Here is a 57168-nt window from a genome sequence, read left to right on the forward strand (position 1 = left end):
AGGCATCTTTTGTTGGAATATGCAGCAGTTCACTCACGCGATAAATATTCGGGAAAGAGAGCGAAGGACTAGCACGTTTTACCGGCATAAGATGTTGCGCCAGCTGATTAATGATCACCGCAGCCAGAAGCATCACCAGTCCGATAATCAGGATGCGGCGACGCCCCGTGTCATCCTCTTTAAGCCAGAAAGAGAGCATCAGGCAGCCCATGGCCAGCAGGGAAAAGCCGTCGAAGGCGCGATTATTGGTAATTGCCACCAGCCACAGAAAGGCGTCACTCTTCACCAGCCCCTGGTTGAAGAAATGAAACAGGGATGAATCCAGCGGGAACCAGAAACCGTGATTCACCGGGATATACCAGGAGAAAAAGAGCGCCAGACCGGCGACATTAAGCAGTAGTATCTGGGGAATTCGAGTCGTCATAACGTTCTGCATTGAGTGAAAACTGGGGCAACGTTAGCCGCCCGAACTTAAACGAAGCTTCAACAGGCTGGACTGCAGGGCATTCCAGTCGGCGTTAACCGCACTAATTAACTCTATTCGGCTGTCAGGTGGCGCGACGTTTTGCGTTTCGATAAAGAAATCGTCGCCCTGGCGGTTGATCCGCACCAATCCGTCTGGCGTGCGCATGATCCCTTTCACGCGGTCGACCGGCGCAAGTCTGGCCCACTCCAGGATCCCGATGGTGTCGAAAACGGTGTCGGCATCGAAAATCCATCCGCAGGCCTGATACCCCTGACCGCTGTTAAGGTTACGACGCCAGCGCTGGTGTTCCGGCAGGCTAAGCGCGGCCAGACCCTGCTTTGCAGAATGGTGATGCGCATGCTCTGCGCTGGCCGGGAGTTGCGCCAGGTTCTGGCGGGGAAGATCCAGCAGGGCGCTATCAATATTCCCCTGCGTGGCCTGCACCCGCGTCCGATTGCCGCCGAAATGCTGCCACCACGCGTCCAGCGCGGCCCGGCTTTCCGCCGTAGCGCGATCTTCTTTATTGGCGACAATAACGTCTGCTGCGGCGAGCTGATCGCGAAAGTTCTCATTGGCCACCGTTTTTTCATCCAGAAGCTGACGCGGATCGAGCAGGCACAGCGTGGCGCGAAGATCGATCCACGGCTCGTAAACCGGGGCGGTCAGTAAATCGAGGATCTGCTTCGGGTGGCCCAGACCGGTAGGTTCAATCAGCAGGCGGTCCGGTTTGCCCTGACGCAGCAGCGTATTGAGGCCTACCTGCATCGGTAAGCCGTTTACGCAGCACATGCATCCGCCGGGGATCTCTTTAATCATTGCGCCGCTGGATGACAGCAACGCGCCATCAATGCCCACTTCGCCGAATTCATTGACCAGCACGGCCCATTTCTCGGCGGGGTCTTTATTCGCCAGCAGATGAAGAATAGAGGTGGTTTTACCGCTGCCGAGAAAACCGGTGATGAGGTTGGTTTTGGTCACGTGCGCTCCGCAAGAGAATTGTGATGCTATAACACTATGCTCTTATCCTGGCGAAAAACGGGCGCAATGAGAAGGGGGAGGGCGAACGGAGGCAATGTCCGTTCGCATTAAGCGCAATAATCGCTAAAGATTTAACGTTTCAATAACAGCCTGGCGTGCGCCACGGCGGGTGATGCGCTGGTAGGCCTGGCTAACAGCCTCAGCGAAAACGCTATTTTGCGCGAGATCGTGACCGAAGACCTCGCTCAGCCCCAGCAGCGCATTGACGCGGTCGGCGTCGCTGCTGGCCTCGACAATCGTGCGGATTTTATCGCTGAGGGGATCGCGAACGTCAATCGCGTTGCCGCGTTCGTCGAACCCGCTGACGTAGCGTATCCAGCCAGCGACGCCCAGCGCCAGCAGCGGCCATTCTGTTTTACGCTCAAGGTGGACGCGGATGCCATCCAGCATTCGCTGCGGCAGCTTCTGGCTACCGTCCATCGCGATTTGCCAGGTACGGTGCTGCAGCGCCGGGTTAGCAAAGCGATCAATCAGGCTGTCGGCATAGGCAGTCAGGTCGACATCCTTTATACGCAGCGTAGGCGCCTGTTCATCCAGCATTAGCCGCCGGGCGGCTTCGCGGAAGGTGGCGTCCTCCATGCATTCATTAATATGCGCGTACCCGGCGAGATACCCCAGATACGCCAGGAAAGAGTGGCTGCCGTTAAGCATGCGTAATTTCATCTGCTCCCACGGCAGAACGTCCTGCACCATCTGAACGCCCGCCACTTCCCACTCCGGACGCCCGGCGACAAAATTATCTTCCACTACCCACTGAATAAACGGCTCGCAGCTTATGGCGCACGGATCGTCAACGCCGAGCGCGTCGGCGATCTCCGCAAGCGAGGCCTCCGTCGCGGCGGGAACAATTCTGTCGACCATCGTTCCTGGAAAGCTTACGTGGCCCTCGATCCACTCCGCCAATGCCGGGGAGCGCTTTTGCGCCATGCCAAGCACCGCATTTTTCACTACGTGTCCGTTGTCCGGAATGTTGTCGCAGGAAAGCACGGTAAACGCAGGCAAGCCGCGCTCACGGCGGCGATTAAGGGCTTCGACCAGGATCCCCGGCGCGGAATGCGGCTCAGCGGGATTTTCCAGATCGTGGACGATCCGGGCGTTTTGTAAATCCAGCTTACCGGTCGCGGGATCGATGCAGTAGCCTTTCTCCGTAATGGTGAGCGACACAATCGCCACCTGCGGCTCGCAAAACTTCTCTATTATCGCGGGCAGAGAGTCCAGCTTTGCATTCAGGCATTCATGCACGGCCCCGACAATAATCGGCTGATTTCCTTCAGCACCTTTCTCCAGCACGGTAAACAGGTGATCCTGCGCGCGCAGCTGGCTCATCAGCACGTCGCCGCTGAACAGGCTAATCTCACAAATTCCCCAGTCGCCGCCTTTTTCATTCAGCACCCGGTTTGTTAACAATGCCTGATGCGCGCGGTGAAACGCACCGAAGCCGAAATGGACGATGCGAGAGCGCAGTTGATGACGATCGTAGCGCGGTTGTTGAACCTGGGCTGGAAGGGCGGTTGAGGCAATTGTCTTCATGAAATACACACCTGATTAACCATTAATTAACAATGTCAGTCTAAAGTTATATGACAGCAAATAAAATTGGTAAGCCGTAAATATCCCCGTTCTGTGAGTTTGATCAATCAATGTGTGGCGGCGTGTTGACCCTTTACGGCAAACATGTATGGTAGTCGTCATTGCAGTAACCCATATTGGTATAACAACTTGAGAGGATGAGGCAATGGAACAAACCTGGCGTTGGTACGGGCCGAACGATCCGGTTTCTCTTGATGATGTGCGTCAGGCTGGCGCAACGGGTGTCGTCACGGCGCTGCATCACATTCCTAACGGCCAGGTATGGCCGGTTGAGGAGATTCAACAGCGTCAGGCGCTGCTGGCGGAGAAGGGGTTAACCTGGTCTGTGGTAGAAAGCATTCCGGTTCACGAAGATATCAAAACCCATTCCGGGGAATACCGGACCTGGATTGCAAACTATCAGCAGAGCATTCGCAACCTGGCAGCCTGCGGCATTGATACGGTCTGCTATAACTTCATGCCGATTCTGGACTGGACGCGTACCGACCTGGAATATCAGATGCCGGACGGCTCGAAAGCGCTGCGTTTTGACCAGATTGCCTTTGCGGCGTTTGAGCTGCACATTCTGAAACGCCCGGGCGCCGAAGCAGATTACACCGCTGAAGAGCAGCAGCAGGCCCTTGAATGGTTCAATGCCGCCAGTGAAGCGGACGTTGAGAAGCTGACCCGCAATATCATTGCTGGCCTGCCGGGTGCGGAAGAGGGGTACACGCTGGATCAGTTCCGCGCGCGTCTGGCGGAATACGGCAATATTGATAAGCAGCAGCTGCGTGAAAACATGGCGTATTTCCTGCGCGCTATCGTTCCGGTTGCGGAAGAAGCCGGCGTGCGTCTGGCGGTACACCCGGACGATCCGCCGCGTCCTATCCTCGGCCTGCCGCGTATCGTGTCTACGATTGAAGATATGCAATGGCTGAAAGAGACGGTCGACAGCATCCACAACGGCTTTACCATGTGTACCGGGTCCTACGGCGTGCGCGCTGATAACGACCTGGTACGGATGATAGAAACCTTTGGCGATCGCATTCACTTTACGCATCTGCGTGCGACCTGCCGGGAGGAGAATCCAAAGACCTTCCATGAGGCCGCGCACCTTGGCGGTGATGTGAATATGGTGGCGGTGGTCGACGCTATTCTGGCTGAAGAGGCGCGTCGCAAGCAGGCGGGCGATGTGCGTCCTATTCCGTTCCGTCCGGATCACGGACACCAGATGCTGGACGATCTGCGTAAGAAAACCAACCCGGGCTATTCGGCGATTGGCCGCCTGAAGGGGATGGCGGAAGTGCGAGGGGTCGAGCTGGCGCTGAAGATGACGAAGTATCCGGAGCTTTTGTAACCGGAATTGTCGGGTGGCGAAGCCGCCACCCGACAAATGCCATAATCAGTCAGCACGACCCATATAGCGTTTTTCTTCAATATGGATGCGGATCTTCTCGCCAGCGGAGAGATATTCCGGCACCTGAACAACCAGACCGGTGGTCAGGGTCGCTGGTTTGTTGCGCGCACTTGCTGACGCGCCTTTAATGCCCGGCGCGGTTTCAACGATTTCCAGATCCACGGTCTGCGGTAGTTCAAGCGCCAGCAGCACGCCGTCCCAGGTCAGTACCTGCATGTCTGGCATACCGCCTTCAGGAATGAACAGCAGCTCTTCTTCGATCTGATCTTTGGTGAAGATGTACGGGGTGTAATCTTCTTTATCCATGAACACGTATTCGTTGCCGTCGATGTAGGAGAAATCAACGTAGCGGCGGGTCAGGGTCACGGTATCAACGATATCGTCACCTTTAAAACGTTCTTCCACCTTCAGGCCGGTACGCACATCGGCGAAACGCATTTTGTACAGCGTCGCTGCACCACGGGCGCTTGGTGCCTGAATGTCGATGTCTTTCACAATCAGCAATTTGCCGTTGTAATTCAGTACCATACCTTTCTTAATTTCGTTCGCTCTTGGCATTGCAGTAATCCTGTCTACGGGAGGTAAAAAATATCGCGCCAAATTACTCGCGCGCGGCCTTTCAGGCAAGTGGAATTCGTGGCTTTTGCTATCAATACGCAAAAGGTGTTACTGTGCGCCCGATGCCCGACTGTACGGGTGTTCGCCACCGAGAGAGCATGTATGGATTGTCGTCCAGATTGCGGCGCGTGCTGTACCGCTCCGTCCATTTCAAGCCCCATTCCAGGCATGCCTGAAGGCAAGCCCGCCAATACCCGCTGCGTTCAGCTCTCTGAATCCAACCTGTGTATGATCTTTGAGTCTCCCCTGCGCCCGAAGGTCTGTTCCGGGCTTCAGCCATCAGCTGAAATGTGCGGCAGCACGCGCGCGCAGGCAATTACTTGGCTGCTGGAGCTTGAAGCGCTCACCGCGCCTTAAACGTCTTTGATCCTCGCCAGACAGCCAATCGTCAGCGTACACATCACCAGCGCAATCCAGAATACCGTGTGGTAGTTCCAGATCTCGGCAACGATACCGGCCATCGAGCCCGCGATGATCCAGCCCACGCGGGTGGTATTAGTATAAAGGGTGGTGGCGGCACCTGCCTGCCCCGGCATCAGATCCTGGAAGTAGAGCATGCCAATCCCCGCCAGGATGCCGATATACACGGCGTTCAGCAGTTGTAAAGCAAGAAGCAGGGCGGGCGTATGGACCGTCAGCATGCCAACGTAGAACAGCAGCCCGGCGACGGCGGCGATGCGCATCAAAAAACGTTTCCCGAAACGCTTCGCGTAATAGCCTGCGATCAGCATGGTCGGGATCTCCAGGCCCGCGGCGGTGCCCATCATGATGCCTGCCAGCTTCTCCGGCAGGTGTAGCTCATCAATAATAAACAGCGGCATGTTAATGATATACAGGCTGTTGGTGCCCCACATCAGCGTGCAGATAACAAACAGGAGCAGGGCATCGCGGCGGTTACGACGCGGCGCTTCCAGCACGCCCGTTGCCACTTTGGGCTCTTTGCGCATTGACGGCAGAAAAAACCATACCATTGCGCCGCACGCCACAAACGCGACCGCCGCGCTCAGGTACATCACCGTAAAGCCAAACCCCATCGCCAGCGCGTAGGCCAGCGGCGGGCCAATTACCCATGCCAGCGACACCTGAGCGCGCAATATCGAGCTGAACATCACCGCTTCCCGCCCGGTATGGTCGGCATGTTCGCGGGCAAGGGCAAACAGCTGCGGGTTGGCGGTTGAGCCAAAGCTGCTCAGAAAAACGCCGATGAACAGCAGAATGAAATAGTTACGGTTCCAGGCAAACAGGACGCAGGCCAGCACCCCCAGCAGACAGCAGAAAACGATCAGGCTTTTACGATCGCCTTTGCGGTCGGAACGACCGGCAAGAAACTGGCTGACGAGAATGCCGATGATGGCGCTTCCGGTAAAAAAGAAGCCAACCATCGCCGGACGGGCGTGAACTTCGTTGGTCAGGAACAGGCTCAGCGTCGGGGTTTGCAACGCACCGGCGATGCCCGTGAAGAAGGCAACAATAAGGAACGCCGTTGACGTCAAATCAAAGGGCTTCGGCGCGGTGGCCGCAGGGGTGTTATGCATGTTTTATAATTAGCGAGTAACAGAGAGGGGCGGAGTTTACGCCGTCAGTTAAAAAATAAACAGTGGGTGAAGTCAATTACCCCACGAAAAATCAAAATGGCATTTCAACTTACTCCCCACCTGGCTGAACTTAGCTGAAACTGGTTTGCTGAAGTTCAGCAAAATTTAGCTAAACGCAGAAGAAATGTGCAGTATCTCTAAATTCTGATATCGGAAATACGACATTTCTTGCAAGCCATTGCAGAAAGCGCAAGACTTTTTGAAACGTTTCAGCGCTATCTTGTTTTAACAAACGGAGCAGGCTAGCGCATTTTTTCTCATGTAAGCTGAAACGATTCACTTTCAGCAGGAGAGGAGAACCATGTTCCAGTTATCTGTTCAGGATATTCACCCGGGCGCTCAGGCCGGGGATAAAGAAGAGGCTATTCGTCAGGTTGCCGCTGCCCTTGTGCAGGCGGGTAACGTCGCGGACGGCTACGTAAACGGTATGCTGGCGCGCGAGCAGCAGACCTCCACCTTCCTCGGCAATGGCATTGCCATTCCGCACGGCACAACCGACACCCGCGACCAGGTATTGAAAACCGGCGTTAAGGTCTATCAGTTCCCGCAGGGTGTGCTCTGGGGCGACGGCCAGGTGGCTTATGTTGCTATCGGTATCGCAGCGAGCAGCGACGAACACTTAGGCCTGCTGCGTCAGCTGACGCATGTCCTGAGCGATGACTCCGTGGCGGAACAGCTGAAGTCTGCAACAACCGCTGAAGAGCTGCGGGCGTTGCTGATGGGCGAAAAACAGAGTGAAGCGCTGAAGCTGGATAACGACACGCTGACGCTGGATGTTGTGGCCTCCGACCTGGTCACGCTGCAGGCGCTGAACGCGGGTCGCCTGAAAGAAGCGGGTGCCGCTGATGCCACCTTTGTGACGCGCGTGATTAACGATAAACCGCTGAATCTCGGCCAGGGCATCTGGCTGAACGACAGCGCTGAAGGCAACCTGCGCAGCGCAATTGCAGTGAGCCGCGCCGCCACCGCGTTCGACGTTGAGGGCGAGACAGCAGCCATGCTGGTGACCGTGGCGATGAACGATGAGCAGCCGGTTTCGGTGCTGAAGCGTCTGGGCGATCTGCTGCTGAACAATAAAGCTGAAAAACTGCTGAACGCCGATGCGGCGACCGTGCTGGCGCTGCTGACCAGCGACGACGCGCTAACGGACGACGTGCTGAACGCCGAGTTCGTGGTGCGTAACGAACACGGCCTGCATGCCCGTCCGGGCACCATGCTGGTCAACACCATTAAACAATTTGAAAGCGAGATTACCGTGACCAACCTGGATGGTTCGGGCAAACCGGCCAACGGCCGCAGCCTGATGAAAGTCGTCGCGCTGGGCGTGAAGAAAGGCCATCGCCTGCGCTTCACCGCGCAGGGCGCAGATGCTGAACAGGCGCTGAAAGCAATTGGCGACGCCATCGCGGCAGGTCTGGGGGAGGGCGCATAATGAGCAGACGTGTTGCGACTATTACGCTGAACCCGGCTTATGATCTGGTGGGGTTTTGCCCGGAAATTGAGCGCGGCGAAGTTAATCTCGTGCGTACCACTGGCCTGCATGCTGCGGGCAAAGGGATTAACGTCGCGAAGGTGCTCAAGGATCTCGGTATCGACGTCACCGTAGGCGGATTCCTCGGTAAAGATAACCAGGATGGCTTCCAGCAGCTGTTCAGCGAGCTGGGCATTGCCAACCGTTTCCAGGTTGTGCAGGGCCGTACCCGCATCAACGTTAAGCTGACGGAAAAAGACGGCGAAGTGACCGATCTTAACTTCTCCGGTTTCGAAGTGACGCCAGCTGACTGGGAGCGCTTTGTGACCGACTCCCTGACCTGGCTGGGCCAGTTCGACATGGTGTGCGTCAGCGGCAGCCTGCCGTCCGGCGTCAGCCCGGAAGCGTTTACCGACTGGATGACGCGTCTGCGCAGCCAGTGCCCGTGCATTATCTTCGACAGCAGCCGCGATGCGCTGGTGGCGGGTCTGAAAGCCTCTCCGTGGCTGGTGAAGCCAAACCGCCGCGAGCTGGAGATCTGGGCAGGACGCAAGCTGCCGGAATTAAAAGATGTAATTGAGGCCGCCCATGCGCTGCGCGAGCAGGGTATTGCTCACGTGGTGATCTCGCTGGGTGCAGAAGGGGCGTTGTGGGTTAACGCTTCAGGTGAATGGATTGCCAAACCGCCGTCAATGGAAGTGGTGAGCACCGTTGGCGCAGGGGATTCTATGGTTGGCGGCCTGATTTACGGCCTGCTGATGCGTGAATCCAGTGAACATACGTTACGTCTTGCCACCGCCGTTGCAGCCCTGGCCGTGAGCCAGAGCAATGTCGGTATTACCGATCGTACCCAGTTAGCCGCGATGATGGCGCGCGTTGACTTAAAACCTTTTAACTAACAGCAGGAGAGGAATAATGAAAACGCTGCTGATCATTGACTCCGGTCTCGGACAGGCTCGCGCCTACATGGCGAAGACCCTGCTGGGCGCGGCGGCACAAAAAGCACACCTGGACATCATTGATAACCCAGGCGATGCCGAACTGGCGATTGTCCTGGGCGATAAAATTCCCGCTGACAGCGCGCTGAACGGCAAAAAAGTGTGGCTGGGCGATATTAATCGCGCGGTGGCACACCCGGAACTGTTCCTGAGCGAAGCGAAAGGTCACGCGACCGTCTACAGCGCGCCTGTCGCAGCGGCTCCGGCTGCGGCCTCGGGTCCGAAACGTGTTGTCGCGGTCACGGCCTGCCCGACGGGCGTGGCGCACACCTTTATGGCGGCTGAAGCCATTGAAACCGAAGCGAAAAAACGCGGCTGGTGGGTGAAGGTTGAAACCCGTGGCTCCGTAGGGGCGGGCAATGCCATTACGCCGGAAGAGGTCGCTGAGGCCGATCTGGTGATTGTGGCGGCAGATATCGAAGTGGATCTGGCGAAATTTGCCGGCAAACCGATGTACCGCACTTCTACCGGCCTGGCGCTGAAAAAGACCGCGCAGGAGTTTGATAAGGCCCTGGCAGAAGCCAAACCGTATCAGGCCACCGGCGCAGCAAAAACGCCGACCGAAGGTAAAAAAGAGTCTGCGGGCGCATACCGTCACCTGCTGACCGGCGTGTCCTACATGCTGCCGATGGTGGTTGCGGGCGGCCTGTGTATCGCACTGTCGTTCGCGTTTGGTATTACGGCATTTAAAGAAGAAGGGACGCTTGCGGCTGCGCTGATGCAGATCGGCGGCGGTTCAGCGTTCGCGCTGATGGTGCCGGTGCTGGCGGGCTTTATCGCCTTCTCCATCGCTGACCGTCCGGGTCTGACCCCGGGTCTTATCGGCGGTATGCTGGCAGTGAGCACCGGCTCCGGCTTTATCGGCGGTATCATCGCCGGTTTCCTCGCGGGTTACGTCGCGAAGCTAATTAGCTCGAAGCTGAAGCTGCCGCAGAGTATGGAGGCGCTGAAGCCAATCCTGATCATTCCGCTCATCTCCAGCCTGGTGGTCGGTCTGGCGATGATCTACCTGATTGGTAAGCCGGTTGCGGGTATCCTGGCGGGCCTGACCCACTGGCTGCAAACCATGGGCACGGCGAACGCGGTGCTGCTGGGCGCAATCCTCGGCGGCATGATGTGTACCGACATGGGTGGCCCGGTGAACAAAGCGGCATACGCCTTTGGCGTTGGCCTGCTGAGTACCCAGACTTACGCGCCGATGGCGGCGATCATGGCGGCCGGTATGGTGCCACCGCTGGCGCTTGGCCTGGCGACGATTATTGCCCGTCGTAAGTTCGACAAAGCGCAACAGGAAGGCGGTAAAGCGGCGCTGGTGCTGGGCCTGTGCTTCATCACCGAAGGTGCGATTCCGTTCGCGGCGCGTGACCCAATGCGTGTTCTGCCGTGCTGCATCGTCGGCGGCGCGGTAACGGGCGCCATCTCCATGGCGATTGGCGCGAAGCTGATGGCGCCGCACGGCGGTCTGTTCGTCCTGCTGATCCCTGGCGCCATCACCCCGGTACTGGGTTATCTGCTGGCGATTATTGCCGGTACGCTGGTGGCAGGCCTGTCTTACGCGGTGCTGAAACGTCCGGAAGCGGAAGTTGCGGCAAAAGCAGCGTAAGCAGTAAGCAATAAAAAAGCCGGGTGCTAATGCAACCCGGCTTTTTTTATGCCGCCTGTTCTGCGGTTTGCTGTGCCTTCAGCCAGGCAATCTCCTCCGCCCAGATATCCGGATTGATGGTTTCCAGTACCATCGGAATACCGTCGAAGCGGGCGTCCTGCATAATAAAGCGGAAGGCATCGTGACCGATATTGCCTTCTCCCAGGCTGTGGTGGCGGTCAACGCGGCTGCCGAACGCGCTTTTCGCATCGTTCAGGTGCATGCCGCGCAGATACTTAAAGCCGACAATTCGCTCAAACTCATCAAACGTGTTTTTCGTTGCCTCGGTTGTGCGCAGGTCATACCCGGCGGCAAACGCGTGGCAGGTATCAATGCACACGCCCACGCGAGACTTATCTTCCACGCCGTCAATGATTGCCGCCAGATGTTCAAACCTAAAGCCGAGGTTGCTGCCCTGACCGGCCGTGTTTTCAATCACTGCGGTGACGCCTTTGGTCTTATCCAGCGTCATGTTGATGGATTCGGCAATGCGCGCCAGACAGGCATCTTCATCAATCTGCATCAGATGACTACCCGGATGGAAGTTCAGCAGCGTCAGCCCGAGCTGTTCGCAGCGCTGCACTTCATCAAGGAACGCCTCGCGGGACTTATCCAGCGCTTCCTGCACCGGATGCCCGAGGTTAATCAGATAGCTGTCGTGGGGAAGGATCTGGCCCGGCCCGTAATGGTATTTTTCACAGGCGGCTTTGAAATCGTCAATGACCTCAGCGGTGAGCGGCGCGGCGCGCCACTGGCGCTGGTTTTTGGTGAACAGGGCGAAAGCGGTCGCCTCGATTTCGGCGGCGCGAATGGCGGCATTCGCCAGGCCACCTGCAGCGCTGACGTGCGCTCCAACGTATTTCATAAAAAAACTCCTGTTAACCCGAAACGCTTATGATAGCGGGTTAACAGGAGAAGGACGAGATGGTTTATGCCATCAGGCTGTGCACGGCGAGGTTAATCGCACCGCCGCCGACAATCAGCCAGATGAAGAGCACCAGCGCCATCAGCAGCGGCTTCGCACCGGCTTTTTTCAGCGCGCTGACGTGCGTGGTCACCCCCAGCGCCGCCATCGCCATCGCCAGCAGCACCGTATCCAGCGTCACCAGCATCTCCACTACCGCTTTTGGCAGCAGGTGGAAGGAGTTAAAGATAGCGACCACAATGAACAGGATCGCAAACCACGGAATGGTGATTTTGCTCTTCTCGCTGCCGCCAGCCGGTGCCAGCTGTTTAACACGGGCCGCGAGGAAAATCAGGAACGGGGCCAGCATCATCACGCGCAGCATTTTGGCAATGACCGCCGCGTTTTCCGCTTCCGGGTTAATGGCGTGACCTGCCGCCACCACCTGCGCCACTTCGTGCATGGTTGAGCCAATATAGATGCCGTAGGTTTCCGGGCTAAACCAGTGCGCCACCAGCGGGTACATGGCCGGATACAGGAAGATTGCCAGCGTACCGAAGATAACCACCGTCGCGACCGCCACCGTCACTTTACTGGCTTCGGCTTTAACGACGGGTTCTGTTGCCAGCACTGCCGCCGCGCCGCAGATGCTGCTGCCTGCGCCGATTAACCAGCTGGTTTGCTTATCCAGGCCAAACACTTTCTGACCGATAAAGCACGCCAGTAAAAAGGTGCTGGTCAGCGTCAGGACGTCAATGGCAATCCCGCTGACGCCCACGTCCGCAATCTGCGAAAAGGTGAGACGGAAGCCGTAAAGGATAATCCCGAGACGTAATAAATGCTGCTTGGCGAAAATCACGCCGCCGTCGCAGGATTTCCAGATGTGGGGGTAAACGGTGTTCCCGACCACCATGCCGAGCAAAATGGCCAGCGTTAACGCGCTGAACCCTGCACCAGCCACTGCCGGAATACTGCCGCCCCATAAGGCCACGCCGGTGACGACGGCGCTGAGCGCAAGGCCGGGCACGAAGTGCCACACTGTACGATGATGTTGTAAGGTGATTTCTGACATAACCTTCTCCTTTGTCTGGCTAAAGGTTACGGCGCGCTGGCTTAAAAATAAAATTGATTATATATTTATAATCAATCTTTATAAGTGGTAAGCAACCATGCACATTACATTGCGTCAGCTGGAAGTGTTTGCCGAGGTGCTGAAAAGCGGCTCGACGACCCAGGCGTCACAAATGCTGGCGCTCTCGCAGTCTGCCGTCAGCGCGGCGTTGACCGATCTCGAAGGCCAGCTGGGCGTCCAGCTGTTTGACAGGGTAGGGAAGCGACTGGTGGTCAACGAACATGGCCGCCTGCTTTACCCGCGCGCGCTGGCGCTGCTGGAGCAGGCTATTGAAATCGAGCAACTGTTCCGCGAGGACAACGGCGCGATCCGCGTATTTGCCAGCAGCACCATCGGCAACTACATCCTGCCGGAAGTGATTGCCCGCTACCGCCGGGATTTCCCGACCCTGCCGCTGGAGATGAGCGTGGGTAACAGCCAGGACGTGATCAACGCGGTGATTGATTTCCGCGTGGATATCGGACTTATCGAAGGTCCTTGCCACAACGTCGATATCATTGCCGAGCCCTGGCTGGAGGATGAGCTGGTGGTGTTTGCGTCTCCGGCCTCGTCGTTATTGCAGGGCGAGGTGACGCTGGAGCGGCTGGCGCAGGCGCAGTGGATCCTCCGCGAGCAGGGTTCCGGCACGCGCGAGATTGTCGACTACCTGCTGCTGTCGCATCTGCCGCATTTCCAGCTGGGAATGGAGCTGGGAAACTCAGAGGCGATTAAGCACGCGGTGCGTCATGGCCTGGGCATCAGCTGTCTTTCCCGGCGGGTGATTGCCGAACAGCTGGAGACCGGATCGCTGGTGGAAATCCCCGTTCCGCTGCCAAAACTGGTGCGCACGCTGTGGTGCATCCACCATCGTCAGAAACACCTGTCGAGTTCGCTGCAGCGTTTTCTGCGCTACTGCGAGATGTAAAAGCGCCCCTCACCCCAAAGGGGAGAGGGAAAAATAATGCGTTACTTATAATCCTGGACGCGTCATGAAGCTCTCTTATAACAGGGTATTTCTGCCGGAAGGAACGCAGATCGTCTGCTACAATCGCGCCTCATTTATTAAATGGACAGCATTTTCACATGGTTTCAGAAACTAAAACCACAGAAGCGCCCACGCTACGTCGTGAACTCAAGGCGCGTCACCTGACGATGATCGCCATTGGCGGCTCAATCGGTACAGGTCTTTTCGTTGCCTCTGGCGCAACGATTTCGGCAGCCGGCCCGGGTGGGGCATTATTCTCTTATATCCTGATTGGCCTGATGGTTTATTTCCTGATGACCAGCCTGGGCGAACTGGCGGCATACATGCCGGTGTCAGGTTCGTTTTCGACCTACGGACAAAAATACGTTGAGGAAGGCTTCGGCTTCGCGCTGGGCTGGAACTACTGGTACAACTGGGCCGTCACCATCGCCGTGGACCTCGTCGCCGCGCAGCTGGTGATGACCTGGTGGTTCCCGGACACGCCGGGCTGGATCTGGAGCGCCCTGTTCCTCGCCGTCATCTTCCTGCTGAACTACATCTCCGTGCGCGGCTTTGGCGAAGCGGAATACTGGTTCTCTTTGATCAAAGTGGCAACCGTCATCATCTTTATCGTCGTCGGCGTGGCGATGATCGTGGGTATTTTCAAAGGGGCTGAACCTGCGGGCTGGAGTAACTGGACCATCGGCGATGCGCCGTTTGCCGGGGGCTTCTCGGCGATGATTGGCGTGGCGATGATTGTCGGCTTCTCCTTCCAGGGAACGGAGCTGATTGGTATCGCGGCCGGTGAATCCGAAAACCCGGAGAAGAACATTCCGCGCGCGGTGCGTCAGGTGTTCTGGCGTATCCTGCTGTTCTACGTATTCGCTATTTTGATTATCAGCCTGATCATTCCGTATACCGATCCAAGCCTGCTGCGTAACGACGTGAAAGACATCAGCGTCAGCCCGTTCACCCTGGTCTTCCAGCACGCGGGCCTGCTCTCAGCGGCGGCGGTAATGAATGCGGTGATCCTGACGGCGGTGCTGTCGGCGGGTAACTCCGGCATGTACGCCTCCACCCGTATGCTTTATACCCTGGCCTGCGACGGTAAAGCGCCGCGCATTTTCTCGAAACTGTCCCGCGGCGGCGTACCGCGCAACGCGCTGTATGCCACCACGGTGATTGCCGGCCTGTGCTTCCTGACCTCCATGTTCGGCAACCAGACGGTGTACCTGTGGCTGCTTAACACCTCCGGGATGACGGGCTTTATCGCCTGGCTGGGCATTGCCATCAGCCACTACCGTTTCCGTCGCGGCTACGTCATGCAGGGTCATGACCTGAATAACCTGCCGTACCGTTCAGGGTTCTTCCCGCTGGGGCCGATTTTCGCCTTCGTTCTGTGCCTGATCATTACTCTGGGTCAGAACTATGAGGCCTTCCTTGCGGACACCATTGACTGGGGTGCCGTCACGGCGACCTACATTGGTATTCCGCTGTTCCTGATCATCTGGTTTGGCTACAAACTGACGAAAGGAACCCGCTTCGTTCGCTACAGTGAAATGGATTTCCCGGAACGATTTAAACAATAACCGCGCTTCCTCTCTTTCAGCCCGCTCAACCGAGCGGGCTTTTTTATGGGCAGATCAGAAGCTGTAGGTCATGCCAACCGTATAGCGACGCCCGTCCAGCACGGTGTCATACGTGTCGTAGTCAATCTGCTTATCCAGCACGTTATACACACCGGCGGTAACCAGCAGGTTTTTGTTCGCGTTGTAGCGCAGACCGACATCAACCTGAGTGTAGGACGGTGTGCCCTGGGACATTGACGTGCGGCTCAGGTACTCAGACGTTTTACCGCGAAGGTTCAGACGGCTCCAGAAACCTACGTCGGGCGTCGCCTGCCAGTCCAGGGTGGTGTTGAACATGTGCTTCGGCATCTTGTTCAGCGGCTTGCCTGAGAACTGACCGCTCTTCTGCTCAGATTCGGTATAGGTATAGTTTGCGGTCCAGTTTACATCGCGCGAGATTTTCCAGCCGAAGGAGGACTCCACGCCGCGCATGTTGGCTTTGTCCACGTTAACGCGGTCGCTCACGAAATCATAGCTGTGATCGCCAATCGTACAGGCGGGATCGGCGCTGCTGTTACAGCGGCGAACTTCCGTAATCTTGTCCTTGAAGTCGGTATTAAACAGCGTCACGCCGGCATTCAGGTTATCGTTGTTATCCCAGAGCAGGGCGAGCTCTTCGCTCAGGCTCTTCTCTGGTTTCAGATCCGGGTTGCCAACGATGATACCGTCAAGACGGCCGCCACCCGTTACCTGGCCCCAACTGGCAGACGACTGCCGCAGATCCGGCGCACGATAGCCAGCCGAAACCCCGCCTTTCAACGTCCAGTGATCGGCCAGGTGCCATACGCCGTAACCGCGCGGCGTCCAGTTCGTCCCGTAGTTTTGGTCTTTGTCCATACGCAGGCCGCCGGTCAATGTAAAGCTTTCCGTCATTGACCATTCATCTTCGGCAAACAGGGCCCAGCTCCAGCGCGTCAGTTTGTTCAGGCCGTCCGCAGCTTCCAGCTGATTGCCCTCGTCGCGCAGTTTCTCATACCGATACTGCCCGCCGAGGGTCAACGTATGATCGCCGAGGAAAATCTGGTTCTGGTTGTTGAAGGTGGTGTTATACGAGCGCATTTTGCGACCTGGATTATTGGTCTCTTCCTGCTGGATATAGCTGGTGGTATTGAAGTCGTCGTAATACCCGCTGTGGGTTAAGGAGTAAGTTGTGTGCTCATAGCGTGAGTCGCTTTTAGTATTTGGCTTACAGGTCGTTCCCCGGCAGGTTTCAGCCGCTTTCGACATCCCTGGCGTGCTGTTTCTGTCCTGAAGCTCGCGAGCAAAATCAAGATCGAAATCGTTCTTCTCATCCGGGGTGAAGTTCAGGGTAATGCCACCGTTACGCATTTTCTGCTCGTTATACCCGTTCACGATTTTATCTTCGGCGCGGCGTGACAACAGCCCCGTCACTTTTGCGCCAAGCAGACCGTCAATCAGAGGACCAGAAGCGTAGGCGTTGGTCTGGAAGATATCGCCGGAATCATGGTTTTCCTGGAAGGTTGCATCGCCGTGCAACGAACCGGTCCAGGCTTTAGTGTTTGAGACTTTTTTGGTAATGACGTTGATGACGCCACCCATCGCATCGGAGCCGTAAAGTGAGGACATCGGGCCGCGGATAACCTCAATGCGCTCAATGGACTCCAGCGGCGGCAGCCAGCCTTGTTCAATACCCGAGTTGTCGCTGTTTGGGCGGGTGCTTCGCGTACTGACGCGTTTGCCGTTCACGAGGAACAAGGTGTACTGAGATGCCATGCCGCGAATGCTGATATCACTGCTACTCCCGCCGCCGGTGACGACCACGCCCGGGACGTCTCTCAGGGCATCGGTAACATCACGGTAGGCTTTATCTTCAATCTGCTGTTTCGAAATAACAGAGATGGAGGCGGGGGCATTCTGGATCTTTTGTTCAAAACCCGTCGCGGTGACGACAACGGTGTCCTGATCGGCTGCGTGAACGAGAGGGGTGAATGTGGCAGCGCCAACGGCGACGGCCAGGAGCTTAATGCGGGGTATTGTCATTTGTACATTCCGTATAAAAATGAATAAAACTCCATCGGGATAACCCTGAGAACTGTATGTTTTTGTCTTTTAAGAACTCTTTAAGATGGAGAAGAGCCTGGAATTGTACAAAAGAATGTAGAATTGTAAACACAAATGATAATTGAAATCATTTGTGTTTGAGGGGGAGGGAAGGAAACCAGCCTGGATTCAAGCAGATAGAACTATGTAAATGAGGGGGAGGGGAAAGGCCCGGTATGCAGGAGGCTACCGGGCAAAAAGGCTGAACTTACCTGAACAGATGTTCCGCATGGAAGCGGAGATGATCTTCAATAAAGGACGCCATAAAGTAATAGCTGTGATCGTATCCCGCCTGAATGCGCAGCGTCAGCGGCCAGTCCTTCTGGCGCGCCGCTTCAGCCAGAACAGCAGGCTGTAACTGTCCGGCGAGAAACTGATCCGCATCACCCTGGTCGATAAGCATCGGAATCGCATCTTCCGGCCGGCTTGCCAGCATCAGCGCGCAGCTATCCCATTCCTGCCATTTCTCTTCATCTTTACCCAGATAGTTTGTGAAAGCTTTTTGTCCCCACGGCACCTGCGTTGGGTTCACAATCGGCGCGAACGCAGAGACGCTGGTGTATTTCCCCGGGTTTTTCAGCGCCATGATTAACGCCCCGTGCCCGCCCATGGAGTGCCCGCTGATGGCGCAGCGGTCGCTCACCGTAAATTCGGCCTTAATCAGCGCTGGCAGCTCGTCGCGAATGTAGTCATACATGCGGTAATGGCTCGCCCACGGCTGCTCGGTGGCGTTGAGATAAAATCCGGCACCTTTGCCCAGGTCGTACCCGGCATCGTCCGCCACATCATCGCCGCGCGGGCTGGTGTCGGGCATCACCAGCGCAATGCCCAGCTCGGCCGCAATACGCTGCGCGCCCGCTTTGGTGGTGAAGTTTTCGTCATTACACGTCAGGCCTGAAAGCCAGAACAGAACCGGCGGATTTTCCGTCGGGGGCAGGAAAATGCTGAACGTCATGGCGCAGTTCAGCGTGGTGGAGTCGTGCCGCCAGCGCTGCTGTCGACCTTCAAAACAACGGTGCTCTTCGAGCAGTTCCATGCAGGGCTCCTTAATGAGAATAGCTATTCATTAGAGCCATAATACAGCGTTTTCATTTACCTGTGAGCAACTTTCACTTTCGCGGAACGGCGAGATGCTGCATCATAAATTTACTTTTTTTTAACAATTGGAGCTGTCATGGCGCTGCGTATTGCGCTTAGTGGGTTTGTCGTTCTGGTGGTGGCGATGGGGATAGGGCGCTTCGCCTTTACGCCTCAGGTGCCGCTGATGATTGCCGCCGGGCAACTCACGCTCACCAGCGCAGGTCTGGTGGCGGCGATGAATTATCTGGGCTATCTGGTGGGCGCATGGGATGCCATGCGGGCGCACCGCTTTGTTGAAACGCGACTCTGGCTTGGCATCACCGGTGCGGTTGCGCTGACCTTGCTCTCCGCCGCCGCGGATAACGCCGTTGTGCACGGCCTGCTGCGCTTTGTGATTGGCTGCATGAGCGGCTGGTCAATGGTGCTGATTGCCGCCTGGAGCAACGAGCGGCTGGGGCAGTTGGGTAAACCGGGGCTCAGCGCTGCCGTGTTTGCCGGTCCTGGCGCGGGCATCGCCCTGAGCGGCCTGCTCGCGGTCTATATTCAGGCTAAATCCCTTTCGGCCGGTGCGGCGTGGCAAATCTACGGCGTGCTGGCGCTGGTATTGGTCGCGCTGGTGGCGCGCTATCTGCCGCGTTCCGGACAGCTTCATCGACCCGGCAGCGCGCCAGAGCCGCTGTTGCTGACGACGGATCTCAAGCGCCTGGTCTGGAGCTACAGCCTGGCGGGATTTGGCTATATCCTTCCGGCGACCTTCCTTTCGCAAATGGCGGCGGTGCGTTTTCCCGGCAGCCTGTTTGCCCAGTTTGTCTGGCCGATTTTTGGTGCCGCGGCCGTGGTGGGGATTGCGCTCAGCATTCTTTTGCGCCACACCTCAACGGCTAACCGCAGGCTGGCGATAGTGCTGTGGTTACAGGGGGCGGGCGTGCTGGCGGCCTGGCTGCTGCCGGGCATTGGCGGCTTGCTGACGGGCGGGCTGCTGGTCGGCGGCGGGTTCCTCTGCGCGGTGCAGCTCTCTCTTTTATACGGCCGCGAACTGGCACCGAACCACACGCGCTATATGGCGGGGCTGCTCACCACCGGGTATGCCATCGGGCAATTGGTGGGGCCGGTGACCTCGGCGTTATCAACCTGGCTAACCCACCGGCTGGAGCCTGCGCTGGGGCTGGCTGGCGTTGCGCTGTTTGTCGCGGGTGCCCTGGTCTGGAATCGCCACGCTGAAAGGCAACATCAATTGCAATAATTATCGTCGTGAATACTGGATTATGTGCGTCGCCTCACGCACAATGAGCGCATACTTTTGCCACAACGAGGGCGAAAGACGCCACACCTGCAGGAGAACAAAATGTCATCACTCAGTAAAGAAGCTGCCCTGGTCCACGAAGCCCTGCTCGCGCGCGGTCTTGAAACGCCACTGCGTCCGCCCGTTCAGGATATGGACAATGAAACCCGTAAAAGATTGATTTCCGGGCATATGACCGAGATCATGCAACTGCTGAATCTCGATCTGAGCGATGACAGCCTGATGGAGACGCCCAAGCGTATCGCGAAAATGTACGTTGACGAAATTTTCTCCGGACTGGATTACGCCAACTTCCCGAAAATTACCGTCATCGAAAACAAGATGAAGGTGGATGAGATGGTGACGGTTCGAGATATTACGCTGACCAGCACCTGCGAGCACCATTTCGTGACCATCGACGGTAAAGCGACCGTGGCGTATATCCCGAAAGACACGGTGATTGGCCTGTCGAAGATCAACCGTATCGTGCAGTTCTTCGCGCAGCGCCCCCAGGTGCAGGAGCGTCTGACGCAGCAGATCCTGATCGCGCTGCAAACGCTGCTGGGTACCAATAACGTGGCGGTCTCTATTGATGCGGTGCACTACTGCGTGAAAGCGCGCGGCGTGCGTGATGCGACCAGTGCGACCACCACCACCTCGCTGGGCGGCCTGTTTAAATCGAGCCAGAACACCCGTCAGGAGTTCCTGCGCGCCGTGCGTCACCACAACTAATCAGACAGGGCAGGGACCATGGAGCGAAACGTCACGCTCGATTTTGTTCGCGGCGTCGCCATTCTGGGTATCCTGCTGCTGAATATCAGCGCCTTCGGTCTGCCGAAGGCCGCTTACCTCAATCCCGCCTGGTACGGCGACATCACCCGCAGTGATGCCTGGACGTGGGCGATCCTCGACCTGTTTGCCCAGGTTAAATTCCTCACGCTGTTTGCGCTGCTGTTCGGCGCGGGCCTGCAGCTTCTGCTCAAACGCGGCACGCGCTGGATCCAGTCGCGCTTAACGCTACTGGCAATTCTCGGCTTTATCCACGGCCTGTTCTTCTGGGATGGTGATATTCTTCTCGCTTATGGGTTAGTCGGGCTAATCTGCTGGCGGCTGATTCGCGACGCGCACAGCGTGAAAAGCCTGTTTAACACCGGCGTGATGCTCTATCTCATGGGGCTCGGCGTCCTGCTTTTGCTGGGGCTGATCTCCGGTGACGCGACAAACCGTTCCTGGATCCCGGACGCCGCTAACCTCCAGTACGAGCAGTACTGGAAGCTGAAGGGCGGTACGGAAGCGATAAGCAACCGTGCGGATATGCTGGGCGACAATCTGCTTGCCCTGGGGGCGCAATACGGCTGGCAGCTGGCGGGCATGATGCTGATGGGCGCGTCACTGATGCGCACCGGCTGGCTGAAAGGGGAATTCAGCCTGCGTCACTACCGCCGCACCGGCGCGGGGCTGGTCCTGCTGGGCGTGCTGATTAACCTTCCGGCGGTGATGGCGCAGTGGCACCTTCACTGGGATTACCGCTGGTGCGCGTTCCTGCTGCAGGCGCCGCGTGAATTGAGCTCGCCGTTCCAGACCATCGGCTATGCGGCGCTGATCTATGGTTTCTGGCCGCAGCTTTCTCGCCTGTGGATCGTCAGCGCCGTAGCCTGCGTTGGGCGGATGGCGTTAAGCAATTACCTCCTGCAGACGCTGATCTGCACCACGCTTTTCTATCGCTTTGGCCTGTTTATGAAATTCGACCGCCTCGGACTACTGGCGTTTGTTATTCCGGTCTGGATAGTAAACCTGGCGTTTTCTGTCATCTGGCTGCGTTATTTCCGCCAGGGACCGCTGGAGTGGGTGTGGCGTCAGTTAACCGCACATGCTTCGGGGGTATCATTGAGTAATACATCCAGATAACGATCTGGATCACAATCATTAACAAAACGGATGTAAGCGTTTTCATGAGTGTGAGCTTCTTCACGTAGTCCCCTTTCTCTCGCTGCCAAAATAGCCACCTTGCTAAACACAGGGGGTGTCTGTGAGTTGCTGCAATTCTTTGAAGGATGGTGAATATGATCACCATTCGTGACGTCGCCCGTCTGGCGGGCGTTTCTGTGGCTACCGTTTCCCGCGTGCTGAATAACAGCGCGCTGGTCAGCCCTGAAACCCGTGAAACCGTAATGAAAGCCGTGACCCAGCTCGGGTACCGGCCAAATGCCAACGCACAGGCGCTGGCAACACAGGTCAGCGATACCATCGGCGTGGTGGTAATGGATGTCTCGGACGCCTTTTTCGGTGCGCTGGTGAAAGCGGTCGATGTGGTCGCCCAGCAGCATCAGAAATACGTGCTGATTGGCAACAGCTATCACGAGGCGGAAAAGGAGCGTTATGCCATTGAAGTGCTGATCCGCCAGCGCTGCAACGCCCTGATTGTTCACTCAAAAGCCTTAAGCGATGAAGAGCTGGTCGGGTTTATGGAGCAGATCCCGGGCATGGTGTTAATCAACCGCATCGTCCCGGGCTATGCCCACCGCTGTGTCGGGCTGGATAACGTCAGCGGCGCCATGATGGCCACCAAAATGCTCATCAATAACGGCCATCAGCGGATCGGCTATCTGGCATCCAGCCATCACATTGAAGATGACGAGCTGCGGCGTGAGGGGTGGCAAAACGCCCTGAAAGAGCACGGTATTACGCCATCAGAAAGCTGGATTGGCACCGGCACGCCGGATATGCAGGGCGGTGAGGCGGCAATGGTGGAACTGCTGGGCCGTAATCTGCAGCTTTCTGCGGTGTTTGCCTATAACGACAGCATGGCGGCAGGCGCGCTGACTGCGCTGAAGGATAACGGCATTGCGGTGCCACAGCATTTGTCATTGATTGGTTTCGATGATATTCCGATTGCCCGTTACACCGACCCGCAGCTGACTACGGTGCGCTATCCCATTGCTTCTATGGCAAAACTGGCGACCGAGCTGGCGCTACAGGGAGCGGCTGGGCTGCTGGATCCAGGGGCAACTCACTGCTTCATGCCGACGCTGGTGCGTCGTCATTCCGTCGCCGCCCGGCAAATTGTGGTTCCGATCACTAACTGATTACACCGGGTGATGTAACCGTTTTCAATCTGTGAGTAAATTCACAGTATCTTAACAAGGCGCTGACTATGATGTCAGCGTTTTAGGGGCTGAAACGCTATGTAACGGTGATTATTCGCTTTCACCATAGCCAATGTGCCGCAAACAACGAATAAAACGCATTTCTGGAGCGTTACCGACCACGGAAGATAGAAATTTTATAAGTGAACGTCGGCTGTCAGTAACGTTTTATTAACACCTGCCTGCCGATCGTTATTCACAAGAACTACCCTGCATAAAAAAACCGGAGATACCATGAATAAGAAGGTGTTGACCCTGTCTGCTGTAATGGCAAGCATGCTTTTTGGTGCAGCAGCGCACGCTGCGGATACCCGTATTGGTGTGACCATCTATAAATACGACGACAACTTCATGTCTGTTGTGCGTAAAGCAATTGAGAAAGATGCGAAAGCAGCGCCAGACGTACAGCTGCTGATGAATGACTCCCAGAACGACCAGTCCAAACAGAACGATCAGATCGACGTTCTGCTGGCTAAAGGCGTTAAGGCCCTGGCGATCAACCTGGTTGACCCGGCTGCAGCAGGCACGGTTATTGAGAAAGCGCGCGGCCAGAACGTGCCAATCGTCTTCTTCAACAAAGAACCTTCCCGTAAAGCGCTGGACAGCTATGACAAAGCGTATTACGTCGGTACCGACTCTAAAGAGTCCGGCATTATTCAGGGCGATCTGATCGCGAAGCACTGGGCGGCGAACCCGAACTGGGACCTGAACAAAGACGGTCAGATCCAGTTCGTGCTGCTGAAAGGCGAGCCTGGCCACCCGGATGCTGAAGCGCGTACCACCTATGTTATCAAAGAGCTGAACGACAAGGGCCTGAAAACCCAGCAGCTGGCGTTAGATACCGCGATGTGGGACACCGCTCAGGCGAAAGATAAGATGGACGCGTGGCTGTCTGGCCCGAACGCGAACAAAATCGAAGTGGTCATTGCCAACAACGATGCGATGGCAATGGGTGCGGTTGAAGCGCTGAAAGCCCACAATAAATCGTCCATCCCGGTATTTGGCGTGGATGCCCTGCCGGAAGCGCTGGCGCTGGTTAAATCTGGCGCGATGGCCGGTACCGTTCTGAACGATGCCAACAACCAGGCGAAAGCGACCTTCGATCTGGCGAAAAACCTCGCCGACGGTAAAGGCGCGGCGGATGGCACCAACTGGAAAATTGACAACAAAATCGTTCGCGTGCCTTACGTGGGCGTAGACCAGTCCAACCTGGCTGAGTTTATCGGTAAATAAGATCTTTGTTTTGTCTTCACTGGGCGCAATTCGTTGCGCCCTTTTATAACGCGATATGCGAGGCCAACAAGGTATAATTATGGTCAGCACAACTACTCAGTCGTCCGGTGAATACTTGTTGGAAATGACAGGCGTCAACAAGTCCTTCCCCGGTGTTAAGGCACTCGATAATGTTAATTTAAAAGTCCGTCCTCACTCTATTCATGCATTAATGGGGGAGAACGGTGCGGGTAAATCAACGTTATTAAAATGTCTTTTTGGGATCTATCAAAAAGATTCTGGCAGCATTCTTTTTCAGGGGAAAGAGATCGATTTCCATTCAGCGAAAGAAGCGCTGGAAAACGGTATCTCGATGGTTCACCAGGAATTAAACCTGGTACTGCAACGCTCGGTAATGGATAACATGTGGTTGGGACGTTACCCAACCAAAGGTGTGTTTGTCGATCAGGACAAAATGTATCGCGACACCAAAGCGATTTTCGATGAGCTGGATATTGATATCGATCCGCGCGCCCGCGTAGGGACATTATCCGTTTCCCAGATGCAGATGATCGAAATTGCCAAAGCGTTCTCCTATGATGCGAAAATCGTCATCATGGATGAACCCACCTCGTCATTAACGGAAAAAGAGGTTAATCACCTTTTTACCATTATTCGTAAGCTGAAAGAACGCGGCTGCGGCATTGTGTACATCTCGCACAAAATGGAAGAGATCTTCCAGCTGTGCGATGAAATTACCATCCTGCGCGACGGCCAGTGGATTGCCACGCAGCCGCTTGAAGGGCTGGACATGGACAAGATCATCGCCATGATGGTCGGCCGTTCCCTGAACCAGCGCTTCCCGGACAAAGAGAACAAGCCAGGAGAAGTAATCCTGGAAGTGCGCAATCTGACCTCGCTGCGCCAGCCGTCCATCCGCGATGTTTCTTTCGACCTTCACAAAGGCGAAATTCTTGGCATTGCTGGCCTCGTAGGGGCAAAGCGTACCGACATCGTGGAAACCCTGTTTGGCATCCGCGAGAAGGCCGACGGCACCATCACGCTGCACGGGAAGAAAATTAACAACCATAATGCCAACGAAGCCATTAATAACGGTTTTGCGCTGGTGACGGAAGAACGTCGTTCGACCGGTATTTATGCTTATCTGGATATTAACTTTAACTCGTTAATCTCTAATATTCGCAATTACAAAAACAAAGTCGGGCTGCTGGATAACTCCCGCATGAAGAGCGATACCCAGTGGGTAATTGACTCCATGCGCGTGAAAACGCCTGGCCACCGTACCCAAATCGGTTCGCTTTCCGGTGGTAACCAGCAAAAAGTGATTATTGGTCGTTGGTTATTAACCCAGCCAGAAATTCTGATGCTGGATGAACCGACCCGCGGTATTGACGTCGGCGCGAAGTTTGAAATTTATCAGCTGATTGCCGAGCTGGCGAAAAAGAATAAAGGGATCATTATTATTTCTTCCGAAATGCCGGAACTGTTAGGGATCACGGACCGTATTCTGGTTATGAGCAATGGTCTCGTTGCCGGTATTGTTGACACCAAAACGACAACGCAAAACGAAATTTTGCGTCTTGCGTCTTTGCACCTTTAAGATCAGGGGCTCCTCATGAGTGCGTTAAATAAAAAAAGTTTTCTCACTTACCTGAAAGAAGGCGGTATTTACGTTGTTCTTTTAGTCCTGCTGGCCATTATTATTTTCCAGGACCCTACGTTCTTAAGCCTGCTGAACCTGAGTAATATTCTGACCCAGTCCTCCGTGCGTATCATCATTGCGCTCGGCGTGGCGGGCCTTATCGTCACCCAGGGGACGGACCTTTCTGCCGGTCGTCAGGTCGGCCTGGCGGCGGTTATTGCGGCAACCCTGCTGCAGTCGATGGAAAACGCCAACAAGGTGTTCCCGGAGATGGCGACTATGCCGATTTTCGTGGTGATCCTGATTGTCTGCGCCATCGGGGCGGTGATTGGCCTGATCAACGGTATTATCATCGCTTACCTGAACGTGACGCCATTTATCACCACGCTGGGTACGATGATCATCGTTTATGGTATCAACTCCCTGTACTACGACTTTGTGGGCGCGTCGCCGATTTCGGGCTTTGACAGCGGCTTCTCCACCTTCACGCAGGGGTTTATCGCGCTGGGCAGCTTCCGCCTGTCGTACATTACCTTCTATGCGCTGATTGCGGTGGCGTTCGTCTGGATCCTGTGGAACAAAACGCGCTTCGGTAAAAACATCTTCGCTATCGGCGGTAACCCGGAAGCGGCGAAAGTGTCCGGGGTAAACGTTGCCCTGAACCTGCTGATGATTTACGCGCTGTCCGGTGTGTTCTACGCCTTCGGCGGGATGCTGGAAGCAGGCCGTATCGGCTCCGCAACGAACAACCTTGGCTTCATGTACGAGCTGGATGCGATTGCGGCCTGCGTGGTCGGCGGCGTCTCCTTCAGCGGCGGGGTGGGTACCGTGCTCGGCGTGGTCACCGGTGTGATCATCTTTACCGTCATCAACTACGGGTTGACCTACATTGGCGTGAACCCGTACTGGCAGTACATCATCAAGGGCGCCATCATTATCTTCGCGGTTGCTCTGGATTCACTGAAGTACGCCCGTAAGAAGTAATCGTCACTCGCCATACCCGGCCCGCTCACCGAGCGGGCTTTTTTATGGCCTATGCCAGATGGGACTCTTCTTGCGTCACAATGCGCTCAAACCACTCGAGTTCAGAAAGCTTGCAGGCGACCCACTGTTCGGAAAAGGCGTCGCCCAGGCTGTCGGTGAGATACTGACAGCGGGCGAAGGCCTCAATTGCCTCCTGCTGGAACAGCGGGAGTTCCGGTTGGTCCTGCTGCGGTTCCGGGAGTTCCCCATCGTCGATATGTTCCAGCCCGTACAGCATGCCGGTCAGGATTGTGGCCGCCACCAGATACGGATTCGCATCGGCTCCGGCCAGTCGGTACTCGATACGACGGTTGCTCTCTTCCGAGCAGGGAATGCGCAGGGCAGCGGAGCGGGTGTTATACCCCCACGAGTTAAAGACGGGTTCCGTCAGGTTTTTTCGCAGGCGACGAAACGCGTTGACCCCCGGCGCAAGAATGGCGACGGAGGCGGGCATCAGCGCCAGCTGGCCCGCGATGCACAAGCGCATCATGCTGCTCAGCGCGTTCACCGGCGAGGCAAAAACGTTCTCGCCACGGCTGTTGTTCAGGCTGAAATGGATGTGCAAACCGCTGCCGGAGAGCTGGCTGAAGGGCTTAGCCATAAAGTTAGCCTGAAGACCGTGCTTTTCAGCGACATAGCGGGTCAGGCGGCGCAGGGCCAGCACGTTATCACAGACCTCTACGACGCGCTGGCTGTGCTTCAGGTTTAATTCGTACTGTCCGGACTCGGCTTCTGCTACCACCCCTGACAGCGGGATGTGCTGAAGGTGCGCCAGCTGTTCCAGCTCGTCAAAAAGCGCCGCGTGCGCCGACGAGGTGTCCATGTGAAAACAGCCCTGATTTTGCGGATCGCGATCGCCCTGTCCCGTCAGGTAAAACTCGATTTCCGGGGCAATGACCGGGAAAAGGCCGTGCTGGTGGAAGCGGGCCACGACGTTCTGCAGTATCGCGCGTGGCTCAAGCGGGCAGGGGTTACCGTCGCTATCCTTCATCGTCAGCAGGATCTGCGCGGTATGCTCCGGATCCTGCGGACAGGGACGCAGAGAGCCGGCGATCGGGACGCACAGCCGGTCGGGTTCATCATAAACCGGGGCGGCGATTTTTCCCTTCTGATCCATGGAGTAGACGGAAAGCGGAAAATAACAGCCTTTTTCCAGACTCAGCATGCTCTCCACCGTGAGGCGCTTGCCGCGCATCGTGCCGTTGATATCGTTCAGGTAAACGTCAACGTGTTTCGTCTGCGGGTAGCGTTCCAGATAGTCGGCCACTTCCACGGCAATATTGTGCTGGAGGGCGTCAATTTTTTCATCCAGCCAGAGACCAGAATTAAGTGCGCCGGGGAGTGATAATCCGGGAAAGTTAAAGTAAGGGCGGAGACTCTTGAGGAAAAACGCATTCATTATCGAGTTCATAGTCATTCTTCAATGAAGCCGTAGCGGCAGTGAACTCAGGTTAAAAGAGCTGGCGTAAAGGGCGGATAAAAAGCGTCAGTACCGGCGTAAAGAAAGTATAAAGGCAGGCCTATTTTTTCTCTTTTTTCTGCATATCCAGCAGCTGCTCTGGCGTCACCGCCGGGTAACCCTGCGCGTCTTCCGGCACTTCATGCATCGCCGGGATCGGCACCAGAGGGCCTAAAAAGCGCGGTTCGCGTTTGAAGATATACAGATCGGCCAGGGCACCAAAGCGGGCACCAAACTCGCGGACGCGCACGCTCAGCATATCTTTCGGCGACGGCACCGCGTAGCACTGGGCCTGAATGCCCATGTGCAGGGCGATAAACAGCGCGCGCTCGCAGTGGAAGCGCTGGGTGATGATGATAAAGTCGTTGGTGTCGAAGACTTTGCGCGTGCGCACGATGGAGTCCAGGGTGCGGAACCCGGCGTAGTCGAGCACGATATCGGCAGGGTCCACGCCTGCAGCAATCAAATCCTTCCGCATCGTCACCGGCTCGTTATAGCTTTGCAGCGCGTTATCACCGCTCAGTAGCAGGTAGTTTACCTTGCCGCTGTTGTAGGCGTTCAGCGCGCCCTGAATACGGTAGCGGTAATACTGGTTGATCACCCCTGTGCGGTAATACTTGGCGGTGCCGAGCACCACGCCCACCTGACGGTAGGGGAGATCCTGCAGGTCATCAAAGATGTAGGGGGCCGTTTTCCAGCTCATCCAGCGGTCGAGACCCAGCACGATAAACAGCAGTATGCCGACCAGGACAGACAGGCTGTAAAAAACGCGCTTTAACATGAAGATGGCTCGTTCGTGGATGAAATTTAACTCAGGCTACTTTACCCGCCTGGTTAGCGCAAGAAACAGCGACTCAACTGAGGGGTTTTTCAGCAACGTGGCGGACATTTCTGTCCGCCGGAAGGTTTACGCCAGCAGGACGCGGTCGATCGTCGTGCAGCCTAACGCCTTGAGCGTTGCGGCGGTGGCATCCCACTGAATCAGCGGCGCATCGGCCTTTTCGGCCAGAACGGCACGCTGAATGTCCGGATAATCGTAGCCGTTCAGGCTCAGCAGGTTGAGTGCGCCCTGCAGCGGCGGCAGCGTTGGGTTAAACGCGGCGTTTTCCGCATAGCTGCCGGTGAAGATACGGCCATCGCGGCACTGCAGTGCCACGCCGCTCGGGGAGTTGCTGTACGGGGTGTGGCTCTTGTTCGCCGCGCGTATGGCCGCCTGGTTCAGGTCATCGCCGGACAGGGCGAAACCGTGATCCTGCTCGTCCATCAGCAGGGTTTTGATCTCCAGATCTTTCGGGCCGAAGGCGTCAGGCAGGTAGTCCCCCAGCGTGTGCGGCGCGCGGCCCGGCAGGTTAATGCGCAGCTGCAGCCCGCTGTTCAGCTCGTTCATAAACTGGCGGCAGTGGCCGCATGGGGTGTAGTTTACGGTGATGGCGCTCAGGGCTTTCTCACCGCGCAGCCAGGCGTGGCTGATGGCGCTCTGCTCGGCGTGAACGGTCTGCTGCATGGTTGCGCCGAGGAACTCCATGTTCCCGCCGAAGTACCAGGTTCCGCTGACGCCGCGCGCGATAGCACCGACGTTGAAGTGGGAAAGATCGGCCCGGGCGCAGGCGGCAGCCAGGGGCAGCAGTGCGAAAGCCAGCGCGTCTTCATCCAGCCCGGTTGCCTGTTTAAGCACCGTGACCTGCTCCGCCGTCAGCAGGGCGGGGAAATGTGCATCTGCCAGAACGGGAGCCAGGGCTGACTGCAAATTCTCTGCAAGCTGAGCGAAGGCAGCTTGAAAACGTGGGTGCATGGCGTTTGCCTCATAAAGGTTAATGGATCGGTAGTTTACGGAGCCGTAAGGCCTTTATATGTGATCCACTTCTCATTATGTATGCAACTTATGAAATCAAAATGAAATTTGCGCGACGCATCGCAAATTTTAGCCCATCACCGCCAGAATCAGCGGGAAAATGAACGGGGCGAGCAGGGAGGTGATAATCCCGCAGATCACCAGCGCAAGAGAGCTAAACGCCCCTTCCTGATAGTCCAGCTCCGCGCAGCGTGCGGTACCCAGCGCGTGCGAGGCGGTGCCCATCGACAGCCCGCGCGCCGCTTTGGTGTGAATACGCATCCCGTTCAGCAGAGTGTGGCCAAACACCGCGCCGAGAATACCGACGAAAATCACGCACATCGCGCTGATGGCCGGAATACCGCCGAGGCTGCCGCCTACCGCCATCGCGATAGGCGTGGTCACTGATTTAGGCAGGATAGAGGCGGCAATTTGCGGGGAGGCCCCCATCAACAGCGCCACCGACGTGCCGGTAATCATCGCCACCAGGCTTCCCACAAAACAGATAGTAATGATGGACTTCCACCGTGCGCGGATCTGGTGCAGCTGCTCATATAAAGGAAAGGCAAGCGCGACAACGGCGGGCTGCAGGAGGTCGTTTAAAATTTTGCTGCCCGCAAAGTAACGCTCATAAGGAATGCCGGTGAGCAGCAGGAAGGGAATAATCACCACCATCGCCACCAGCAGGGGGTTCAGCAAGGGCATTTTAAATCGTGCGGCAAGCTTGCGCGCGGCGAAGAATACCAGCAGGGTTAACGGCAGTGACCACCAGATATTAGCCATCATTTTTTTGTTTTCTCCCCGACCACGTTACGTTCTCCATGTACCAGATGAGAACTCCAGCTCACCACCAGGAAAACCACCAGCGTGCTGACCGCGCAGGAAACGACAATCGGGCCGAACTGCGCCTTGAGCAAATCAAAATACTGCATGACGCCCACGCCGATAGGCACGAACAGCAGCGCCATGTAGCGGATAAGAATGAAGCAGCCTGGATTAACCCACTTTGCAGGCAGAATTTGCAGCGCCAGTAAAACGAAGAGGATCAGCATACCGATAATGCTGCCGGGAATGGTGATGGGCAGCAGCGACGCGATGAAAATGCCGGCATACAGGCAGGCGTAAATCAGGACGAATGCGCGCAGATATTGCCAGATAATGTTCAATGATTTGCTCATGGTGATAGTCCTTGCTGAAACGCATTCATCATACAATTAAACCTAAAAATGTGCCACGGATCACATCATGAATTTTGAGCATACCAGACATTCCGGAATGGAACGTCCGGTATCACCTTACTGGTGCAGGCTACAGTTTAGAGGAAAGGGATTGCGCTGGCGAAGTCACGCGCCAGAGAAGGTATCAGCGTCAGGCGGTCAGTTTATCGAGAAAAGAAAACAGCACCTGGTTCATTTCGCGATAATCATGCGAGCGGAGTTTTTCCGCCGTTTCGACAAAACGGAATTCACCCGCACGGCGGAGGTCATTCTGCGAATGCTCAATCAGCAACTCTACCACCTCCGGCGTCAGCTCCATATGGCACTGGAAACCGTAAACCCGTTCGCTGTATTGCACGATCTGGCGGGGACAACCCTCGCTGTAAGCCAGAACCTTAGCCTGCGGCGTCAACCCAGGCATATCGTTATGCCAGTGACCGACGTTCAGCACGCTGCCAAAGTCCTCAAACAGCGGGTTCGCCTTGCCTGCATCTGTGAGCCTGACGGGAAATTTGCCGATCTCTTTTTCCGGGCTGTGGCAAAACGCTGCGCCCAGCGCTTCGCCGATAAGCTGTGAGCCCAGACAAACGCCTAACACCGTTTTACCTGCCTCTATCGCGCGGCTGATGAGTGCCTTTTCCGCCTGCGCATCAAACCAGGGGCATTCCTCAAGCGTGGTGGCGGGGGATTGCGGGCCTCCCATGATGATAAGCAGGTCTGTGCCCCCCAGTTCCTCAGGTAAAGGTTCGCCCTGATACACTCTGGTGTAGCTCAGACTGCAGCCGCGACTTTTCCCCCAGATTTCATAGGCGCCTGGCGCCTCGAAATGTTCATGAATAATAAAATGGATGTGCATTGCGTCTCTCTCTGGTTACGTGTACAAGCAGCATCATAAGAGGAAGGGGGGAATGTGAAATGCCAACCGTTATCGATAAAACGCCAATTCACGACGATGCTATCGGATGGTCAAGAGGGGCAATTCGCTATACGCGCGGCGAAGTCGATCCGCCTCACCAGCATTCGCAGGGACAACTTTTGTTTGCCATTAAGGGGGTTATGCTGGTTGAAACCGGCAGTAAACGCTGGGTCATACCGCCGCAGCGCGCGCTGTGGATCCCTCCCTTTCAGGAACATACCTACAGCGTGTTATCCGCAACGGAGCTTCGCGCGGTCTGGTTTAGCCCGGCACTGATTTCGCAATGCGAACCTTTTAAGCGGAAAGACGAGGTTCACGTGATTATGGCCACAGCGTTGTTCAAAGAGCTGATTGCCGGGCTGTTCAGCGCGGAATACCGGCCAGCAAGCCAGCGCAGCATGGCCGTTTTGCTGCTCGACATCATCAGCGAGACGCAGCAGATTTCTGCCGAACTGCCGATGCCCGTGGATGAGCGCTTACATCGCGTGGCCTGTGACATCATTGCCAACAATCTCTGGGATCTCTCTCTGGAAAGGCTGGCGGAACGGGTCGCGATGTCTGAACGCACATTTTCACGTGCGTTTATCAACGATACCGGCTTTAGCTTCCGGGCCTGGCGACAGCGCGCAAGGATTTGTGCCTCGCTGGATCTCCTCGCCAACGGATACCCGGTTAAGCAGGTGGCCTGGATGCTGGGGTTTTCCGGCCCGGCGGCATTTGCGGCGGCGTTTCGCGCTATTGTTGGGGCAACGCCGGGTGACTTTCTGCCTGAACAGAAGCGCTTCCCAGCGATATAGAGAGCGGCTACTATAGCGCGTCTTTTTTCACAGGTACTGCTATGCGTGTTTTACTGGCCCCAATGGAAGGCGTGCTCGACTCCCTCGTGCGCGAGCTTCTGACCGAGGTGAACGATTACGATCTCTGCGTGACGGAGTTTTTGCGCGTGGTCGATATGTTGCTGCCAGAAAAGTCATTCTATCGTCTCTGCCCTGAACTGCATCGCCAGAGCCGGACCCCTTCCGGTACGCTGGTGCGGATTCAGCTCCTCGGCCAGTATCCTGAATGGCTGGCGGAAAACGCCGCCCGCGCGGTAGCGCTTGGCTCTTACGGGGTGGATCTGAACTGCGGCTGTCCGTCGAAGCTGGTGAACGGCAGCGGCGGCGGAGCGACGTTGCTGAAAGATCCTGAGTTGATTTACCGCGGCGCGAAAGCCATGCGTGAGGCCGTGCCCTCGCATTTGCCGGTGACGGTTAAGGTGCGCCTGGGGTGGGACAGCGACGCCCGACAGTTTGAAATTGCCGATGCGGTGCAGCAGGCCGGGGCCACCGAGCTGGTGGTGCATGGCCGCACTAAAGAAGACGGCTACAAAGCCGAGCGCATTAACTGGCAGGCGATTGGTGAAATCCGCAAACGACTTACTATTCCGGTGATCGCCAACGGCGAAATCTGGGATTACGAGAGCGCGCAGGCGTGCCTGAAAGCCACCGGCTGCGATGCGGTGATGATTGGCCGCGGCGCGCTGAACGTGCCGAACCTCAGCCGGGTGGTGAAATATAACGAGCCGCGGATGCCGTGGGCAGACGTCGTCACGCTGCTGCAAAAATACAGCCGTCTGGAGAAGCAGGGCGACACCGGTTTGTATCACGTCGCGCGAATTAAACAGTGGCTGAGTTATTTACGCAAAGAGTACAGCGAAGCGCTGGGATTATTTCAGGAGATCCGCACGCTACAAACGTCGGCTGATATTGCGCGGGTAATACAGTCAAAATAATCGGCAGGTATATTTAAAAATAAATAATTCACTCAGTGAATATTTTGCCGAGTATGTAAGTGTATGACAATTTGCGGATTGCCACGCGTTACTAAAAAATAGCGCGTCATCAAGCGTAAGTTGCGCCTTTATTTTTTTTGAGTGCATGGCGTAATGAAACGTTTTCTTATTTTATCTCTGAGTGCTCCCCTTGTTTTTATGCTGGCTGCCTGCGCACCGGAACATTCCACGGTGTCGCCAATTCAAACGCAAACGACAGTCGCGTCCGTTAATACCCAACTTCGTCATGCGGACTGGCCGAAAAATGAATGGTGGAAAGAATATAACGACCCGCAGTTAAATTCGCTTATTGCCAAAGCCATAGCGGATGCGCCCGATATGCAAATTGCCCGGCAGCGCATTACGCTTGCCGAAGCGCAGGCCAGAGCCGCTATCGCAGCCGATGGCCCACAAATGGATTTTTCAGCGGATGTTGAACGGCAAAAAATGTCGGCAGAGGGGCTGATGGGGCCGTTTGCCCTTACCGACCCGGCGGCGGGCACCACCGGCCCATGGTATACCAACGGCACCTTTGGCCTGACGGCGGGCTGGGATCTCGATCTATGGGGAAAAAACCGCGCCCGGATTGCAGCGCGTATCGGTAAAGTGAATGCGCAAAAAGCGGAGCTGGAGCAGACCCGTCAGCTGCTTTCAACCAGCGTTGCGCGCCTTTACTGGGCGTGGCAGACCCAGGCCGAAGCAGGGGAAGTTCTTACCCGGATTAAACAGGAGCAGGAAAATATTATCGACGCCGATCGCGAACTGTATCAGCACGGTATTACCTCCTCGGTGGAGGGCGTCGAAACCGATATACACGCCAGTAAGACTAATGAACAGCTGGCCGACGTAAAGGGCAAAATGAAGGCCATTGAAGCGCGTCTGGATGCGCTGACCGGCACCCCGGCGACACACCTTACGCGCCACCCGTTGCCTGCAGCCGAAGCCTCGCTACCGTCAACGCTGGGATATGAACTGCTGGCACGCCGTCCGGATCTGCAGGAGGCGCACTGGTATATCGAAGCCTCTATGAGCGAGGTGGAAGCCGCCCGAGCGGCGTTTTATCCTGACGTGAACCTGATGGCGTTCTTACAGCAGGATGCCCTGCACCTGAGCGATCTGTTCCGCTCTTCAGCCCAGCAGATGGGCGTGACTGCCGGACTGACGCTGCCGATCTTCGACAGCGGCAGGCTGAACGCTAATCTGGATATCGCCCAGGCGCAGAATAACCTCTCGGTCGCGAACTACAACAAAGCGGTGGTGGAGGCGGTCAATCAGGTGGCGCGTACGGCAAGTGAAGTTGAAACCCTGACGGCAAAAAATCGTCACCAGCAGCAGATAGAAAAAGACGCGGCGCGCGTGGTGGCGCTGGCGCAGGCGCGTTTTAGTGCAGGTATTATTGCCGGTTCGCGGGTCAGCGAAGCCAGAATCCCGGCACTGAAAGAGCATCTTGAAGGCGTCATGTTGAAAGGCCAGTATCTCGACGCCACGCTGCAGCTGACGTCAGCGCTGGGCGGCGGCTATCATCATGGCTAAAAAAGGTCATTATCTATACTTACCTCTTTGCAGTTTTTCAGGAGGTGAGTATGAACAGAGTAGCGATTGTAACCGCATCGGATTCCGGGATCGGTAAAACCACGGCGCTGATGCTGGCAGAGCGCGGGTTTGATATTGGCGTCACCTGGCATTCGGATGAAAAAGGGGCGCTGGAAACCTGCCGTGAAGTTGAAGCGCGTGGGCAGCGTGCAGAGGCTATCCATCTTGATTTAAGCACGCTCCCGGACGGCGCTAAAGCCATTGAAACGCTGATTGCACGTTTCGGCCGGCTGGACGTGCTGGTTAACAATGCCGGAGCGATGACCAAAGCGCCATTTCTTGAGATGGCGTTTGACGACTGGCGGAACATTTTTACCGTCGACGTGGACGGCGCGTTTCTCTGCTCGCAGATTGCGGCACGGCAGATGGTGAAGCAGGGGAAAGGGGGGCGGATTGTGAACATCACCTCGGTGCATGAGCACACGCCGCTGCCTGATGCCAGCGCTTACACGGCTGCGAAACATGCGCTCGGCGGCTTAACCAAATCGATGGCGATGGAGCTGGTGAAGCACAAGATTCTGGTGAACGCCGTCGCGCCGGGGGCCATTGCCACGCCGATGAACGATATGGACGACAGCGAAGTGAAGGAAGGGTCAATGCCGGAAATCCCGCTGGCAAGGCCGGGCCACACCAAAGAAATCGCCAGCCTGGTGGCGTGGCTGTGTGACAGCGACGCCAGCTATACCACAGGGCAATCGTTTATCGTCGACGGGGGCTTTATGCTGGCGAACCCGCAGTTTAAGCCGGAAGGGTAACAGGTTTCCCTCAACGTACCCCTCTCCCCAAAGGGGTGAGGGGCACCAGGCTGACTCACTCCTCATCCCGCTTCTTCTCTCTGTGCCGCATCCACAGCCTGACCCCAATCACCGCCACAACCACCAGAATCAACCACGCCCAGTGCTTCAGGTGTTGGTCAAGGTTATGCAGCCACGGGCCAATCACCTCGCCACCCACGTAACCAAGCGTCGTGAAGATCAGCGCCCAGGCTATCGCGCCAACAATATTCAGCGGCAGGAAAATTTTTGGCGGCAGGCGGCTGGCACCAATCAGTATCGGTCCGATAATCCTGAAGCCGTACATAAAGCGGGTGCCTATGACGAACAGATAAGGGTGACGCTGGATCAGGCGCTGCGCGCGGTTGATTTTCTTTTTGTGTTTAACGAAACGCTTGAGCAGCGTCGGGCCAAAGCGTAGCCCCAGGAAGTAGAGCAGCTGATCGCCAATCATGCCGCCCAGCGCGACCGCAGCGACGACCAGCGGAAACTTCAGTAAGCCCTGATGCGCGGCGACGCCGCCCAGCAGCGTGATGGTTTCACCTTCCGCCACGCTGCCGATGACCAGCGCGGCATATCCATATTGTTCAATGAGTGCGTTAATATCCATTACGTAACGGTTATCTCCCTCTGCGTTCCTCGTTTAAACATATACCTCATGAATCAACCGCGCGGCAATCAACGGAAATTTCCCACTGTACATAAAATAATCTAAAGCCTGCATTATACTTAAGGTATCGCTGACGGGCCGACAACAAGGGGGCGCTATGAACCATGTCTGGGGACTTTTCTCCCATCCCGATCGTGAAATGCATGTCATCAAAAGTGAGAACGAAACGGTCTCGCATCATTACACCCACCATGTGCTGCTGATGGCCGCGGTGCCGGTAATATGCGCGTTTATTGGCACAACACAAATCGGCTGGAACTTCGGTGACGGTACCGTGGTTCAGCTCTCCTGGTTTACCGGGCTTTATCTGGCCATTCTCTTTTATGGCCTGATGCTGGCAGGGGTGGCGGTCATGGGGCGCGTCATTCACTGGATGGCGCGTAACTACCCACAGCGCCCATCGCTGGCACACTGTATGGTCTTCGCCGGATACGTCGCGACCCCGCTGTTCTTAAGCGGTATTGTTGCGCTCTATCCACTGGTCTGGCTGTGCGCGCTGATCGGTACTGTTGCGCTCTTTTACACCGGTTATCTGCTGTATCTGGGCGTTCCAACCTTCCTGAATATCAATAAAGAAGAGGGCCTGAGCTTCTCCGGTTCCACGCTTGCCATCGGGGTGCTGGTACTGGAGGTGTTACTGGCACTGACGGTTATTCTCTGGGGTTATGGATACCGTCTCTTCTAAGCTCACTGCATTGCTGGCGTAAATGCCAGCAATGCAGCATCTGTTCACGATTATCCGCTGGCGACAAAGCACGGTGACCGCTATGATGCCGAAGCCAGCCTGTGTTTATCAGTCGACGCAGGCGGTGTACGTCATTACGTGCGTGAATAATTATCAGAAGTCTCACCATGCTGAAATTTCGTGTCTCCTTACTTAGCCTGGCGCTGCTGCTGGGCGCGTCCGCTGCCGTGCCAGCCGTCGCCAAAACGCCCGCGGTGACCACCGCTGCTGCTCAGCCGCAAATTGCGTCCGGCAGCGCGATGATTGTTGATCTCAACACCAATAAAGTGATTTACGCCAGCCACCCGGACCTGGTGCGCCCGATCGCCTCAATAACCAAATTAATGACCGCGATGGTGGTGCTTGATGCTCGCCTGCCGCTGGACGAAAAGCTGAAAGTGGATATCAGCCACACGCCGGAGATGAAAGGGATCTACTCTCGCGTGCGCCTGAACAGTGAAATCAGCCGTAAAAATATGCTGCTGCTGGCGCTGATGTCGTCCGAAAACCGTGCGGCGGCAAGTCTGGCGCACCACTATCCTGGCGGTTACGATGCCTTTATCCGCGCGATGAACGCCAAAGCCAAAGCGCTGGGGATGAGCAATACTCATTTTGTTGAACCGACAGGTCTGTCGATTAACAACGTCTCCACGGCCCGCGATCTGACGAAACTGCTGATTGCCAGCAAGCAGTACCCGCTGCTCGGCCAGCTCAGCACCACGCGTGAGGACATGGCGACATTCTCGAATCCGTCTTACACGCTGCCGTTTCGCAACACGAACCATCTGGTGTACCGCGAGAACTGGAATATTCAGTTAACCAAAACCGGGTTTACCAATGCGGCAGGCCACTGCCTGGTGATGCGCACCGTGTTTAACGGTAAGCCGGTGGCGCTGGTGGTGATGGATGCCTTCGGGAAATATACCCACTTCGCGGATGCGAGCCGCCTGCGGACCTGGATTGAGACCGGGAAAGTGCAGCCCGTTCCGGCTGCGGCATTGACCTATAAAAAGCAGAAAGCGGAGCAGATGGCGACGGCGCAAAACGATTAATTCCCCTCTGCGCGTTGATGCCCTCACCCCGACCCTCTCCCACGGGAGAGGGAGAAAACACTAAAAACGGTAACCCAGGTTACCGTTTTACGTTTATTCCGGCAGCGTCCAGTCACCGTCATTGAGCGGGCGCTGCATTATCACCGTATCCCGCCAGTCGCCTTTCTTATACCCCACGCTGCGAAGCTGACCGACAATCTCAAAGCCGTGTTTTTTATGCAGCCGTAACGAGCCGGAATTATTATTGCCATCTCCCACAACGGCAATCATCTGCCGCCACGGGCCCTGCTCGCAGCGCGCGATCAGCGCGTTCATTAATGCGGTGCCAAAACCGCGTCCGGTGATGCTGGCATCCACGTAAATCGACTCTTCCAGGGTATAGCGATAGGCCTGACGCGGTCGGTAAGGGGTGGCGTAACAATAGCCCACCACGATGCCGCGATAGAGCGCGATTAGCCACGGTAAACCGTTCTCGGCCACGCTTTTCATGCGCTGACGCATTTCGTCGATGGTGGGGGGGACTTCTTCGAATGACGCGCGTCCGTGAAGCACATGCCAGGCATAGATGGCGGCGATGGCATGCACATCATCGGGAAGGGCGTCGCGCACTTCCAGTTCGGTTTCGGATAAAACATCAACAGCCGACATGATGCGCCTGCTCCTCGTTATAGAATGCCGGAGAAACATTTCTCCGGCGACAGACCGCTACTCTATTACGATTAAGGCGCGCGAAACAATCTCTCAAATTTGGCTGTAGGGTTTAATCAGACGCTTGCGTTATGCGCTGCTCCGCGTCTGCACTCTCTTTCCAGTATTTCTTCCGCGTTGTTTTCCCGATTCCGGGGTTCATGCTGTTTGTAGGGTCATTCTCGCGATAAAACTGCTTAAGGGCGTCAGGGGCTTTATAAAGATGCCCGACATTGTGTTCCGCAGGATATTGTGCGCCACGCTCGCGCAGCAGGGCGAGCATCTGCTCCTTCAGTTCGTGAGCATCCACCCCTTTTTTGACGATATAATCCTGATGGAAGACGTAGCACATAAAGTGGCCGTAATAGAGCTTATGCACCAGCTTGCTGTCGATTTCCGGCGGTAGATGCTCAAACCATTCGGTGTCGTTGCGTCGCAGGGCGATATCCAGCGCCAGAATATCTTCCACTTCTTCGGAATGCACCGCCTGGTAACGGATAGCGGCACCCGCCGCGGCGAAGCGGTGCAGGAAGGCTTTGCTGCCTTCTTCCGGCGTGCAGGCAAAGAAATCACCCTCAGCCGTCCTGAAGAACTCGGTCAGCCAGCTCTGCGCTTCGGCGATCCCGTCCCCGGCCATTTTCAGCAGCAGGTGATGTTCGTACTTATCACGCCAGGTTTTCATTCGCTCCGGCAGATGTGCAGGGAAAACGTTGCCCAGCTTCTGCATAAAGCGGTCGGTAAAGTGGGGCTTGAACAGCGGCACTTTCTCCAGCATCGCGTCGGTGCGGCCCTTCATGGTGAAGAAGAACGGCATTTTGTCGGTGCCAAGCTTATCGATCATCAGGAAGGTGTCTTTCCCGTAGCGCTCCGCGATGTCGTAAATATCCCGATGCATGTACTCGCCCGCCACCGGCAGGTGGGTGGATTCGCCCAGAATATGGCGACGAATTTCGGTCAGGACCTCAGGCTGATTGGTGCCGATGTAAAATACCTGCTGCTTTTTCTCTGCCGGGAAGGTGTCGAGACGCACCGCAAAAACCGCCAGCTTGCCCGCGCAGCCGGACGATTCATACAGGCGATCCGGATCGGCGTTGTAGCGCGCCGGGGTATCGGCCTCGATATCGCGCACGCGGGTGATGTAATCGTGGTCGTGCGCGTGGCGACCGTCGTGCTGCACGTCTTCGTCCCTCACGCGGTCGTCGTCGAGCTTGCTGAGGATCTGTTCCGGCGTCACGCCCAGATCGATGCCCAGGTGGTTCACCAGCGTCAGCTTGCCGTTTTCATCGATGCGGGCAAAAAGTGACATTTCGGTGTAGGCCGGGCCGCGCTGGACCAGCGAACCGCCTGAGTTATTGCAGATCCCACCGACCACCGAGGCGCCAATGCAGGAGGAGCCGATCACCGAGTGCGGCTCGCGGCCCAGCGGCTTAAGCGCTTTTTCCAGCGAGTAGAGCGTGGTGCCCGGGAACGCGAGCACCTGCTCGCCTTTGTCCAGCAGGTGCAGCTTGTCGAGGCGCAGGGTGCTGATAATCACGATATCGCGATCGTAATCGTTGCCGTTCGGCGTGGAACCTTCGGTCAGGCCGGTGTTGGCCGCCTGCATTAAAATAATCTTGTCCGCCGCAACGCAGGCGCTCAGCACGCGCCACAGCTCCAGCAGCGTGCCGGGGAAGACCACCGCCAGCGCGTCGCCCTGGCCGGAGCGGAAACCCTTACGGTAGCGGGCGGTTTTGGCCGGGTCGGTAAGCAGGTGAGAGGAGCCAACCAGGCGCGACAGTTCGTTAATAAATGTTTTGTTATCGTCAGTTCGAACAGAAGTCATCTTCCACTCCTTGTGGTGGGGCAAATTTCTCGCTGTAAAGCATAGCGCGATTAACTGTTCAGCGGTCGAGTATTCACGAGAAAAATCAGAGAATAACCCTGCAACGTTCAGAGGGTTTATGGCACACTGCGCTTTTCGCACGGTCTGGCCGGGTGCTTCCCACGGTTATTGATGAGAGAGAATAACAACATGAAATGGCTATGTTCTGTAGGTGTCGCCGTCAGCCTGGCGCTGCAACCTGCGCTGGCAGAGGATTTGTTTGGTAATCACCCGCTCACGCCTGAAGCCCGCGACGCGTTTGTCACGGAGTTGCTTAAGAAGATGACGGTCGATGAAAAAATCGGCCAGCTGCGTCTGATCAGCGTTGGCCCGGATAACCCGAAAGAGGCCATCCGCGAGATGATCAAAGAGAACCAGGTGGGCGCGATTTTTAACACCGTCACCCGCCAGGATATCCGCGCCATGCAGGATCAGGTGATGCAGCTCAGCCGCCTGAAAATCCCGCTGTTCTTCGCCTATGACGTGGTGCACGGCCAGCGCACCGTCTTCCCGATCAGCCTCGGCTTAGCCTCCTCGTTTAACCTCGACGCGGTGAAAACCGTCGGGCGCGTGTCGGCCTATGAAGCGGCGGACGACGGCCTGAACATGACCTGGGCACCGATGGTGGACGTCTCGCGCGATCCGCGCTGGGGCCGCGCCTCGGAAGGCTTCGGTGAAGATACCTATTTAACGGCCACGATGGGCAAAACCATGGTGGAAGCGATGCAGGGCAAGAGCCCGGCGGACCGCTACTCGGTGATGACCAGCGTTAAACACTTCGCGGCCTACGGCGCCGTGGAAGGCGGTAAAGAGTACAACACCGTCGACATGAGCCCACAGCGCCTGTTTAACGACTACATGCCGCCGTACAAGGCAGGGCTGGATGCGGGCAGCGGCGCGGTGATGGTGGCGCTGAACTCGCTGAACGGCACGCCTGCGACCTCTGATTCCTGGCTGCTGAAAGACGTCCTTCGCGACCAGTGGGGCTTTAAGGGCATCACCGTTTCCGACCACGGCGCGATTAAAGAGCTGATCAAGCACGGCACGGCGTCCGATCCGGAAGACGCGGTGCGCGTTGCGCTTAAGTCCGGCATCAACATGAGCATGAGCGACGAGTACTACAGCAAATACCTGCCGGGGCTGGTGAAGAGCGGCAAGGTAACGATGGCGGAGCTGGACGATGCCGCGCGCCACGTGCTGAACGTGAAATATGACATGGGGCTGTTTAACGATCCGTACAGCCACCTGGGGCCGAAAGATTCTGACCCGGCGGATACTAACGCCGAAAGCCGCCTGCATCGCAAAGAAGCGCGTGAAGTGGCGCGCGAAAGCCTGGTGCTGCTGAAGAACCGCCTCGACACGCTGCCGCTGAAAAAATCCGGCACTATTGCTGTGGTCGGCCCGCTGGCTGACAGCAAGCGCGACGTGATGGGTAGCTGGTCTGCTGCGGGCGTGGCCGATCAGTCCGTTACCGTCCTGACCGGCATCAAGAGCGCCGTCGGTGAAAACGCCAAAGTGGTGTACGCCAAAGGGGCGAACGTCACCGACGATAAAGACATCGTCACCTTCCTCAACCAGTACGAGGAAGCGGTGAAGGTCGATCCGCGCACGCCGAAGGAGATGATCGACGAAGCGGTCAACGCGGCGAAGCAGTCTGACGTCGTTGTCGCGGTCGTGGGGGAAGCGCAGGGTATGGCGCACGAAGCCTCCAGCCGTACCGACATCACCATCCCGCAGAGCCAGCGCGATCTGATCGCCGCCCTGAAAGCGACCGGCAAGCCGCTTGTGCTGGTGCTGATGAACGGTCGTCCGCTGGCGCTGGTGAAAGAGGACCAGCAGGCTGACGCCATTCTGGAAACCTGGTTCGCCGGCACCGAAGGCGGTAACGCCATCGCCGACGTGCTGTTTGGCGATTACAACCCGTCGGGCAAGCTGCCGATGTCCTTCCCGCGCTCCGTCGGGCAGATCCCGGTTTACTACAGCCACCTGAACACCGGTCGCCCGTACAACGCCGACAAGCCGAACAAATACACGTCTCGTTATTTTGACGAAGCTAACGGCCCGCTCTACCCGTTTGGTTATGGCCTGAGCTACACCACCTTCAAGGTCTCTGAGGTGAAAATGTCGGCGCCGAGCCTGAAGCGTGACGGCAAGGTCACCGCCAGCGTCGAGGTGACCAACACCGGCAAGCGTGAAGGGGCAACGGTGATTCAGATGTACGTGCAGGATGTCACCGCCTCGATGAGCCGTCCTGTGAAGCAGCTGCGCGGCTTTGAGAAGGTCAATCTCAAGCCTGGCGAAACCAAAACCATCAGCTTCCCGATTGACGTGGATGCGCTGAAGTTCTGGAACCAGCAGATGAAATATGATGCGGAACCGGGCAAGTTTAACGTCTTTATCGGGGTGGATTCCGCCCGCGTAAATAAAGGCGAGTTCGAGCTGCTGTAACCTTTCCCTCCTTTGCATCCCCCGTCCATCGGGGGATGCGTCTTACCTTATGCTAAAAAGGCATTTTGCCGGGTAAATCCGCCGTTTTAAGCTACGCTTTTCTCTCAAGCCTCTGAAAAAGGCAGCAAAAAAATGAGGATAGCGGAATGACGATTAAATCGGGGATGGTAGTTTCTGCGGCGCTACTCGCGGCGCTAAGCCTGCCGTTACAGGCGGCGGAGCCGGTAAAAGTGGGCTCAAAGATCGATACCGAGGGCGCGCTGCTCGGGAATATTATTCTCCAGGTGCTGGAAAGCCACGGCGTGAAAACCGTCAATAAAGTTCAGCTGGGCACCACGCCCGTCGTGCGCGGCGCGATTACCTCCGGCGAGCTGGATATCTATCCTGAATATACCGGCAACGGCGCGTTCTTCTTTAAAGAAGAGAACGATCCAGCATGGAAAAACGCCAAAGCTGGCTATGAAAAAGTCAAAAAACTCGACGCGGAACAGAACAAGCTGGTCTGGCTGACCCCGGCCCCGGCCAACAATACCTGGACTATCGCCGTGCGTAAGGACGTGGCGGAGAAAGGGAAGCTCACCTCGCTTGCGGATCTCAGCCGCTACCTGAAAGAGAAGGGCGACTTCAAGCTCGCGGCGTCCGCGGAGTTTATCGAGCGTCCCGACGCGCTCCCTGCATTCGAAAAAGCGTACGACTTCAAGCTCGACCAGGCGCAGCTGCTCTCGCTGGCGGGCGGAGATACGGCGGTAACTATTAAGGCGGCGGCGCAGCAAACCTCCGGCGTTAACGCGGCGATGGCCTACGGCACCGACGGCCCGGTCGCGGCACTGGGCCTGCAAACCCTGACCGATCCAAAAGGCGTTCAGCCGATTTACGCTCCTACCCCGGTTGTGCGTGAGGCGGTGCTGAAAGCCTACCCGGATATTGCTGAATGGCTCAAACCGGTCTTCGAAAAGCTGGATGAAAAAACGCTGCAACAGCTGAATGCCAGCATTGCCGTCGAGGGACTGGATGCCAAAAAAGTGGCCGCCGACTTCCTGAAACAACAAGGGCTTGTGAAGTAACGGGAAAGGGCTGTGCCAATAAAATGTCATAACCGCGTACTGCTGCTTTTGGCCTGCGTGGCCATCGCGGCGGTCGCGTTACCGTTTGTGAACGTCGCGCCTAACCGCCTGATGTCGGGGGAAGGGCGTGCTCTCTGGGACGTATGGTCGTTCACGCCGTGGTGGCTGGCGGCTGCGCTGGCCGCGTGGGTTGCACTGTCGCTCTGGCAAGGGCGAACGGCGCAGTGGCTGACGCTGCTGCTCTCGGAAGGTCTCTTTATCACGCTGTTCTGGAGCGCGGGGCTGGCGGCAACGCATATGGCCTCGGCGGAAAGTCCGCTGGCGAGAACCACGCCAGGCAGCGGCCTGTGGCTCTGGCTGGCTTTGTGTTTACTGGCCAGCAGCGATGCGATTCGTCGTCTCATCGCCAGTTCTGTCTGGCGCTGGGTGCTTAATGCGCAGATATGGTCTATTCCGCTGCTGTTATTGTTCAGTGGTGAACTGAACAACCTCTCGCTGTTAAAAGAGTACGCCAACCGTCAGGAGGTGTTTGATGATGCCCTGGCGCAACATCTGACGATCCTTTTCGGCACGCTGATCCCGGCGCTGCTGATCGGGATACCGCTCGGCATGTGGTGTTATCGTCATCCCTCACGTCAGGGTAGCATCTTTGCTGTACTCAACGTCATCCAGACCATTCCCTCCGTTGCGCTGTTTGGCCTGCTGATTGCCCCTCTGGCCGGGCTGGTGAAGTCGTTTCCCGCGCTGGGCGCGGTGGGTATCGCCGGAACGGGGTTAACGCCCGCGCTGATTGCGCTGGTGCTGTACGCGCTGCTCCCGCTGGTGCGCGGCGTAGTCGCGGGCTTAAGCCAGGTTGCGCCGGATGTGCTGGAAAGCGCCCATGCGATGGGGATGAGCGCGCGACAGTGTTTCTGGAAGATACAGCTCCCGCTGGCGCTGCCCCTGCTGCTGCGCAGCCTGCGTGTGGTAGCGGTTCAGACCGTTGGCATGGCGGTGATTGCCGCGCTGATTGGAGCGGGCGGCTTTGGCGCGCTGGTGTTCCAGGGGCTGCTGAGCAGCGCCCTCGATCTGGTGTTGTTAGGCGTAGTCCCTACCATTGCGCTGGCGGTTGTCGTCGACGCCCTGTTTGCCTTATGGCTCGCGCTGCTCAGGAGAAGAGCCAATGATTGAATTTCATGATGTGAGTAAAACCTTTGCCGGCCGCCCGGCGGCAAGCCATCTGAACCTGAACTTTGCCGAGGGGGCATTTTCCGTGCTGATTGGCACTTCGGGCTCGGGAAAATCCACCACGCTGAAGATGATCAACCGGCTGGTGGAGCATGACAGCGGGTTAATTCGCTTTGCCGGGGAAGAGATCCGCAGCCTGCCGGTGCTGGAGCTGCGCCGCCGAATGGGCTATGCCATTCAGTCTATCGGCCTGTTTCCGCACTGGACGGTGGCACAGAACATCGCCACCGTGCTGCAGCTGGAGAAATGGTCGCGGGCTAAAATCGCTGACCGCGTTGATGAACTGATGTCTCTGCTGGGGCTGGAGCCCGCGTTGCGCGAGCGCTATCCTCACCAGCTCTCCGGTGGGCAACAGCAGCGCGTGGGCGTGGCGCGCGCGCTGGCGGCTAACCCGCAGGTGCTGCTGATGGATGAACCCTTTGGCGCGCTGGATCCCGTTACGCGCGGGGCGCTGCAAACGGAGATGACCCGCATTCACCGCATTCTTGGTCGAACCATCGTCCTCGTGACGCACGATATAGATGAAGCCCTGCGCCTGGCCGACCATCTGGTGCTGATGGACCACGGCGAGGTGGTGCAGCAGGGCGCGCCGCTTGCGCTGCTGACCAGCCCGAAGAATGACTTTGTACGCGAGTTTTTTGGCCGCAGCGAACTGGGCGTCAGGCTGCTCTCCCTGCGGACGGTCGGAGACTATATGCGCCGGGAGAATGCACCGCCCGGCGGGGAACCGTTACAGGAGCAGATGAGCCTGCGGGATGCCCTCTCCGCGTTTGTCGCGCGCCGGTGCGAAGTCCTGCCCGTGGCGGATGTCCGGGGTGCGCCGTGCGGCAGCCTGCATTTTCGCGATCTGCTGGCCGGGGAGGTGACGCGTGAAGGCACTGCGTGATCCGCTCCTCTGGCTGGTAGTGCTCTTTGTCGCCTTACTGTTTCTGATGCCTCACAGCGCGGCGCTGTTTAACACTCTTTTTCCGGGGCTACCGCGGCCGGTGTATCAGCAGGAGAGCTTTATTAACCTTGCCCTGGCGCATCTCTGGCTGGTGGCGCTCTCAAGCGTCATCGCGGTGGTGCTGGGAGTAGGGGCGGGCATCGCGGTCACGCGACCTGCGGGCCGGGAGTTTCGTCCGCTGGTGGAGACGGTTGCGGCCATTGGGCAGACGTTTCCGCCGGTGGCGGTGCTGGCGATAGCGGTGCCGGTGATGGGTTTTGGTCAGCAGCCCGCGATTATTGCGCTGATTTTATACGGCGTATTGCCCGTTCTGCAGGGCACGCTGGCGGGCGTTGCGGCGGTCCCGGCGTCTGTTTTAAGCGTGGCGGAAGGGATGGGGATGAGCCGCTGGCAGCGGCTGCGCAAGGTAGAACTGCCGCTTGCGGCACCGGTTATTATTGCCGGGATCCGCACGTCGGTGATCATTAACATCGGGACGGCGACCATTGCGTCTACGGTCGGTGCCAATACGCTGGGAACGCCGATCATCATCGGCTTAAGCGGGTTTAATACGGCTTATATTGTGCAGGGGGCGGTGCTGGTCGCGCTGGCGGCCATCGTTGTCGATCGCCTTTTTGAGCGGCTGGCGCTGTACCTCAGCCGACACCGCCACGAACGATAAACGAGTATCCTGCAAGCATCACGCCGCCGATACCGCTTACGGCCATCAGGACAAAAAGGGTAATAATGGCGAGTTTAGTTGCCTTCATCATGTGCTCCTGTTGTTAACGGAACAATTATACGGTGAAGCGCAGCTGTTAATGAACCATTAAATGCCGTTATGGCTCATCCGGGCCAAGGGAATAAACCGGATAACCATGCTCACGCCACTCCGTCAGCAGCTGTTGCTGCGTGGCGGACGGCACTTCGCCACACCAGACCAGCAGGGTCTGGCCGTCGAAAAACTCGGGTTTGAGCTGCCCCAGCGAGTGCGCAAGGACATCCACGCGCCAGCCCTTTTGGGTGGCGATCCACGCTTCCAGCCACAGACGGGTAGTATCATGCACGTTCCAGCCGACCACCAGCGCATCTTTTCCTGCCTTGTTCTTCGCCGAGGCAAGACAGACGGCAATATAGTTGATCAGCACCCCGTCAAGCATGCTGAGCAGCGCCTGCAGGGTAGACTGTTGGCACTGCAGGCGCCGACGGAGCGGAATCAAAAGATGGGTGATAAGCGTTTTCGCCGGATAATCGCGACCCTGCTCTTTGATCCAGGCGCGCAGTCGCTGCAGGTTACCCGCCTGCAGGAGCCGCAGCAGCGTTTCCTGCTGCTCGCGCCAGAGGCGTTGCGTGTCCGGGTCGTCGTGGCTCAGCAGGGACTTCACTTTCCCGACCTGCACCCCGTTGTCGATCCAGCTTTTGATTTCGCGGATCCGGTCGATATCGGCATCGTTGAAAAGGCGATGACCACCGTCCGTCCTCTGCGGTTTGAGCAATCCATACCGTCGCTGCCACGCCCGTAGGGTAACGGGATTGATATCACAAAGGAGTGCCACTTCACCGATTGTGTAAAGCGCCATATTTGCCCCCTGGCTTACGCGTCCCCAGCTTAACTGTAGACCCACTTTGCCGAACCAGGAAGAATTGATTAATTTCTAAACAAATAATGCGAACCATGCACGATGTGCAGAAAAAGATGTGATAACGGACACGATTTTGCGCTTTTTTGGGGCGCTTCAAAGAAAGTTCAGCCGCATCCGTGTATGTTACGCGTTTTTTAGCGTGTGCGGTTTTGAGTATGTACGAGTTTAACCTGGTGCTGCTGTTGCTTCAGCAGATGTGCGTGTTTCTGGTCATTGCCTGGCTGATGAGCAAAACGCGTCTTTTCATTCCGCTGATGCAGGTCACCGTACGTCTGCCGCACAAGCTGCTCTGCTACGTCACCTTCTCTATTTTTTGCATCATGGGGACCTACTTCGGCCTCCACATCGAAGACTCTATTGCTAATACGCGCGCCATCGGCGCGGTGATGGGCGGGCTGCTGGGCGGCCCGGTCGTCGGTGGTCTTGTCGGTTTAACCGGTGGGCTGCATCGCTATTCCATGGGCGGGATGACGGCGCTCAGCTGCATGATCTCGACGATCGTCGAAGGGCTGCTTGGTGGCCTGGTGCACAGCTATATGATTAAGCGCGGTCGCCCGGACAAGGTGTTTAGCCCGCTTACCGCCGGGGCCATTACCTTTGTGGCTGAAATGGCGCAGATGGCGATCATTCTGCTGATTGCCCGCCCGTTCGAGGATGCGCTGCACCTGGTCAGCAGTATTGCCGCCCCGATGATGGTGACCAACACCGTCGGCGCGGCGCTGTTTATGCGTATTCTGCTCGACAAGCGCGCCATGTTTGAGAAGTACACCTCGGCCTTTTCCGCCACGGCGTTGAAGGTTGCCGCCTCGACCGAAGGGATCCTGCGTCAGGGGTTTAACGAAGAGAACAGCATGAAGGTTGCGCAGGTGCTCTATAAAGAGCTGGATATCGGTGCGGTGGCCATTACCGATCGCGAAAAGCTGCTGGCGTTTACCGGCACCGGAGACGATCACCATCTGCCGGGCAAACCGATCTCGTCGACCTATACGCTGCGCGCCATTGAAACCGGCGAAGTAGTGTATGCCGACGGTAACGAAGTGCCTTACCGCTGCTCGCTGCATCCGCAGTGCAAGCTGGGCTCCACGCTCGTCATTCCGCTGCGCGGGGAAAATCAGCGGGTGATGGGCACTATCAAGCTGTATGAGGCGAAAAACCGTCTGTTCAGCTCCATCAACCGCACGCTGGGGGAGGGTATCGCCCAGCTTCTTTCCGCGCAAATTCTTGCGGGGCAATATGAACGGCAGAAAGCCCTGCTGACGCAGTCTGAAATTAAGCTACTGCACGCCCAGGTCAATCCGCATTTCCTGTTTAATGCCCTCAACACGCTCAAAGCGGTGATCCGCCGCGACAGCGATCAGGCCGCGCAGCTGGTGCAGTTTTTGTCGACCTTTTTCCGTAAAAACCTGAAGCGCCCGTCAGAGATCGTGACCCTCGCCGATGAAATTGAGCACGTGAATGCCTATCTGCAAATTGAGCAGGCGCGGTTTCAGTCCCGCCTGCAGGTGTCGCTCTCCGTTCCGGACGAGCTGGCGTATCAACATCTCCCGGCCTTTACCCTGCAGCCTATTGTGGAGAACGCCATCAAGCACGGTACCTCGCAGCTGCTGGGGAGAGGGGAGATAACCATTGCCGCCAGCCGTTTTAACCACCATCTGGTGCTGGATATTGAAGATAACGCCGGGCTGTACCAGCCTTCCGCTTCGGGCGGATTAGGGATGAGCCTGGTTGATAAACGTCTGCGCGCCCATTTTGGCGACGACTGTGGCATTACCGTCGCCTGCGAGCCTGACCGTTTTACCCGTATTACCGTTCGACTGCCGCTGGAGGAAAACGCATGTTAAGAGTGCTGATCGTGGATGACGAGCCGCTGGCACGGGAAAACCTGCGCGTTCTGCTGCAGGAGCAGCCAGACATTGAGATTGTGGGGGAGTGCGCCAACGCCATTGAGGCCATCGGTGCGGTGCACAAGCTGCGCCCGGACGTGCTGTTCCTCGACATTCAGATGCCGCGCATCAGCGGGCTGGAGATGGTCGGCATGCTCGACCCGGCGCATCGTCCCTACATCGTGTTTCTGACGGCGTTCGACGAATATGCCGTTAAGGCTTTTGAGGAGCACGCGTTCGATTATTTACTCAAGCCGATTGAAGAGAAGCGGCTGGAAAAAACGCTCACCCGCTTACGCCAGGAGCGAACCGTCCAGGACGTTACGCTGTTGCCGGAGAACCAGCAGCCGCTGAAATTTATCCCCTGCACCGGGCACAGCCGGATTTATCTGCTGCAGATGGATGATGTGGCGTTTGTCAGCAGCCGCCTGAGCGGGGTGTTTGTCACCAGCGCGGAAGGGAACGAAGGGTTTACCGAGCTGACCCTGCGCACGCTGGAGAGCCGCACGCCGCTGATTCGCTGTCACCGTCAGTATCTGGTGAACATGGCGCACCTGAAGGAGATCCGTCTGGAAGATAACGGTCAGGCCGAGCTGGTGCTGCGCGCCGGGCAGACCGTCCCCGTCAGCCGCCGCTATCTGAAAAGTTTGAAAGAGGCGATTGGCCTGTAAAACTGGTACACTGCGCGCCATTGCATCATCGACATTCGAAGGCTCTATGCTAAGTAACGATATTCTTCGTAGCCTGCGCTACACCCTGAAAGCAAACAATAACGACATGGTGCGCATTCTTGCGCTGTCCGACATGGAATCCACGTCTGCAAATTTTGATACCTGGATGACCAAAGAGGACGAAGAGGGCTTCGTCCGCTGCCCGGACATCATTCTGTCGGGTTTTCTGAACGGGCTGATTTACGATAAACGTGGAAAAGATGACTCCGCGCCCGAGCTGGCGCTGGAGCGTCGCGTGAACAACAACACGGTGCTGAAAAAGCTGCGTATCGCCTTCTCGCTGAAAACGGACGATATCCAGGCGATCATGACCGAGCAGAAATACCGCGTGTCGATGCCGGAAATCACTGCCATGATGCGCGCGCCGGACCACAAAAATTACCGCGAGTGCGGCGACCAGTTTCTGCGTAATTTCCTGCGCGGGCTGACCCATCGGGTGCATCACCCGAAACCATAAAAAAAGCCGGAGATTATCTCCGGCTTTTTTGTTATTTCACCTGCTGGCCCGGCTTCGCGCCTTCGTCTGGGCTTAACAGGAAGATATCCTTCCCGCCAGGGCCTGCTGCCATCACCATCCCCTCGGAAATGCCGAAGCGCATTTTGCGCGGCGCCAGGTTAGCGACCATCACGGTTTGACGGCCGATCAGCACCTGCGGGTCCGGGTAGGCAGAACGGATGCCGGAGAAGACGTTGCGCTTCTCGCCGCCGAGATCCAGCGTCAGGCGCAGCAGCTTGTCAGAGCCTTCCACGAATTCTGCGTTTTCAATCAGCGCCACGCGCAGATCGACTTTTGCGAAGTCATCAAAGGTGATCGTTTCCTGAATCGGATCGTCCGCCAGCGGGCCGGTTACCGGTGCTGCAGCCGCTTTCACCTCTTCTTTAGAGGCTTCGACCAGCGCTTCAACCTGCTTCATCTCAATGCGGTTATACAGCGCCTTAAATGTGTTCACCTTGTGGCCGAGCAGCGGCTGCGCCATTGCATCCCAGGTCAGTTCGGTGTTCAGGAACGCTTCAGCGCGGGCTGCCAGCTGCGGCAGAACCGGCTTCAGGTACGTCATCAGCACGCGGAACAGGTTGATGCCCATGGAGCAGATGGCCTGCAGATCGGCATCGCGGCCTTCCTGTTTAGCGACAACCCACGGCGCCTGCTCGTCCACATAGCGGTTAGCCAGGTCAGCCAGCGCCATGATTTCACGCACTGCTTTACCGAACTCGCGCGTTTCCCAGGCTTCGCCAATGGTGGCTGCCGCGTCGGTGAAGGTTTGGTACAGGGCAGGGTCCGCAAGTTCAGCGGCCATTACGCCGTCAAAGCGCTTGGCGATAAAGCCCGCGTTACGGGACGCCAGGTTCACCACCTTGTTGACGATGTCTGCGTTCACACGCTGCACGAAATCTTCCAGGTTCAGGTCGATATCGTCGATGCGGGAAGAGAGCTTCGCGGTGTAGTAGTAGCGCAGGCTGTCCGCGTCGAAGTGGTTCAGCCAGGTGCTGGCCTTGATGAACGTCCCGCGGGACTTGGACATTTTCGCGCCGTTCACCGTGACGTAGCCGTGAACAAACAGGTTGGTTGGCTTGCGGAAGTTGCTGCCTTCCAGCATGGCCGGCCAGAACAGGCTGTGGAAGTAAACGATGTCTTTGCCGATGAAGTGGTACAGCTCGGCGGTAGAGTCTTTCTTCCAGTATTCGTCGAAGCTGACGGCGTCGCCCCGCTTGTCGCACAGGTTCTTGAAGGAGCCCATGTAGCCGATTGGCGCATCCAGCCAGACGTAGAAATATTTGCCCGGCGCATTCGGGATTTCGAAGCCAAAGTACGGCGCATCGCGAGAGATATCCCACTGCTGCAGGCCGGATTCGAACCACTCCTGCATCTTGTTCGCCACCTGCTCCTGCAGCGCGCCACTGCGGGTCCACGCCTGCAGCATTTCGCTGAAGGACGGCAGGTCGAAGAAGAAGTGCTCGGAATCACGCATCACAGGTGTGGCGCCGGATACCACGGATTTGGGCTCAATCAGTTCGGTCGGGCTGTAGGTCGCGCCGCAGACTTCGCAGTTATCGCCGTACTGATCCGGGGATTTACATTTTGGACAGGTGCCTTTGACGAAACGGTCCGGCAGGAACATGCCTTTTTCCGGATCGTACAGCTGAGAGATAGTACGGTTTTTGATGAAACCGTTCTCTTTCAGACGGGTGTAGATGAGCTCCGACAGCTCGCGGTTTTCGTCGCTGTGCGTGGAGTGATAGTTGTCATAGCTGATGTCAAAGCCAGCAAAATCGGTCTGATGCTCCTGACTCATTTCGTCAATCATCTGCTCCGGGGAAATCCCCAGCTGCTGCGCTTTCAGCATGATCGGCGTGCCGTGGGCATCGTCCGCACAGATGAAGTTAACCTCGTGGCCGCGCATTCGCTGGTAACGGACCCAGACATCAGCCTGGATATGCTCCAGCATGTGGCCGAGGTGGATTGAGCCGTTGGCGTACGGCAGGGCGCACGTTACCAGAATTTTTTTCGCGACTTGAGTCATAGTAGGCATTACTTCTTTTAACTGTGAAAAGGGTTTTCGATATTACCAAAAGGGGCATTATTAAGTAAGCACAAACCACGGCCTTTCAGGTAAACTTGTTTGTCTAAGGTCTTATTCACAAGAACAAAGGAGTCGGGATGAGTTCTCAATCCCAGGCCAAATCACCGGAAGCCTTACGAGCAATGGTCGCCGGGACGCTGGCTAACTTTCAGCATCCAACCCTGAAACATAACCTCACTACGCTGAAAGCGTTGCACCACGTCGCGTGGCTGGACGATACGCTGCACGTTGAAGTGCAGATGCCGTTCGTCTGGACCAGCGCCTTTGACGCGCTGAAAGAGCAGACCAGCGCCGAGCTGCTGCGCATTACCGGTGCGAAAGCGATTGACTGGAAGCTGAGCCACAGCATTGCCACACTGAAGCGTGTGAAAAATCAGCCGGGCGTCAACGGGGTGAAAAACATCATCGCCGTGAGTTCAGGTAAGGGTGGGGTGGGTAAATCCTCTACCGCCGTCAACCTCGCGCTCGCGCTGGCGGCGGAAGGGGCAAAGGTCGGTATTCTGGATGCCGATATCTACGGTCCGTCTATTCCAAACATGCTGGGTGCGGAAAATCAGCGTCCAACTTCGCCGGACGGCACGCATATGGCGCCGATCGTGGCGCACGGTCTGGCGACCAACTCCATCGGTTACCTGGTGACCGACGATAACGCCATGGTCTGGCGCGGCCCGATGGCCAGCAAAGCGCTGCTGCAGATGCTGCAGGAAACGATGTGGCCGGATCTGGATTATCTGGTGCTGGACATGCCGCCGGGCACCGGTGACATTCAGCTGACGCTGGCGCAGAACATCCCGGTAACGGGGGCCGTTGTGGTCACCACGCCGCAGGATATCGCGCTGATCGACGCCAAAAAAGGCATCGTGATGTTCGAGAAAGTGGAAGTGCCGGTGCTCGGCATCGTCGAGAACATGAGCATGCACATCTGCAGCAACTGCGGACACCATGAGCCTATCTTTGGTACGGGTGGGGCGGAAAAACTGGCAGCGCAGTATCACACCCAGCTGCTGGGGCAGATGCCGCTGCATATTTCCTTGCGTGAAGATCTGGACAGCGGGAAGCCGACGGTCGTCAGCCGTCCGGACAGCGAGTTCGCTGAGATGTATCGCCAGCTGGCGGGGCGCGTTGCGGCGCAGCTCTACTGGCAGGGTGAAGTGATCCCGGGCGAAATCGCCTTCCGCGCGGTGTAACCCCCCAGCGCAGGATTGCCGGGTGGCGGTTTCGCCTTACCCGGCCTACGAAATACGATTTTGTAGGTCAGGTAAGCGAAGCACCACCTGACTTTACCCAAGCCGGTAATGCATAAGATAGTACTCTCCCTCAGGAGAATTCCCCGTCGCCTCAATGTGCCAGCCGTGCCGCTGGTAAAACGTAATAGCCCGCGCATTCTTCACCAGACACTTGAGTGAGCCCGTGCTGGTAAACGTCTTCTGTACGTGCTCAAGCAACACATGTCCGACGCCCAGGCTCTGATACTGCGGGTCGACAAACAGGTTGTGCAGAAAATTATCGTTCGTCCAGACTGAGGCGAAGCCAAGACGGTGCCCATCCTGCTCCGCCACCCAAATCTCTTCGTCCAGGGTTGCCGCGTCAAAATCTTCAAGCTGCCACGCAGAACTGTCCAGCCACGGCCAGGCTTCGCGCCGGGCGTGGAGGTAGAGCGTACGCAGGAAAGGGCGGTCGCTCTCCTGCCACGGACGGATTACGATCGTATCAGCGATGATAGAAAATATCTCCATTGTAGGCTTTGTAGATTTTGCCATCTGCATCGCCAATCAGGACGTAGTTTTCGCCCATGTAGGTCCAGTGGGTACCGGCATCCGGTGCCGGAAGGTTACGCAGCTGGTACTGTTTAATGGTGTACTCCGGCGTTTGATACTGCGCCGGTGCCGTATCGCCGATTTTAAACTTCGTGAAATCGGCGATGAACTCTTGTTCTTCATAGGCCTTGATGCCCGATGGCGCAGCGGCGGTCTGCGGGGCAGAAAACGCGGAGCCCGCCAGAGACAGTAATACACCCAGAAGCAGCAATTTACGCTTAGCCATTTTTTCTCCAGTGATTTTGTTTCAGAGACTTTCGTCTGCAGGGCACGCAGCACAAGACAGACGGTCTATTTTAAGTATCAAAGCATGATGCGTTTGATAAAAAATGTAACAAAAGTGGAGGGGTTTGGGTAGTCGATAACGGTGATGCTCATCATTGCGGTGAATGTTGATTGTGCGGAATATTTGTTATTTTTATTATTTTATTAATCTATTCTGAAAATAAGTTTATACGTCAAAATAGCACCGTTAAGCGAATGCTTTCGTAAGGGATAACATTTAATATCGCGGCGCATAAAGTATTATTACTCTCCGTTTTCTTGCGCAATTGTGCGCTGTTTTTTAAGTTTTTAAACAACAGCGAACGTGTGTTTTACAGTATCACGGGGAAATAATAAATAACGATATTTCAAGGTCTTGCTTGCTTTTTTTGCGAGTTAACTACCCAGCGCAACGATAAATCAACATTTTATATAAATGAAAAATACAACTGCTCTTTTACTGTCCTTTCTGACGCTCAGCCAGCTAACAGGATGTGTATTTTCACCAGGCCAGAACTTAAGTCTTTCCGGGAAAAAAGTCACTACCGGTGAGGAAATTAACGATCCGCTGGACAAACGCGTGGAGGTTTTTCCTTTAACCCCTGGATTGATTGAAAAACTGCGCCCACCCGTTTCTAAATCTCAGGCAAATCCTACTCTTGATGAGCAGCTCAAAAACTGGGAATACCGCATTGGCTCAGGGGACATTTTAACGGTCACCGTCTGGGATCACCCTGAACTCACGACGCCCGCAGGGCAGTACCGTAGCGCGAGCGACGCGGGTAACTGGGTTAACGCCGATGGTACGCTTTTCTACCCCTACGTCGGCAAGCTGAAAGTGGCGGGCAAAACGGTTTCGCAGGTACGTGAGGAGATCACCGCGCGGCTGGATGAGGTCATTGAGAGCCCTCAGGTGGACGTCAGCGTTGCCTCCTTCCGTTCTCAAAAAGCCTATATCACCGGAGAGGTTGAGAAATCGGGCCAGCAGCCAATAACCAATATTCCATTAACGGTAATGGATGCGGTGAACGCCGCGGGCGGTCTCTCTGCGGATGCGGACTGGCGTAACGTCGTGCTCACGCATGATGGCCAGGACTCACGCC

General features: G+C 56.7%; 53 protein-coding genes (2 of these 53 running past the window's edge). 30 read left to right on the forward strand and 23 right to left on the reverse strand.

What is annotated here, in order from left to right; genetic code table 11:
• The 3 genes from IM295_RS05950 to IM295_RS05960 all read right to left on the reverse strand — a co-directional run.
• Positions 1 to 424: the 5' portion of a phosphatase PAP2 family protein gene (locus tag IM295_RS05950; protein WP_028013876.1), read on the reverse strand. 290 nt of this gene lie to the left of the window's left edge; 424 of the gene's 714 nt are visible here — the first part of the coding sequence; its start codon is at positions 422 to 424; the stop codon falls past the left edge of the window.
• A 33-nt stretch (positions 425 to 457) separates the two neighbouring features.
• Positions 458 to 1444, reverse strand: a complete 987-nt coding sequence (locus IM295_RS05955) for a GTP-binding protein (RefSeq protein ID WP_193052317.1) — start codon at positions 1442 to 1444, stop codon at positions 458 to 460.
• A 123-nt stretch (positions 1445 to 1567) separates the two neighbouring features.
• Positions 1568 to 3034: a mannitol dehydrogenase family protein gene (locus IM295_RS05960; RefSeq protein WP_045629871.1), complete on the reverse strand. Its 1467-nt coding sequence runs from the start codon at positions 3032 to 3034 to the stop codon at positions 1568 to 1570.
• Between the two features lie 205 nt (positions 3035 to 3239).
• On the opposite strand from IM295_RS05960, the gene uxuA reads away from it, so the two are divergent.
• The gene (gene uxuA / locus IM295_RS05965) at positions 3240 to 4430 is read left to right on the forward strand and encodes a mannonate dehydratase (protein WP_049000377.1); all 1191 of its coding nucleotides are present in this window, start codon (positions 3240 to 3242) and stop codon (positions 4428 to 4430) included.
• 45 nt (positions 4431 to 4475) lie between these two features.
• Here the strand turns inward: uxuA and yeiP are convergent, their stop codons facing one another.
• Entirely contained in the window at positions 4476 to 5048 is a 573-nt protein-coding gene (gene yeiP, locus IM295_RS05970) for an elongation factor P-like protein YeiP (RefSeq protein WP_008500940.1), read from the reverse strand.
• Between the two features lie 162 nt (positions 5049 to 5210).
• On the opposite strand from yeiP, the gene IM295_RS05975 reads away from it, so the two are divergent.
• Positions 5211 to 5465: a YkgJ family cysteine cluster protein gene (locus tag IM295_RS05975; protein WP_080328602.1), complete on the forward strand. Its 255-nt coding sequence runs from the start codon at positions 5211 to 5213 to the stop codon at positions 5463 to 5465.
• Here the strand turns inward: IM295_RS05975 and setB are convergent.
• Positions 5462 to 6643 (reverse strand): sugar efflux transporter SetB, encoded by a 1182-nt coding sequence (gene setB / locus IM295_RS05980; protein WP_045259727.1) that lies wholly within the window; start codon positions 6641 to 6643, stop codon positions 5462 to 5464. The genes IM295_RS05975 and setB overlap by 4 nt on opposite strands.
• Before the next feature lie 361 nt (positions 6644 to 7004).
• On the opposite strand from setB, the gene fruB reads away from it, so the two are divergent.
• From fruB to fruA, 3 genes are read left to right on the forward strand one after another with little or no spacing between them, the layout of a single operon-like run.
• Positions 7005 to 8135 carry a fused PTS fructose transporter subunit IIA/HPr protein gene (gene fruB / locus IM295_RS05985; protein WP_028013870.1) on the forward strand — a complete coding sequence of 377 codons (1131 nt, stop codon included), beginning with the start codon at positions 7005 to 7007 and terminating at the stop codon, positions 8133 to 8135.
• Positions 8135 to 9073, forward strand: a complete 939-nt coding sequence (gene fruK / locus IM295_RS05990) for a 1-phosphofructokinase (protein ID WP_010433510.1) — start codon at positions 8135 to 8137, stop codon at positions 9071 to 9073. Before fruB ends, fruK begins: the two co-directional genes overlap by 1 nt.
• A 16-nt stretch (positions 9074 to 9089) precedes the next feature.
• A complete protein-coding gene (gene fruA, locus IM295_RS05995) occupies positions 9090 to 10775 on the forward strand; it encodes a PTS fructose transporter subunit IIBC (protein ID WP_193066389.1) in 1686 nt (561 codons plus the stop codon).
• A gap of 46 nt (positions 10776 to 10821) precedes the next feature.
• Here the strand turns inward: fruA and nfo are convergent, their stop codons facing one another.
• On the reverse strand, positions 10822 to 11679 hold the full coding sequence (gene nfo / locus IM295_RS06000; RefSeq protein WP_049137308.1) for a deoxyribonuclease IV: 858 nt from the start codon (positions 11677 to 11679) through the stop codon (positions 10822 to 10824).
• A 64-nt stretch (positions 11680 to 11743) separates the two neighbouring features.
• A complete protein-coding gene (locus IM295_RS06005; RefSeq protein WP_028013867.1) occupies positions 11744 to 12790 on the reverse strand; it encodes a YeiH family protein in 1047 nt (348 codons plus the stop codon).
• A gap of 97 nt (positions 12791 to 12887) precedes the next feature.
• Here IM295_RS06005 and yieE point away from each other — a divergent pair, with 97 nt between their 5' ends.
• Positions 12888 to 13754 (forward strand): DNA-binding transcriptional regulator YeiE, encoded by an 867-nt coding sequence (gene yieE / locus IM295_RS06010; protein ID WP_045629869.1) that lies wholly within the window; start codon positions 12888 to 12890, stop codon positions 13752 to 13754.
• 158 nt (positions 13755 to 13912) lie between these two features.
• Entirely contained in the window at positions 13913 to 15382 is a 1470-nt protein-coding gene (locus tag IM295_RS06015; protein ID WP_028013865.1) for an amino acid permease, read from the forward strand.
• Between the two features lie 54 nt (positions 15383 to 15436).
• Here IM295_RS06015 and IM295_RS06020 read toward each other — a convergent pair whose 3' ends face one another.
• Both IM295_RS06020 and fghA read right to left on the reverse strand, forming a co-directional pair.
• The gene (locus tag IM295_RS06020) at positions 15437 to 17422 is read right to left on the reverse strand and encodes a ligand-gated channel protein (protein WP_028013864.1); all 1986 of its coding nucleotides are present in this window, start codon (positions 17420 to 17422) and stop codon (positions 15437 to 15439) included.
• A 268-nt stretch (positions 17423 to 17690) separates the two neighbouring features.
• Positions 17691 to 18518: an S-formylglutathione hydrolase gene (gene fghA, locus IM295_RS06025; RefSeq protein ID WP_059357049.1), complete on the reverse strand. Its 828-nt coding sequence runs from the start codon at positions 18516 to 18518 to the stop codon at positions 17691 to 17693.
• 138 nt (positions 18519 to 18656) lie between these two features.
• Here fghA and IM295_RS06030 point away from each other — a divergent pair, with 138 nt between their 5' ends.
• From IM295_RS06030 to mglC, 7 genes are all read left to right on the forward strand, one after another.
• Entirely contained in the window at positions 18657 to 19805 is a 1149-nt protein-coding gene (locus IM295_RS06030) for a YbfB/YjiJ family MFS transporter (RefSeq protein WP_193066390.1), read from the forward strand.
• Positions 19806 to 19907: 102 nt separating this feature from the next.
• The gene (folE, locus tag IM295_RS06035; protein WP_047363083.1) at positions 19908 to 20576 is read left to right on the forward strand and encodes a GTP cyclohydrolase I FolE; all 669 of its coding nucleotides are present in this window, start codon (positions 19908 to 19910) and stop codon (positions 20574 to 20576) included.
• Positions 20577 to 20594: 18 nt separating this feature from the next.
• Entirely contained in the window at positions 20595 to 21752 is a 1158-nt protein-coding gene (yeiB, locus tag IM295_RS06040; RefSeq protein ID WP_047367961.1) for a DUF418 domain-containing protein YeiB, read from the forward strand.
• Positions 21753 to 21907: 155 nt separating this feature from the next.
• On the forward strand, positions 21908 to 22930 hold the full coding sequence (gene galS, locus IM295_RS06045; protein WP_048960194.1) for an HTH-type transcriptional regulator GalS: 1023 nt from the start codon (positions 21908 to 21910) through the stop codon (positions 22928 to 22930).
• Between the two features lie 294 nt (positions 22931 to 23224).
• Positions 23225 to 24223, forward strand: a complete 999-nt coding sequence (mglB, locus tag IM295_RS06050) for a galactose/glucose ABC transporter substrate-binding protein MglB (RefSeq protein WP_008500923.1) — start codon at positions 23225 to 23227, stop codon at positions 24221 to 24223.
• Positions 24224 to 24302: 79 nt separating this feature from the next.
• On the forward strand, positions 24303 to 25823 hold the full coding sequence (mglA, locus tag IM295_RS06055) for a galactose/methyl galactoside ABC transporter ATP-binding protein MglA (protein ID WP_028013859.1): 1521 nt from the start codon (positions 24303 to 24305) through the stop codon (positions 25821 to 25823).
• 15 nt (positions 25824 to 25838) lie between these two features.
• Positions 25839 to 26849, forward strand: coding sequence for a galactose/methyl galactoside ABC transporter permease MglC (gene mglC / locus IM295_RS06060; protein ID WP_013097952.1), 1011 nt, complete (start codon positions 25839 to 25841; stop codon positions 26847 to 26849).
• A gap of 49 nt (positions 26850 to 26898) precedes the next feature.
• On the opposite strand, the gene IM295_RS06065 is transcribed toward mglC, so the two are convergent.
• The 6 genes from IM295_RS06065 to IM295_RS06090 all read right to left on the reverse strand — a co-directional run bounded on the left by IM295_RS06065 (position 26899) and on the right by IM295_RS06090 (position 32251).
• Positions 26899 to 28287 (reverse strand): glutamine synthetase family protein, encoded by a 1389-nt coding sequence (locus tag IM295_RS06065; RefSeq protein WP_193066429.1) that lies wholly within the window; start codon positions 28285 to 28287, stop codon positions 26899 to 26901.
• A 121-nt stretch (positions 28288 to 28408) separates the two neighbouring features.
• Positions 28409 to 29128 carry an outer membrane permeability protein SanA gene (gene sanA / locus IM295_RS06070; RefSeq protein ID WP_028013857.1) on the reverse strand — a complete coding sequence of 240 codons (720 nt, stop codon included), beginning with the start codon at positions 29126 to 29128 and terminating at the stop codon, positions 28409 to 28411.
• A gap of 126 nt (positions 29129 to 29254) precedes the next feature.
• The gene (gene cdd, locus IM295_RS06075; protein ID WP_028013856.1) at positions 29255 to 30139 is read right to left on the reverse strand and encodes a cytidine deaminase; all 885 of its coding nucleotides are present in this window, start codon (positions 30137 to 30139) and stop codon (positions 29255 to 29257) included.
• Positions 30140 to 30268: 129 nt separating this feature from the next.
• The gene (locus IM295_RS06080; protein ID WP_041909023.1) at positions 30269 to 30964 is read right to left on the reverse strand and encodes a CidB/LrgB family autolysis modulator; all 696 of its coding nucleotides are present in this window, start codon (positions 30962 to 30964) and stop codon (positions 30269 to 30271) included.
• Positions 30961 to 31356, reverse strand: a complete 396-nt coding sequence (locus tag IM295_RS06085; protein WP_047363090.1) for a CidA/LrgA family protein — start codon at positions 31354 to 31356, stop codon at positions 30961 to 30963. Before IM295_RS06085 ends, IM295_RS06080 begins: the two co-directional genes overlap by 4 nt.
• A 190-nt stretch (positions 31357 to 31546) precedes the next feature.
• A complete protein-coding gene (locus IM295_RS06090; protein ID WP_047367959.1) occupies positions 31547 to 32251 on the reverse strand; it encodes a type 1 glutamine amidotransferase in 705 nt (234 codons plus the stop codon).
• Positions 32252 to 32310: 59 nt separating this feature from the next.
• Here IM295_RS06090 and IM295_RS06095 point away from each other — a divergent pair, with 59 nt between their 5' ends.
• From IM295_RS06095 to IM295_RS06110, 4 genes are all read left to right on the forward strand, one after another.
• Positions 32311 to 33108, forward strand: a complete 798-nt coding sequence (locus IM295_RS06095) for a helix-turn-helix domain-containing protein (protein ID WP_193066391.1) — start codon at positions 32311 to 32313, stop codon at positions 33106 to 33108.
• 41 nt (positions 33109 to 33149) lie between these two features.
• A complete protein-coding gene (dusC, locus tag IM295_RS06100) occupies positions 33150 to 34082 on the forward strand; it encodes a tRNA dihydrouridine(16) synthase DusC (RefSeq protein ID WP_028013851.1) in 933 nt (310 codons plus the stop codon).
• A 153-nt stretch (positions 34083 to 34235) separates the two neighbouring features.
• Positions 34236 to 35654, forward strand: coding sequence for a multidrug resistance outer membrane protein MdtQ (gene mdtQ / locus IM295_RS06105; RefSeq protein ID WP_193066392.1), 1419 nt, complete (start codon positions 34236 to 34238; stop codon positions 35652 to 35654).
• 50 nt (positions 35655 to 35704) lie between these two features.
• On the forward strand, positions 35705 to 36469 hold the full coding sequence (locus IM295_RS06110; protein ID WP_193066393.1) for an SDR family oxidoreductase: 765 nt from the start codon (positions 35705 to 35707) through the stop codon (positions 36467 to 36469).
• A 55-nt stretch (positions 36470 to 36524) separates the two neighbouring features.
• Here the strand turns inward: IM295_RS06110 and IM295_RS06115 are convergent, their stop codons facing one another.
• Positions 36525 to 37097 carry a DedA family protein gene (locus tag IM295_RS06115; protein ID WP_028013848.1) on the reverse strand — a complete coding sequence of 191 codons (573 nt, stop codon included), beginning with the start codon at positions 37095 to 37097 and terminating at the stop codon, positions 36525 to 36527.
• Positions 37098 to 37254: 157 nt separating this feature from the next.
• Between IM295_RS06115 and IM295_RS06120 the strand changes: the two genes are divergently transcribed.
• Together IM295_RS06120 and pbpG are read left to right on the forward strand one after the other, a co-directional pair.
• Complete coding sequence (locus tag IM295_RS06120; RefSeq protein WP_028013847.1) at positions 37255 to 37842, forward strand: Yip1 family protein; 588 nt, start codon at positions 37255 to 37257, stop codon at positions 37840 to 37842.
• A 167-nt stretch (positions 37843 to 38009) separates the two neighbouring features.
• Complete coding sequence (gene pbpG / locus IM295_RS06125) at positions 38010 to 38933, forward strand: D-alanyl-D-alanine endopeptidase (RefSeq protein ID WP_028013846.1); 924 nt, start codon at positions 38010 to 38012, stop codon at positions 38931 to 38933.
• A gap of 93 nt (positions 38934 to 39026) precedes the next feature.
• On the opposite strand, the gene IM295_RS06130 is transcribed toward pbpG, so the two are convergent.
• Both IM295_RS06130 and dld read right to left on the reverse strand, forming a co-directional pair.
• Positions 39027 to 39581, reverse strand: coding sequence for a GNAT family N-acetyltransferase (locus IM295_RS06130; RefSeq protein WP_028013845.1), 555 nt, complete (start codon positions 39579 to 39581; stop codon positions 39027 to 39029).
• A gap of 112 nt (positions 39582 to 39693) precedes the next feature.
• Complete coding sequence (gene dld, locus IM295_RS06135; RefSeq protein WP_193066394.1) at positions 39694 to 41442, reverse strand: D-lactate dehydrogenase; 1749 nt, start codon at positions 41440 to 41442, stop codon at positions 39694 to 39696.
• A 189-nt stretch (positions 41443 to 41631) separates the two neighbouring features.
• Between dld and bglX the strand changes: the two genes are divergently transcribed.
• The 5 genes from bglX (at position 41632) to IM295_RS06160 (ending at position 47827) form a co-directional block, all read left to right on the forward strand.
• On the forward strand, positions 41632 to 43929 hold the full coding sequence (gene bglX / locus IM295_RS06140; RefSeq protein WP_041909044.1) for a beta-glucosidase BglX: 2298 nt from the start codon (positions 41632 to 41634) through the stop codon (positions 43927 to 43929).
• A 146-nt stretch (positions 43930 to 44075) separates the two neighbouring features.
• Entirely contained in the window at positions 44076 to 44993 is a 918-nt protein-coding gene (locus IM295_RS06145; RefSeq protein WP_041909045.1) for an ABC transporter substrate-binding protein, read from the forward strand.
• Between the two features lie 12 nt (positions 44994 to 45005).
• Positions 45006 to 46163 (forward strand): ABC transporter permease, encoded by a 1158-nt coding sequence (locus IM295_RS06150; RefSeq protein ID WP_047367953.1) that lies wholly within the window; start codon positions 45006 to 45008, stop codon positions 46161 to 46163.
• Positions 46156 to 47106, forward strand: a complete 951-nt coding sequence (locus IM295_RS06155; RefSeq protein ID WP_045259742.1) for an ABC transporter ATP-binding protein — start codon at positions 46156 to 46158, stop codon at positions 47104 to 47106. The genes IM295_RS06150 and IM295_RS06155 overlap by 8 nt, the downstream gene beginning before the upstream one ends.
• The gene (locus IM295_RS06160; protein ID WP_193066395.1) at positions 47090 to 47827 is read left to right on the forward strand and encodes an ABC transporter permease; all 738 of its coding nucleotides are present in this window, start codon (positions 47090 to 47092) and stop codon (positions 47825 to 47827) included. The genes IM295_RS06155 and IM295_RS06160 overlap by 17 nt, the downstream gene beginning before the upstream one ends.
• Here the strand turns inward: IM295_RS06160 and IM295_RS06165 are convergent.
• Complete coding sequence (locus tag IM295_RS06165; protein WP_008500895.1) at positions 47802 to 47915, reverse strand: protein YohO; 114 nt, start codon at positions 47913 to 47915, stop codon at positions 47802 to 47804. The two genes, IM295_RS06160 and IM295_RS06165, sit on opposite strands and share 26 nt — an antisense overlap.
• A gap of 69 nt (positions 47916 to 47984) precedes the next feature.
• A complete protein-coding gene (gene mlrA / locus IM295_RS06170) occupies positions 47985 to 48725 on the reverse strand; it encodes an HTH-type transcriptional regulator MlrA (protein WP_193066396.1) in 741 nt (246 codons plus the stop codon).
• A 218-nt stretch (positions 48726 to 48943) separates the two neighbouring features.
• On the opposite strand from mlrA, the gene IM295_RS06175 reads away from it, so the two are divergent.
• The 3 genes from IM295_RS06175 to IM295_RS06185 are packed head-to-tail and all read left to right on the forward strand — an operon-like array spanning position 48944 to position 51859.
• Positions 48944 to 50629 carry a sensor histidine kinase gene (locus IM295_RS06175; protein ID WP_041909056.1) on the forward strand — a complete coding sequence of 562 codons (1686 nt, stop codon included), beginning with the start codon at positions 48944 to 48946 and terminating at the stop codon, positions 50627 to 50629.
• On the forward strand, positions 50623 to 51342 hold the full coding sequence (gene btsR / locus IM295_RS06180; protein WP_023312443.1) for a two-component system response regulator BtsR: 720 nt from the start codon (positions 50623 to 50625) through the stop codon (positions 51340 to 51342). The genes IM295_RS06175 and btsR overlap by 7 nt, the downstream gene beginning before the upstream one ends.
• A gap of 46 nt (positions 51343 to 51388) precedes the next feature.
• A complete protein-coding gene (locus tag IM295_RS06185) occupies positions 51389 to 51859 on the forward strand; it encodes a DUF1456 family protein (protein WP_045259745.1) in 471 nt (156 codons plus the stop codon).
• Between the two features lie 31 nt (positions 51860 to 51890).
• Here IM295_RS06185 and metG read toward each other — a convergent pair whose 3' ends face one another.
• Positions 51891 to 53924: a methionine--tRNA ligase gene (metG, locus tag IM295_RS06190; protein ID WP_193066397.1), complete on the reverse strand. Its 2034-nt coding sequence runs from the start codon at positions 53922 to 53924 to the stop codon at positions 51891 to 51893.
• A gap of 137 nt (positions 53925 to 54061) precedes the next feature.
• Here metG and apbC point away from each other — a divergent pair, with 137 nt between their 5' ends.
• Entirely contained in the window at positions 54062 to 55171 is a 1110-nt protein-coding gene (apbC, locus tag IM295_RS06195; RefSeq protein WP_028013834.1) for an iron-sulfur cluster carrier protein ApbC, read from the forward strand.
• A gap of 93 nt (positions 55172 to 55264) precedes the next feature.
• Here apbC and IM295_RS06200 read toward each other — a convergent pair whose 3' ends face one another.
• Positions 55265 to 55744: a GNAT family N-acetyltransferase gene (locus IM295_RS06200; RefSeq protein WP_045259769.1), complete on the reverse strand. Its 480-nt coding sequence runs from the start codon at positions 55742 to 55744 to the stop codon at positions 55265 to 55267.
• Positions 55695 to 56027, reverse strand: coding sequence for an RcnB family protein (locus IM295_RS06205; protein ID WP_008500887.1), 333 nt, complete (start codon positions 56025 to 56027; stop codon positions 55695 to 55697). The genes IM295_RS06200 and IM295_RS06205 overlap by 50 nt, the downstream gene beginning before the upstream one ends.
• Positions 56028 to 56501: 474 nt before the next feature.
• Between IM295_RS06205 and IM295_RS06210 the strand changes: the two genes are divergently transcribed.
• Positions 56502 to 57168, forward strand: partial view of a polysaccharide export protein gene (locus IM295_RS06210; protein WP_028013832.1) — the 5' portion only. 473 nt of this gene lie beyond the right edge of the window; the window shows 667 of its 1140 coding nt (coding positions 1-667); its start codon is at positions 56502 to 56504; the stop codon falls past the right edge of the window.

Origin of the sequence: Enterobacter cloacae complex sp. P14RS (assembly GCF_014895895.1) — a bacterium.
Lineage (GTDB): Bacteria > Pseudomonadota > Gammaproteobacteria > Enterobacterales > Enterobacteriaceae > Enterobacter > Enterobacter bugandensis.

What these genes read in the sequence shown, in the direction of transcription:
- IM295_RS05960 (WP_045629871.1), bottom strand. Translation starts at nt 3,034, where the DNA reads ATGAAGACAATTGCCTCAACCGCCCTTCCAGCCCAGGTTCAACAACCG.
- uxuA (WP_049000377.1), top strand. Translation starts at nt 3,240, where the DNA reads ATGGAACAAACCTGGCGTTGGTACGGGCCGAACGATCCGGTTTCTCTT.
- yeiP (WP_008500940.1), bottom strand. Translation starts at nt 5,048, where the DNA reads ATGCCAAGAGCGAACGAAATTAAGAAAGGTATGGTACTGAATTACAAC.
- IM295_RS05975 (WP_080328602.1), top strand. Translation starts at nt 5,211, where the DNA reads ATGGATTGTCGTCCAGATTGCGGCGCGTGCTGTACCGCTCCGTCCATT.
- setB (WP_045259727.1), bottom strand. Translation starts at nt 6,643, where the DNA reads ATGCATAACACCCCTGCGGCCACCGCGCCGAAGCCCTTTGATTTGACG.
- fruB (WP_028013870.1), top strand. Translation starts at nt 7,005, where the DNA reads ATGTTCCAGTTATCTGTTCAGGATATTCACCCGGGCGCTCAGGCCGGG.
- fruK (WP_010433510.1), top strand. Translation starts at nt 8,135, where the DNA reads ATGAGCAGACGTGTTGCGACTATTACGCTGAACCCGGCTTATGATCTG.
- fruA (WP_193066389.1), top strand. Translation starts at nt 9,090, where the DNA reads ATGAAAACGCTGCTGATCATTGACTCCGGTCTCGGACAGGCTCGCGCC.
- nfo (WP_049137308.1), bottom strand. Translation starts at nt 11,679, where the DNA reads ATGAAATACGTTGGAGCGCACGTCAGCGCTGCAGGTGGCCTGGCGAAT.
- IM295_RS06005 (WP_028013867.1), bottom strand. Translation starts at nt 12,790, where the DNA reads ATGTCAGAAATCACCTTACAACATCATCGTACAGTGTGGCACTTCGTG.
- yieE (WP_045629869.1), top strand. Translation starts at nt 12,888, where the DNA reads ATGCACATTACATTGCGTCAGCTGGAAGTGTTTGCCGAGGTGCTGAAA.
- IM295_RS06015 (WP_028013865.1), top strand. Translation starts at nt 13,913, where the DNA reads ATGGTTTCAGAAACTAAAACCACAGAAGCGCCCACGCTACGTCGTGAA.
- IM295_RS06020 (WP_028013864.1), bottom strand. Translation starts at nt 17,422, where the DNA reads ATGACAATACCCCGCATTAAGCTCCTGGCCGTCGCCGTTGGCGCTGCC.
- fghA (WP_059357049.1), bottom strand. Translation starts at nt 18,518, where the DNA reads ATGGAACTGCTCGAAGAGCACCGTTGTTTTGAAGGTCGACAGCAGCGC.
- IM295_RS06030 (WP_193066390.1), top strand. Translation starts at nt 18,657, where the DNA reads ATGGCGCTGCGTATTGCGCTTAGTGGGTTTGTCGTTCTGGTGGTGGCG.
- folE (WP_047363083.1), top strand. Translation starts at nt 19,908, where the DNA reads ATGTCATCACTCAGTAAAGAAGCTGCCCTGGTCCACGAAGCCCTGCTC.
- yeiB (WP_047367961.1), top strand. Translation starts at nt 20,595, where the DNA reads ATGGAGCGAAACGTCACGCTCGATTTTGTTCGCGGCGTCGCCATTCTG.
- galS (WP_048960194.1), top strand. Translation starts at nt 21,908, where the DNA reads ATGATCACCATTCGTGACGTCGCCCGTCTGGCGGGCGTTTCTGTGGCT.
- mglB (WP_008500923.1), top strand. Translation starts at nt 23,225, where the DNA reads ATGAATAAGAAGGTGTTGACCCTGTCTGCTGTAATGGCAAGCATGCTT.
- mglA (WP_028013859.1), top strand. Translation starts at nt 24,303, where the DNA reads ATGGTCAGCACAACTACTCAGTCGTCCGGTGAATACTTGTTGGAAATG.
- mglC (WP_013097952.1), top strand. Translation starts at nt 25,839, where the DNA reads ATGAGTGCGTTAAATAAAAAAAGTTTTCTCACTTACCTGAAAGAAGGC.
- IM295_RS06065 (WP_193066429.1), bottom strand. Translation starts at nt 28,287, where the DNA reads ATGAATGCGTTTTTCCTCAAGAGTCTCCGCCCTTACTTTAACTTTCCC.
- sanA (WP_028013857.1), bottom strand. Translation starts at nt 29,128, where the DNA reads ATGTTAAAGCGCGTTTTTTACAGCCTGTCTGTCCTGGTCGGCATACTG.
- cdd (WP_028013856.1), bottom strand. Translation starts at nt 30,139, where the DNA reads ATGCACCCACGTTTTCAAGCTGCCTTCGCTCAGCTTGCAGAGAATTTG.
- IM295_RS06080 (WP_041909023.1), bottom strand. Translation starts at nt 30,964, where the DNA reads ATGATGGCTAATATCTGGTGGTCACTGCCGTTAACCCTGCTGGTATTC.
- IM295_RS06085 (WP_047363090.1), bottom strand. Translation starts at nt 31,356, where the DNA reads ATGAGCAAATCATTGAACATTATCTGGCAATATCTGCGCGCATTCGTC.
- IM295_RS06090 (WP_047367959.1), bottom strand. Translation starts at nt 32,251, where the DNA reads ATGCACATCCATTTTATTATTCATGAACATTTCGAGGCGCCAGGCGCC.
- IM295_RS06095 (WP_193066391.1), top strand. Translation starts at nt 32,311, where the DNA reads ATGCCAACCGTTATCGATAAAACGCCAATTCACGACGATGCTATCGGA.
- dusC (WP_028013851.1), top strand. Translation starts at nt 33,150, where the DNA reads ATGCGTGTTTTACTGGCCCCAATGGAAGGCGTGCTCGACTCCCTCGTG.
- mdtQ (WP_193066392.1), top strand. Translation starts at nt 34,236, where the DNA reads ATGAAACGTTTTCTTATTTTATCTCTGAGTGCTCCCCTTGTTTTTATG.
- IM295_RS06110 (WP_193066393.1), top strand. Translation starts at nt 35,705, where the DNA reads ATGAACAGAGTAGCGATTGTAACCGCATCGGATTCCGGGATCGGTAAA.
- IM295_RS06115 (WP_028013848.1), bottom strand. Translation starts at nt 37,097, where the DNA reads ATGGATATTAACGCACTCATTGAACAATATGGATATGCCGCGCTGGTC.
- IM295_RS06120 (WP_028013847.1), top strand. Translation starts at nt 37,255, where the DNA reads ATGAACCATGTCTGGGGACTTTTCTCCCATCCCGATCGTGAAATGCAT.
- pbpG (WP_028013846.1), top strand. Translation starts at nt 38,010, where the DNA reads ATGCTGAAATTTCGTGTCTCCTTACTTAGCCTGGCGCTGCTGCTGGGC.
- IM295_RS06130 (WP_028013845.1), bottom strand. Translation starts at nt 39,581, where the DNA reads ATGTCGGCTGTTGATGTTTTATCCGAAACCGAACTGGAAGTGCGCGAC.
- dld (WP_193066394.1), bottom strand. Translation starts at nt 41,442, where the DNA reads ATGACTTCTGTTCGAACTGACGATAACAAAACATTTATTAACGAACTG.
- bglX (WP_041909044.1), top strand. Translation starts at nt 41,632, where the DNA reads ATGAAATGGCTATGTTCTGTAGGTGTCGCCGTCAGCCTGGCGCTGCAA.
- IM295_RS06145 (WP_041909045.1), top strand. Translation starts at nt 44,076, where the DNA reads ATGACGATTAAATCGGGGATGGTAGTTTCTGCGGCGCTACTCGCGGCG.
- IM295_RS06155 (WP_045259742.1), top strand. Translation starts at nt 46,156, where the DNA reads ATGATTGAATTTCATGATGTGAGTAAAACCTTTGCCGGCCGCCCGGCG.
- IM295_RS06165 (WP_008500895.1), bottom strand. Translation starts at nt 47,915, where the DNA reads ATGAAGGCAACTAAACTCGCCATTATTACCCTTTTTGTCCTGATGGCC.
- mlrA (WP_193066396.1), bottom strand. Translation starts at nt 48,725, where the DNA reads ATGGCGCTTTACACAATCGGTGAAGTGGCACTCCTTTGTGATATCAAT.
- IM295_RS06175 (WP_041909056.1), top strand. Translation starts at nt 48,944, where the DNA reads ATGTACGAGTTTAACCTGGTGCTGCTGTTGCTTCAGCAGATGTGCGTG.
- btsR (WP_023312443.1), top strand. Translation starts at nt 50,623, where the DNA reads ATGTTAAGAGTGCTGATCGTGGATGACGAGCCGCTGGCACGGGAAAAC.
- IM295_RS06185 (WP_045259745.1), top strand. Translation starts at nt 51,389, where the DNA reads ATGCTAAGTAACGATATTCTTCGTAGCCTGCGCTACACCCTGAAAGCA.
- metG (WP_193066397.1), bottom strand. Translation starts at nt 53,924, where the DNA reads ATGACTCAAGTCGCGAAAAAAATTCTGGTAACGTGCGCCCTGCCGTAC.
- apbC (WP_028013834.1), top strand. Translation starts at nt 54,062, where the DNA reads ATGAGTTCTCAATCCCAGGCCAAATCACCGGAAGCCTTACGAGCAATG.
- IM295_RS06200 (WP_045259769.1), bottom strand. Translation starts at nt 55,744, where the DNA reads ATGGCAAAATCTACAAAGCCTACAATGGAGATATTTTCTATCATCGCT.
- IM295_RS06205 (WP_008500887.1), bottom strand. Translation starts at nt 56,027, where the DNA reads ATGGCTAAGCGTAAATTGCTGCTTCTGGGTGTATTACTGTCTCTGGCG.